This window comes from Bradyrhizobium sp. 23AC (assembly GCF_054863025.1).
In genome coordinates this window covers 170,759-225,980 of sequence record NZ_JAVAYN010000006.1, presented here as the reverse complement: position 1 = coordinate 225,980, position 55,222 = coordinate 170,759, and the positions used below count along the sequence as shown (strand labels likewise).

Genomic DNA, 55,222 nt, shown 5'->3' with positions numbered 1-55,222 from the left:
CAATTTCTTCATCCCGCGGCGCCGGCCGACGCGAAAGCCGGTCGCGGCTCTTTCACCGACCGTGGATTCCGTGTTCCGTCCGCGTGTGGTGGCGCGGGTTTGACGCAGAGGGCGGCTCAATCAAAAGCGTGAGGCGCGGCCCGATCCGGCTTGCCGGCCGGGCTGTCAGCCCACTTTGCCATTTCCATGGCCTGGGCGTCGACGCCCTCGCACCAGAAGCAGCTTGGCCGCGCGCGGCCGTTCTCGGACAGGATCGGGACCAGGCTGTGGCCGCAACCGGCGCACCAGGCGATGTCAGTCATGCATTCCCCCACGGCGTGGCAATTCAGAAATGACGTTCTCGTCCGCGAAGCTTGCGCGGGCGCTATGACGGCGCTGGAGCACTGCGCCCGATGGGCGCGCTGGTTCCTGAGATCGTCGATGTAGCGATCCATCGTGACACGGCTGCGATGTCGTCGCCGTTTTCGCGATAGGCGCGAAGCTGGAATTCGGCCGAGCTGCCGCGGTCCACAATAACGCGGCAATGCTCGATCTCGGCGGTGCAGCCCAGCGCGTCCGCGTCCCCGGCGGTGTCGTCGATGATTCGAGAGAGCATCTCCGAGATCGTGACCGGTCCGTCTCTGGAGGCGAAGATGCAATCGGTGCCGTAGCGCTGGGCTCGCCATTTGTTCTCCACCGCGATTGCGCGTTCGACCGCGGTGACCCCTTTGGACAGATCGGGCCGCAGATAGAGGTGGCGCGTCAGGCAGCGATAGAGCGAGGCGATGGCGACGGCGTCGTCGACGAAGGTGCAGGTGTCGGGCGCACGAAGCTCGAGGGTCGGATGCCGCATCGACGGGCGCATCGCCCACCAGATGTGGCTCTCGTCGGGAATCACGCCGGAGCGCTGCAACGCGCCGACATAGTCGTCGTAATCCTGCCGGCTCACGAACAGTTCGGGCAGGCCGGTGCGCGGCAGCTCGGAATAGGCGGCGAGACGGTAGCCCTTCAGTCCGGTCTTGTGCGAATTCCAGAACGGGGAGGACGCGGACAGCGCGATGAACAGCGGCAGATGCGGCAGCATCGCCCGCATCACTGCCATGCGCTTCTCGGGATCGGGCAGCTGGACGTGCACATGCATGCCGCACATCATGTTGCGATGGCCGATGCTGCGGAGATCCTCGATCATCTCCTCATAGCGCGGTTTCGGGCTCGGCTGCGACATGCGCCAGACCGCGGTCGGGTGCGTGCCGCAGGCCATGATCACGAAACCATATTGCGCGGCGACGGTGGCGACTTCGCGCCGCAGGAAGCGAAGCTCTTCGCGGGCGTCGTTGACGTCGACGTGGACGTTGGTGGCGACCTCGAGCTGGGATTGCAGCATCTCGCGCATGGCCTGGCCGCCGGTCGACCAGTTCGCCGATTCGAACAGCTCGTTCGGAGTCTGGATTGCGACCTCGAAGCTGCGGCGGTCGGCCAGGAAGTACTCCTCCTCGATGCCGAAGGAATATTCAGCTGCCTTGGCCCCGCCGCCGGCAGAGCGAATGACCCGGTGCTGCTTGTCACCCGAGGAATCGAGGCGCAGCAGTTTCAAAACGTCCGAAGTAGATGTCATTGGGCACCCGGCAAAGACATTACCTGCGGGCGATAATCCGTCTGACGGGGGCGGGTTCCGCGTCGCACTCACCGGAAATTGCAACCTCGAACGGAACAATCTTCACGTTTTCGGACGCGCGGGCGATCAGCGCGTGATTTGGCAGCACTTCGGTCCAGTCCGATTCCTTGTCGAAGGGTTCGGACACGACGATGACCTGGCCGCCGTCCTCCCGGTAATAGAGCGTATTTGCGGCGTCGTTGACCGCAACTCGAAACGCATAGAGATCCCGGCCGTTGGCGATCGCACTGGTGAAGCGCAGCCGTTCGCGCAGCTGGCCTTCATTGACGAGGCCGACGAGGGCCTGCAGCACGCGCCGCGTCGCTCCAAGCGGATCGCTGTCGAGGCCGGCGCCCATCATCGCCAGGAACACGGCTTCCGAGTCGGTCGTGCCCAGCCGCGACGGATAATAAGCATCGGGGATCAGCGCCTCGACCTTGCGCCGCAGCCGATTCCAGCTCCCGACGAAACCGTTGTGCATGAACATCCAATGGCCGCAGGCAAAGGGATGGCAGTTCTGCCGCGTCACCGCCGTGCCGGTGGCGGCGCGCACATGGGCGAAAAACAAATGCGAGCGCAGATGCCGGCAGAGGTAGCGCAGGTTTTCGTCCGACCAGGCTGGGCGGGTCTCGCGATAAAGGCCGGGCTCCGGATGCTCGCCGTACCAGCCGAGACCAAAGCCGTCACCGTTCGAGCCCGCCGTGGATTGCAGCGAGCGGATGCTTTGCGCGACCAGCGAATGTTCGGGCTCGGTGACGTAAGGCTCAAACGAGGTGGTCTCGCCTCGGTATGCGATCCAGCGGCACATGGGAGTTCCTGTGAGGCGGCGGATGGGTTGTGAGCTGCACTAACCGACGTGCCGGCCTCGTGGTTCCCGGCGCCAGGCAGCGATCACCAGAGCCGAGTTCAGTGTTACGATACGGTAAGTCGACATTGGAGGCCGAGATGAACGATCAAGCCGTATTGGCAGCGCTTCAGCGACATTGGGACGCCTCGGACGCCAATGATTTCGAGGTCGAGCACGATATCTATCGCGAGGACGCAGTGCTCGACTATCCGCAGTCGGGCGAGCGCATCCGCGGTCGCAGGAACATTCAGGAGAGCAGGTTCGTGCAGCCGAACCAGAAGCGCTTCACGGTTCGGCGGATCGTTGGCGGCGGCGATCTTTGGGTCAGTGAATTCGTGCTGAGCTATGACGGGGTGCCGTCTTATGTCGTGAGCATCATGGAATTCCACGACGGACTGGTGACGCACGAGACGCAATATTTCGGCGACAGGTTCGATCCCGCGCCATCCCGTGCGCATCTGGTCGAGCCGGTGGGGTGAGACGCGTTGATGCAGGTGCGCGACGAAATGGTGGCCTCTTGCCTCGGACACAGCGCAGCGCCGACTTAGCGGTGCGCAGCAGGGCCGGGGCCTATGCAACGTTGTTCCCGGGGCCTGGCTGCGCGCAGCAACGCCTGAAGCGTCGCGGCGCGTCCGGGACACCATGCACGACCATGGAACCGATGCGGCGGCTGGTCGCAGTCATCTCGCCTTGATTCCGACGGACCCACCTTTATCTCTGACACGAACAAGAATCCGGGCCCCTCTGGCGAGGACGCCGACGTTTGTCGGCAAACCTCGTGATGTCGGATGACCTGTCCCGCGCGAATGCGATGGATCGGCCGATCGTCGGGCCTCTGTACGTTCTCTCCGACCATTCGTCCCCCATCGCAGCTCCGTGCGGTCATTTCGCAAGTTAAGGGAGCAACGATGTCTGCAGCCAAATCCTCAAATCCGATCGAAATCACGGAACCGTCCAGCCTGAACGAGCAGGCCGCGGTTGCGCTGGTGATCGTGGGCGCGCTGGTCGCGGTTGCCGACCGGCGCGTTTCGCCGGTCGAGCGCGACGAGGTGATCCGTTTCATCAGGGATCGCAAGCTGGCGCCGCACATTTCGGAAGAACGGCTCTATGCGATGTTCGATGAACTCGCCGAACGGCTCGAGGAACCGGATTTTGCCAATGTCGTGATCGACACGCTGCGGCCGGTTTCGAACCTGCCGCTGTCGTCCCATTTGATGGAGCTGTCGGAGCGCGTGGCTGCGGCGGATGAGGACGTACACCCCCATGAAGTGCAGGCGATCAAATTGTTGCGCTTGCTGACGCTGGTGCTGCCGCGCGCGAAGCCGGTCACGTCGGGTCAAGGGCGCACCGAACGGCAGATCGCCACAGAGGAGTAAGCATGAACGCAGCATCGCACGAGCGTACGAATGAAGCCGCAAGTCCCGCCAGCGAAATGGCCGGCGGCGACCCGCGCCTCGACAAGCTCGTCGATCGGCTGCCGCCCCGTATGGGTGACACGGTCACCTATCTGCTCAAGCCGTCGAGCCGCTGGGTCAGAATTCCATCGGGCGCGCTCCTCATTGTGGGCGGCGTGCTTTCCTTCCTTCCGATCCTCGGCGTCTGGATGCTGCCGCTCGGTCTCGCGCTGCTTGCCGAGGACGTGCCTGCGTTGCGCTCCTCACGGTCGAAGGTCCTGGATTGGGTCGAGCGGAAGAAGCCGCATTGGCTCGATCCGGCTGCCCCAAAAAATGATCAAACATGATTGAATTCATCACACCCGAAGCGCTCACTGCCCTCCTTCAAGTCGTCCTGATCGACCTCGTGCTCGCCGGCGACAATGCCGTCGTCATCGGCCTTGCCGCAGCGGGACTGCCGGCCGAGCAGCGCCGCCGCGCCATCATCGTCGGCATCGCCGCCGCCACTGTCCTGCGCATCGTCTTTGCGGGCGTGGCGACCCAGCTTTTGCAGGTCATCGGCCTGTTGCTTGCCGGCGGCGTATTGCTGCTCTGGGTTTGCTGGAAGATGTGGCGCGAGCTCCGCGAGCAGGCGCATGCGAGGCATCTGGCGTTCAGCCATGGCGGCGGCGCGGATGGTGCGACCGTGCAGCGAAAGACCTTCGGTCAGGCCGCGGTGCAGATCGTCGCCGCCGACGTCTCGATGTCGCTGGACAACGTGCTCGCGGTTGCGGGCGCCGCGCGCGAGCATCCCTACATTCTCGTCTTCGGGCTGTTGCTGTCGGTCGCGATGATGGGCGTTGCCGCCGATCTGCTTGGCCGCGTGCTCCAGAAGCATCGCTGGGTCGCCTATATCGGCCTTGCCATCATCATTTACGTCGCCTTCGAGATGATCTATCGGGGCTCGCTCGAGCTCGCGCCTGTCATCGCGAGTCTCTGAGGCGACAACTCTTTCCGCAATCCGGAGTAATTCATGACGTCCGAACCCAAAGCACCTTCGGCGCAGGCCGAGCCGCCGCGCCTAGGCCTGTTTGCGCAGCTCATTTTTGGCTCGCGTTGGCTGCAAGTGCCGCTCTATGTCGGCCTGATCGTCGCGCAGGCCGTCTATGTGCTGCTGTTCCTGAAGGAGCTCTGGCATCTGGTCGCGCACTCGTTCGACGCCAGCGAGCAGCAGATCATGCTGGTCGTGCTCGGGCTGATCGACGTCGTCATGATCTCGAACCTCCTGATCATGGTGATCGTCGGTGGCTACGAGACCTTCGTTTCCCGCCTGAACCTGACCGGTCATCCCGACGAGCCGGAATGGCTCAGCCATGTCAATGCCAGCGTGCTCAAGATCAAGCTCGCGATGGCGATCATCGGCATCTCCTCGATCTCGTTGCTCAGGACCTTCATCGAGGCCGGCAATCTCGGCACCACGCGCAGCAATTTCACCGAGACCGGCGTGATGTGGCAGGTGTTGATCCACATGACCTTCATCGTCTCGGCGATCGGCATCGCCTGGGTCGACCGCCTCAGCGACAACGGCCATCGCAAGGAGGCCGGCCACGGCTGAGCTCGCGCGGCCAGACCTCGGCCGGTTGACGGCCGAGGCTGATCGCGGCTATCTGCGGTCACGGTGGATCGTGGTGATCTGCCGGGCGTGACGCTGACTGAATTTTGCGCGTGCGGCGCGACGATGCAGCGTCCAAGGCGCGATCGAAGAGGGGTTTTTGACATGAAACTGAGCGCGCGCAACCAGCTCCCTGGCAAGGTCGTCGCAATCAACAAGGGCGCCACGACCGCTCACGTTAAGATCGAGCTCGCCTCGGGCGTGACGATGACATCGTCGATCACCAACGAGGCGGTGGACGATCTCGGCCTCAAGGTCGGCGATAGCGTGCACGCCGTGGTGAAGGCGTCCGACGTCATGATCGGCAAGTAGGCCTACTTGAACTCGCAGATCGTCGCGTGCGGCATTGTCTGATCCGCACGCGACGATGTTACGCCTCGCCACCAGGCATCGAGTGGGGCACGGGCGCAATAGAGCTTCACGCTCATGCCGCCGGCGAATTTGATCCACTGATCGAACCGGTCGCTCGCGACCGCGATCAGCACCGGAATATCGGCATCGAGCGCTCTGTTGACGAGATAGGCCAGTCCCTTGCCCTCGCGCTCCCGCTTCCCGAAGCGGTTGATGATGACGAGGTCGGCACCAAGAGAGAGCGCGTCCGCGATTCGCTCGCCGGCATTCTGGAGCCGCGCCAGATCGAGTCGGCAGCCTTGCGCGGCGGGATCGAAATCCTGCGCCAGCAGCAATTTTTCGCCGCTGTGAAGCAGGACGGCCGACAGGCTCGAATCGGCGCACTGTCCCGCCTGCACCATGCCGACCACGCGAACGCCGCGCGCCTTGAGATCGCTGGCGAAGTCCCGCAAAACCGTGTCCGGATCCTGATGCGGCTCGTAGACGAGGGCGGCGAGGTCGCATTGCGCATCGAACATGGTCCGCCTCCGTCTTCAATAATGAATGGGGCCGCGACGGTCGCCGCGGCCCCGGCTTTCGGATCAGGCCGCCGGCGGTCCGTTGATGATCTGAAGCTGGGTGAATTCGGCGAGGCCTTCCTCGGCGAATTCGGTGCCGATGCCCGACTGCTTGGCGCCGCCGAACGGGATGTGCGGGGCCATGTCGAGATGCTTGTTGATCCACACCGTGCCGGACTTGCCACCTCGTGCGCACGCTTGATGTCGGATGACCAGACCGAGGCGCCGAGGCCGTAGGTGGTGGCATTGGCGCGGCGGATCACATCGTCCTTGTCGGAATACTTGATCAACGGCAGCACGGGCCCGAACTGTTCCTCGTCGACCAGCTTCGAGCCTTCCTGGATGTCGCGCACGATGGTCGGCTCGATGAAATAGCCGGGACGGTCCATCGCGGCGCCGCCGGCAACCACCTTGCCGTTCTTGTGCGCATCCTCGAGGAACGCCTTCACCTTCTCGTACTGCATCTTGTTCTGGAGCGGCCCGAGCTTAGTGCCCTGCTTGGAGCCGTCGTCGACCACCGTGTTCTTGGCGATCGCAACCAGCTCGTTGCAAAGCTCGTCATAGACGGACTCATGGACATAGAGCCGCTTGATGGCGAGGCAGACCTGGCCGGAGTTCTGGAAGGCGCCTTCGAAGATGCCGGGCGCGACCTTCTTCGGATCGACGTCGTCGAGCACGATCCCGGCATCGTTGCCACCGAGTTCCAGCGTGATGCGCTTGAGGGTCTGCGCCGCGCTCGCCATCACCTTCTGTCCGGTCGCCGTGGAGCCGGTGAAGGAGATTTTGCGAATATCAGGATGCTTGGTCATCTCGCTGCCGAGATCGTTCGCGTCGGTGATGAAGTTGAGCACGCCCTTCGGCACCACGTCCTTGATCAGCTCGGCAAAGCGCAGGGTCGCGAGCGGCGTGGTCGGCGCCGGTTTGACCACCAGCGTGTTGCCGGCGAGCAGGGCGGAGGGAAGCTTGAAGGCGAGAATCAGGAGCGGGTAGTTCCAGGGGATGATGGCGCCGACGACGCCGAGCGGGCGGCGATAGGCTTCGACCTTGCGGTCGCCGGAATTCTCGATCACCTTCATCGGCAATTCGAGCGAGCCGAGATAGCGGAAGAAGGCGGCCATGCCGAGCACTTCGCCGGTCGCATCCGCCAGCGGCTTGCCCTGTTCTGACGTGAGCAGGCGTGCCAGTTCGCCCGCATTGGCCTCGATGACGTCGGCCATCCCGATCACGACCTTGCGGCGATCCTCCATCGGCGTCGCGGCCCAGGTCGGGAAGGCGGCCTTCGCGGCGGCCACGGCCGTGTCGAGCTGGGACTTGGAGGCGCGCGGGCACTGCGCCAGCACCTCTTCGGTCGCGGGATTAAGAACCGGCATCGTCATGTCGCCGGGCACCATCTTGCCGTCGATGAGAAGATTGAAGTCACTCATAGGCTTTGCGCTCCCTTGCAGAACGGGCCGTTCGGGCCTCGTTATATCGAATGATATATCACGCCTTCCTCGGGTCGGTCATGGCAGCGGATTCGATCAATTCCAGAAAAGCGAGCTGGACGCGGGTGGACTTATCGATATATCGTGATGAATATAGCGATGTGCGGGGCCGGGACCGGCGATGGAAATCAAGGTGAGGCAGCTCACGACCTGCGAGGTCGCGGCCGACGGCGGTGCGATCTCGCTGGGGTTCGAGGATGTGACGGGCAGCTCCGCCGCCGTCAGCGTCTCGCTCAACCAGGTCGGCGCGCTGATCATGACGCTTCCGGGCCTGCTCGAGGCGGCGCTGAAGGCGCGCTATGGCGACCAGAGCCTGCGCTACGCCTATCCGCTGGCATCCTGGGCGATCGAGCAGTCGACAGACACATCCCAGCGCATCATCACGCTGCAGACCGAGGACGGCTTCAAGGTGCGGTTCTCGATCCCGAAAGCCGAGCAGGGTCTTCTGGGCGAAGCCCTGACCCAATCGATGCCCGAAATGACGGTGCGGCCGAACTAGGTCACGACTTTCGGGAGCGGCCGATGTCGCTTCTGAGCGCTTCCAGCTCCTTGTGCACGGCGCGCGCTGCGTCGCGCTCGATCTTGCGGTAGCGCGCGACGAGTTTTTCGCCGAACGGCGTCAGCATCGCGCCGCCGCCGCCCTTGCCACCGGCCTGCGGCTCCACGACGGGATGTCCGCAGATGCGCTTGATCTCGTCGACGAGATCCCAGGCGCGCTTGTAGGACATGTCCATCGCGCGCCCGGCCGCCGAGATCGAGCCGTGCTCGCGGATCTGCTCCAGAAGCTCGATCTTGCCGGGCCCGATCCGATCCTCGCCGTCGAGGTCGATGCGAAGGCTCAGCTGGGGCAGTGATTTGGCGCTCGCGCGCGACATGACGAGTCTCTCGGATTCAGCTTCGCAACATTGCCACTCTTGCCCGTCGCGGACAAGGCGGCCGCGCCATGCGGCCATCACCGCACGGCGTGCATCTCCAGAAACGCTTTCACGCCGGTCACGGTGCCGGTGTCCGACGGCACGTAACCGGGCAGGGTGGCGATGGCGGCGCGGAAATCGGCGCTGCGGATGATTTCGAGGATGCGCCGCATCGGCCCCGTCTCGAGGAAGGCGCGCTTGCAGACGAAGAAATAGTCCTCGGTGAGGATGCGGATGAAGTCGAGGCCGAAATGCCGGGCGGCGGCTTCGACACCGAAGCTCGCATCCGCCATGCCGCTCGCCACATAGGCTGCGACCGCGGCATGGGTGAACTCGATCTGCTGCGCGCCGTTGATCCTGCTCTCGTCGATGCCGTGAGCTGCGAGCAACTGATCGAACAAGAGGCGCGTGCCGGAATCATGGTCGCGGTTGACGAAGCGGACGTTTGGCCTGCTGAGATCATCGAGCGAGGCGATGCGCTGCGGATTGCCGCGCGCGACCATCAGGCCCATCTCGCGGGTGACGAAGCTGATGATGCGATCCTCGCGCGGATCGAGCCATTCGCGAGCGGCCTTGATGCCTTGCGCGCGCAGCGCGCCGTGCGGCAGATGCAGACCGGAGAGGTCGCAGGCGCCTTGCGCGAGCGAGACCAGCGAATGCTGGTTGCTGACATAGCGGAGGTCGACGCCGATGCCGGGCTCGCGGTCGAGGAATTCGCGCAGCTTGGCCACCGCAAAGCCGTGGCTGGCGTGGACGCGGATCACGGACGGGCGCTGTTCGAGGAACGGCTTGATCTCGCTGGCGAGTTCTTGTGCGAGGTTTTCGAGCTGCGGCCCGAGCCGCGCCTGCATGCGCTCGCCGGCCCACACCAGGCGCTCGCCGAACTGCGTGAGCTTCGAGCCCTTGCCGCGCTGGGTTTCGACCAGCGGGGTGCCGAAGAACTCCGACCATTGCTCGATCAGATTCCAGACGTGCCGGTAGGAGAGGTGCGCATCGCTGGCGGCGCTGGTGATCTTTCCGGTCTTCCGGATCTCGTTGAGCACGCCGAGCATGACGGCGACGGTGCGCGGGCTGCCCTCCCGGCGAAACCGCCAGACGGCCTCGATCTCGATCTGAAGCATCTGTTGTCCTTATGAACTTGGCTTCATATAAGGGGAGTCCATTTGCAAACCATATCATATTTACTACAGCCAATATCTACCTAGTCTGGCATACCAGATCAGGAGGAAATATGATGTCTGTTGCATATGACTTTGCGCATTCGCGGGCCAGCGAGTTCATGGCGCGGCCGCAGCATCTGCTCATCGACGGCCGCCGCGTCCCCGCCAGCTCCGGCCGCACCTTCAAGTCCCTCAATCCTGCCACCGGGCAGGTGATCGCCACCGTCGCCGAAGGCGGCGAGGCCGACGTTAAGCTTGCCGTGGCCGCCGCACGCCGCGCGTTCGAAGGCCCGTGGCGCACCATGCGCGCCTCCGAGCGCGGCCAGATCCTGCTGCGCTGGGCGGATCTGCTCAAGCGCAACGCCGAGGAGATCATTGAGCTGGAGTCGATCGATGCCGGCAAGCCGATCGCCGCGACCACGCGCCAGGACTTTCCGGCCGCCGTCGACACGCTGGTCTACTACGCCGGCTGGGCCGACAAGATCAGTGGCGACGTCGTGCCGGTGCGCGAGGATGCGCTGACCTATACCGTGCGCGAGCCGGTCGGCGTGGTCGCGGCGATCGTGCCGTGGAATTTCCCGCTGATGATCGGGATGTGGAAGCTCGCGCCGGCGCTCGCCTGCGGCTGCACCATCGTCATGAAGCCGGCCGAGCTGACGTCGCTGTCGGCGCTGCGTATCGCCGAGCTCGCGCTCGAAGCCGGCCTGCCGGCGGGCGTGTTCAACGTGGTGACGGGACCCGGCCGCGTCGTCGGCGATGCGCTGGTCAATCACCCTGATGTCGACAAGGTCACGTTCACCGGCTCGCCCGGTGTGGGGCGCGGAATCATGAAGGGCGCGGCCGGCAACTTCAAGCGCGTCTCGCTCGAGCTCGGCGGCAAGTCGGCCAACGTGATTTTCGACGACGCCGATCTCGAAGCCGCCAGCAAGGCTGCGGCCTCCGGCATCTTCTTCAATGCGGGCCAGGTCTGCTCGGCCGGCTCTCGCGTGTTGGTGCAGGAAAAGGCCTATGACGAAGTCGTCGAGCGGCTCGCGGCGCGCGCGAAGTCGATCCGGATCGGCGATCCGCTCGATCGCAAGACGGCACTCGGTCCCGTCATCTCCGAGAAGCAGATGAAATCGATCCTCGACTATGTCGACATCGGCCAGAAGGAGGGGGCGAGGCTCGTCACCGGCGGGACACGGGTCGGGGAGCGCGGTTATTTCGTCAGCCCGACAGTGTTCGCCGATGTCGCCCACGAGATGCGCATCTCGCAGGAGGAGATCTTTGGGCCTGTCGTGAGCGTCATCAAGTTCAGGGACGAAGCCGATGCGCTTCGTATCGCCAATGGCACGGCCTATAGCCTCGCCGCCGGCGTCTGGAGCCGCGACCTCGGCAAGTTGCAGCGCTTCGCCAAGCGGGCGCGCGCCGGCACGGTCTGGATGAACACCTATGGCTATACCGACGTGCGTCTGCCCTGGGGCGGCGAGCGCGACTCCGGCCTCGGCCGCGAACACGGTACCGCCGCACTCGACAATTTCACCGAGCCCAAGGCCGTGTGGATGAACTTAGCCATCTGATTTGGCCGTCCGATAACCTCCCGATCGGCCAATCCTGAGCCCGCCTGATCGTCCGATCCGGCGGGCTCCTTTTTTGAGATCGATAAAATTGTCTGCAATCCGCTCAGTCGCGGCAAACCCTGCGGACAAGAAGCGTGGTGCCTTAAACCTCGGCTTTGGAACCGGCGTGCATCCTGCCGGCAAAAGGGCAGGGCTATCGGCATGTCAATTCTAAGGGAGATCGTTGCAGCGGTCGCGGGAGTCTACGCGCTCCTGGTCGTTTGCGATGCATTGTTCGGGGTCGGAGAGGCACGCTTCGACGACGCCTATTACCGCGCCAGCTTCTATGCGCCGCGGCCGAAGGAATTTCGTTTTGCAGACGGGACCACGCCGGCCGCGCGCGTCAGCGATGCGTTCGCGCAGTTCTCGGCGGGCGAGACCAAGCCGAACAAGCGCTACTCGTCGCTGACGACGATCATCCGGTAATTTAGGTCGCCCTGGCCGGCGGCCTCGCGGCTTCCAGCTCGGCCATAAGAGCACGTCAGGTCGTCCCGGGACAAGTCGCTCATCCCGGGTACAATCCCTTGTGTTGCCCGACGGGCAAAACACGCGAGCGGTGGGACAATGCCGATCACCGAAAATATTCCACTTTACCGAAATTCGGAAATCGCGTATGTGTCGCTGCATCCCGGCCCAACGAAGAGGGGCGTATCGCGATCGTCACGAACGCAGGCCGGGCGGCGGTGGACGTGGGTCACATCGGCGCGAAGGGTTTTGCAGGGCGGGCAACCGTGAGCAAGAGGCCTCGCGCACACGACCGGTGTGATCCGCGTACGGTAAAATCGTGTCGTCCTGGCGCCCGGGGTCTGTGCGCCAAGTCTTGCGGTGATGTAGGTAGCCCAACCGGGCACATGCATCAGCTATCCGCGAGGCGACGGGGGCAATAGTGCAACGCTCCCCGGGGAGAGCATGTCATAAGCCGTAAAGCCACTGCGCAGGGAAGGCCGGGATGCTCCGGTTGCCCTGTTACCCGCTATGCATGAAGCACACGCAATCTGCTCTTCGCATGGCGGTCGATGGGAGCCAACCGGCTCCCGGCCTTCCCTGCGCCCTCTTTCAAAAAGAGGGTGAGGCGATCGTGCAAAGCTCGGGCGAGAAGAGCCGCGAGGACGCGAAGCTGTGTCTCAGTCCCCCTGAATCCATTCGGCGACGCCACGCCATAAGGTGTCGCGGTGCTCGGGGCGGAAGAAGCCGAAATGGCCTATTCCTTTGGCGCCGACGTCGGACGGTTTGACGTTGAGCACCTCCGGCTTGATCGCGGTGAACCCGCTCGCGAGCAGCTCGACCGCCGGCCTCGTCGCCCAGGGATCGTCCGAGAAGCACAGCGCCCGCAGCTCGCCCCTGAACTTCGCAAAATTCTCCAGCGCCGGCAGCTTGGAATCGAAGAGATAACGGGGGCTCGAGACCCACTCGGCCCATTGCAGGAAGACGCCCTTGGGCAAATCCTCGCCGACGCCGGCCCAGCCCGGGGCGTAGCCGAGCGTGTGGGCGAGCGGCACGCCGATGAGGTTCATGAAGGCGAAGACGCGGTATTTCTCCGGCGAGGTCATCAGCCGCCACGTCGCGGCCTGCGAGGCCACGAACGCGGCGCGCGAGATTTCGCTGTTGTTGGCGATCAGCCCCAGCGCCTGGCCGCCGAAGGAATGGCCTACATAGGCAAGCGGCAGGGTGTTGTACCGCTCCCGCATCCAGCTGACCGCGGCGGTGACGTCGAGCGCGGCCCAGTCCGACATCGAAGCCTTGAAGCCGACCAGCGATTTCGGCTGGTTGTAGCCGACCATGGCCGGGAGCCGGGAGTCGCCGATGCCGCGATAGTCGTAAGTGAGGACCGCGCAGCCGCGATGGGCGAGGTAGGAGGCAAAGCCCCGATAAATCTTGCGCGGCACGGCGGTGGCCGAATTGATCAGGACGGCATGGCGTTTGGTGCCGCGCGGCAGGAACAGGGTGCCGGTCAGGGCATACCCGTCGGTCGCCGGGAAGTTGATCTCGTCGATGAAAACGTCGTCCAGTGCCGCGCCCATGGGCGCAAGGTATCCTGCCAGTTGCCTCGCCCTCCCAGCAAATGCGAATTTGGCTTTCCCCGCAAGGGTTTGCAGGACCAAATGGATTTACAACTGGCGGGGCGGGGCCAGCCTGTGTATAAGGCGGCCCTCGCAACCCCTAGATCAGGTTGTGCTTTTTGCTTCACGGAGAGATTGCGATGTCCGAGCGGTGGACGCCCGAGTCCTGGCGCAGCAAGCCGGTGCTACAGGTGCCCGATTATCCCGATGCCAAGGCCCTGGCCGACGTCGAGGCGCAGCTTGCGACCTTTCCGCCGCTGGTGTTCGCGGGCGAAGCGCGCAATCTGAAGAAGGCGCTGGGGCGCGTTGCGGCCGGCGAGGCCTTCCTGCTCCAGGGCGGCGACTGCGCCGAGAGCTTTGCCGAGCACGGCGCCAACAACATCCGCGATTTCTTCCGCGTGCTGCTGCAGATGGCGGTGGTGCTGACCTACGCCGGCGCGGTGCCGGTGGTGAAGGTCGGCCGCGTCGCCGGCCAGTTTGCAAAGCCGCGGTCGTCGCCGACCGAGAAGCTCAATGGCGTCGAGCTGCCGAGCTATCGCGGCGACATCGTCAACGACATCGCCTTCACCAAGGAAGCGCGCGTGCCGGATCCGCAGCGCCAGCTGATGGCCTATCGCCAGTCCGCGGCGACGCTGAACCTGCTCCGCGCCTTCGCGACCGGCGGCTACGCCAATCTCGGCAGCGTGCATCAGTGGATGCTCGGCTTCCTCAAGGATTCACCGCAGTCCCGCCGCTACAAGGAGCTGGCCGACCGCATCTCGGACGCGCTCAACTTCATGCGCGCCTGCGGCCTCGATCTCGAAGCCCATCCCGAGCTGCGCGCCACCGATTTCTACACCAGCCACGAGGCGCTGCTGCTCGGCTACGAGCAGGCGATGACCCGCGTCGATTCCACCACCGGCGACTGGTACGCGACCTCGGGCCACATGATCTGGATCGGGGATCGCACCCGCCAGCTCGATCACGGCCATATCGAATATTTCCGCGGCATCAAGAACCCGATCGGGCTGAAATGCGGCCCGTCGCTCAAGCCCGACGAGCTGCTGAAGCTGATCGACGTGCTCAACCCCGACAACGAGCCGGGCCGGTTGACGCTGATCGGCCGCTTCGGCTCGGACAAGGTCGGCGAGCATCTGCCGAACATGATCCGCGCCGTGAAGCGCGAGGGCAAAGTGGTGGTCTGGTCGTGCGACCCCATGCACGGCAACACCATCACCTCGACCTCAGGCTACAAGACGCGGCCGTTCGACCGGGTTCTGTCTGAGGTGAAGTCTTTCTTCACGATCCATGCCGCCGAAGGCACCCATGCCGGCGGCGTGCATCTGGAGATGACCGGGCAGGACGTCACCGAGTGTATCGGCGGCGCCCGCGCGATCACGGACGAGGACCTCAACGACCGCTATCATACGGTCTGCGATCCCCGCCTCAATGCCGAGCAATCCATCGACATGGCTTTCCTGATCGCCGAGCTCCTCAAGCAGGAGCGCGCCGGCAAGGCCACGCCGATGCCGGCCGCAGCGGGGCTCTAGGATCTTGCTGCGGATCTGGAAGGCCACGATCAATTCCCGTAACGGTCTGGCCTTTGCGTTCCGATCGGAGCAGGCCGTCCGCGAGGAGATTTTTGCGCTCCTCGCCTCGCTGCCGCTGGCCTGGTTGATCGGCGCGACCGCGATGCGCGCGGTCGAGCTGGTCTGTTCGGTTGCGTTCGTGCTGACCGTCGAGCTGCTCAACACCGCGATCGAAAAGCTTGCCGACCGGCTGACGATGGATCACGACAAGCAGATCGGGCGGGTCAAGGACATGGGCTCGGCCGCCGTCGGCGTCGCGCTGCTGATGGCCGGCGCGTTCTGGATCATCGCCATCATCGAGCGACTGGGATTTATCTGATCGGAGCGCGGCGGCCATGACCGAACGTCTCAAAGCATTCGCGGTCACGCTCGCCCAGCTCAATCCGACCCTGGGCGACATCGAGGGCAACGCCGCGAAGGCGCGCGATGCGCGCGCGAGAGCCATCGCCGACGGCGCCGATCTCGTGCTTTTTCCGGAATTGTTCATCGCCGGCTATCCGCCGGAAGACCTCGTGCAGAAGCCGGCCTTCCAGGCGGCCTGCCGCGCCGCGATCGAGGCACTGGCCCGCGAGACCGCCGATGGCGGGCCGGCCATGCTGGTCGGCACGCCCTGGGTCGAGGACGGCAGGCTCTACAATGCCTGCGCGCTGCTCGACGGTGGGCGCATCGCTGGCTTGCGTTTCAAATGCAATCTGCCGAATTACGGCGTGTTCGACGAGAAGCGGCTGTTTGCGCGCGGCCCGGCGGCGGGGCCCGTGACCGTGCGTGGCGTGCGCATCGGCGTGCCCATCTGCGAGGACATCTGGCTGGAAGAGTCCGAGGATTACGAGAACGTGGTCGAGACGCTGGCCGAGACCGGCGCCGAGATCATCCTGGTGCCGAACGGCTCGCCTCACGCCCGCGACAAGAACGACGTGCGCCTGTCGGTCGCGGTGGCGCGGGTGACAGAGAGCGGGCTGCCGCTGGTCTATCTCAACCAGATCGGCGGCCAGGACGAACTGGTGTTCGACGGCGCGTCGTTCGCGCTCAACGGCGATCTTTCGCTCGCCGCGCAATTGCCGTCCTTCGAAGAGAGCATCGTCACGCTGCGCTTTGCGAGAAATGGCGACGACTGGCGCTGCACGGGCCCGATCGCCGAGCAACCCGAGGGCGACAAGGCCGACTACGCCGCCTGCGTGCTGGGCCTGCGCGACTACGTCACCAAGAACGGCTTTCCCGGCGTGCTGCTCGGCATTTCCGGCGGTATCGACTCGGCTCTCTGCGCGGCGATCGCGGTCGATGCGCTCGGCGCCGATCAGGTGCATGGCGTGATGCTGCCGTATCGCTACACCGCAGCACACTCGATCGCCGATGCGGGCGAGCTCGCCGGCCATCTCGGCATCCGCTATGAGGTGCTGCCGATCGCGGAGGCCGTGACCGGGTTCGAGACCATCCTCTCGGGCCTCTTCAAGAATCTGCCGCCCGATATCACCGAGGAAAACCTCCAGGCCCGCAGCCGCGGTACGCTTCTGATGGCGATCTCCAACAAGACCGGGTTGATGGTGGTGACGACAGGCAACAAGTCGGAAATGTCGGTCGGCTACGCCACGCTCTATGGCGACATGAACGGCGGCTTCAACCCGATCAAGGACATCTACAAGACGCAGGTGTTTCGGCTAGCGAGCCTGCGCAACGGCTGGAAGCCCGATGGCGCGCTCGGGCCGGCGGGCGAGGTGATCCCGCCCGACATCATCACACGGCCGCCGAGCGCAGAGCTGCGCGAGAACCAGACCGACCAGGATTCGCTGCCGCCCTATGAGGTGCTCGATGCCATCCTGGAGCGTCTTGTAGAGCGCGAGCAGCCGCTGGATCAGATCATCGCCGCCGGTTTCGATCGCGAAACCGTCACCCGGATCGACCATCTGCTCAACGTCGCCGAATACAAGCGCCGCCAGGCCGCGCCCGGCGTGAAGGTGACGCCCAGGAATTTCGGCCGCGACCGCCGCTATCCCATCACCAACCGCTTTCGCGACAAGGGGGAGGGGCTGCCCGCCGTCGACGAGACGCTGGTCTCGCGCGGCAGCAAGGCGTCGATCGACGCGTTCGAGGGGTGAAGCTTTCGGCGTGAGGACGATAGCGCCCCATGGTTCGCTGTCATCATCCGCGAAGGCGGATGATCCAGTACTCCGCGGCGGATGTTGTAGAAACCGACTCCTGCCGCGGAGTACTGGATGCCCCGCCTTCGCGGGGCATGACAGTGGAGCGAGGTACGAATTCACATGACTGCTATGACGGGGTTGCGAAAAACAGCACCCGCAGGAAGTGCGTGTATTCGGATTCGAGCACCATGATCGACACAAAGACCAATACCGCGATCGGCGGCAGCAGGATGGCATAGGCCAAGGCCAGTCGCTCCCAGGCCATGTGCATGAAGACGGCGACGATCAGGCCGGCCTTCAACACCATGAACAGCAGGATCAGCGACCACCTCAGATAGCCATGCAGGCCAAAATAGTCGACGAGGTAGGAGCACGTGCTGAGGACGAACAACCAGCCCCAGACCACGAGGTAGAGCTTGATCGGGTGCTGTTGGCCGCTGGCGTGAACGGCTCCCGTTGCGACTGCGCCATGCGCCGGAGCGTGGAGCTGTCCTTCCATGTGTACCGCCGCGTTTGTCATGCGCCGACCTCACCAAAGATAGAAGAATGCAAAGATGAACACCCACACGAGATCGACGAAGTGCCAGTACAGGCCCATGATCTCGACGATCTCGTAATACCCCTTGCGGCTGGTGAAGAAGCCGCGCCTCTCGACGTCGAAGTCGCCGCGCAAGACCTTCCGCGCAATGGCGATCAGGAAGATCACGCCAATGGTCACGTGGGTGCCGTGGAATCCGGTGATCATGAAGAAGCTCGCACCAAACTGCGGTGCGCCCCACGGATTGCCCCAGGGTCGGACGCCCTCCATGATCAGCTTGGTCCATTCGAAGGCCTGCATGCCGACGAAGGTTGCGCCGAACGCCGCTGTGGCCAGCATCAAGGCTGCGGTTCTGACGCGATCGCGGCGGTAGCCGAAATTGACGGCCATCGCCATCGTCCCGCTGCTGCTGATCAGGATAAAGGTCATGATGGCGATCAGGATCAGCGGAATGTGCCTGCCGGCGATGTTGAGGGCGAAGACTTCGCTGGGATTGGGCCACGGCACGGTCGTCGACATGCGCGCCGTCATGTAGGAAAGCAGGAAGCAGCTGAAGATGAAGGTGTCGCTGAGGAGGAAGATCCACATCATGGCCTTGCCCCAGGACACGTTCTTGAAGGCGCGCTGATCGGACGCCCAGTCGGCGGCGATGCCGCGCCAGCCTTCAAGCCGCGCAGTCGAATGGCCCGGATTTGTCAGCACGGTCTCTGCCATCTGGTCTCGCCTCCCTAGCTCAGCAATCGGCGACAGATGTTGACGAAATCGTCGGTCCAGCCCGTGAGAAGACCGAGCAGAACAAGCCAGACCAGCAGCAGGAAGTGCCAGTAGATGGCGCACAGCTCCACGCTCAAGCGCATGTCGGCGATCCCGGCGCCACGCCACATCTTGGTCGAGGTTCGGCCCAAAGCCACCAGACCGCCCGTCAGATGCAGCCCGTGCACTGCCGTCAACAGGTAGAAGAAGGAGTTCGCCGGATTGGACGCCACGAAATATCCGGCCGCGCCGAGCTGTTGCCAGGCCAGAAGCTGTCCGCCGAGGAAGATCACGGCAGCTGCGCCGCCCGCGAGCAGGCCGATCATGACGCCTTCAGCGTCGTCTCGGCGCGCGGCCACGTAGGACCATTGCAGCGCGACGCTGCTCAGGATCAGGACGCCCGTGTTGAACCACAGCAGCCGCGGCACGGGCAGCGTCCGCCAGTCCGCAACGTCCATGCGCATCGAGTAGGCGCTGATGAAGAGGACGAACAATGCGCTCGCGACGGCGAGAAACACGCCAAGTCCGATCTTCGCTGCCGGCCAGGTCATGGCGTCGCCGCCGGGGAAGTCACCGGCCGGACCTTCCTCCAGCCAGGGCCTGGCCGTCAGCCGCTGCTGTGACAGCCACCATCCGGCGACGACCGCGATCACAGCCACGAACAGGAGGACGGCACTCACGAAGCAGCTCCTTGAACGAGGTGCGTCGCGCGCGGCGGCTGGTTCTGCGGAATGAAGTCCTCCTCGGCGCCGGGTACGCTGTAGTCATAGGCCCAGCGGTAGACGACCGGCAGCTCCTTGCCCCAATTGCCGTGCCCGGGAGGCGTCTCCGGCGTCTGCCATTCCAGCGTCGTCGCCCGCCACGGATTGCCGCCTGAAGCCTCACCTTTGAACAGGCTCCAGGCAAGATTGAACAGGAACACCATCTGGCTGAAGCCGACGGTCAAGGCCACCACGGAGATGAATGCGTTCAGTGAATGGGCCGAGGACGGGATGAACGACGTATCTCCGAGTTCGAAATACCGGCGCGGAACCCCGAGCAGTCCAAGATAGTGCATGGGGAAGAAGATCAGGTAGGCGCCGAGGAAAGTGACCCAGAAGTGAAACTTGCCGAGTGCGTCATTGTACATACGCCCCGTGACCTTGGGGTACCAGTGATAGATCGCACCCAGCACGACCATGATCGGCGCCACGCCCATCACCATGTGGAAATGCGCGACCACGAACATGGTATCGGAGAGGGGCACGTCCACGACGACGTTGCCGAGGAAGAGGCCGGTGAGCCCGCCGTTCACGAAGGTGATGATGAAGCCGAGGGCGAACAGCATCGGCACCCTGAGATGAATGTCGCCGCGCCACAGGGTCAGCACCCAGTTGTAGACCTTGATCGCGGTGGGAATCGCGATGATGAGCGTCGTGGTGGCGAAGAAGTACCCGAATTGCGGGAACATGCCGCTCACATACATGTGGTGCGCCCATACGACAAAGCTGAGCGCGCCGATGGCCACGATCGCCCAGACCATCATGCGGTAGCCGAAGATGTTCTTGCGCGCATGCGTGCTGATCAGATCGGAGACGATGCCGAAGGCGGGCAGGGCGACGATGTAGACCTCGGGGTGGCCGAAGAACCAGAACAGGTGCTGGAAGAGCAGCGGGCTGCCGCCACCATATTTCGACTGCTGGCCCATCTCGACCAGGGACGGCATGAAGAAGCTGGTGCCCAGCAGACGGTCGAGCAGCAGCATGACCGAGGCAACGAAGAGCGCAGGGAATGCCAAGAGCGCCATGACCGTCGCCGTGAAAATCCCCCACACCGTCAGGGGCAGGCGCATCAAGGTCATGCCGCGGGTGCGTGCCTGGAGCACCGTGACCACATAATTCAGCCCGCCCATCGTGAAGCCGATGATGAACAGGATCAGTGACGACATCATGAGAATGATGCCCCAATCCTGCCCGGGCGTTCCGGAGAGGATTGCTTGCGGCGGGTACAGCGTCCAGCCGGCGCCGGTGGGGCCGCCGGGCACGAAGAATGTCGAGGCCAGCACCAGCACTGCGAGCAGATAGACCCAGTAGCTCAGCATGTTCACATAAGGGAAGACCATGTCCCGGGCGCCAACCATCAGCGGGATCAGGTAGTTGCCGAAGCCGCCGAGGAACAACGCGGTGAGCAGGTAGATCACCATGATCATGCCGTGCATGGTGATGAACTGGAGGTACTGGTTGGCATCGATGAAAGAGAACGTGCCGGGGAATCCCAGCTGCAGTCGCATCAGCCACGACAGCACCAGGGCCACCAGCCCGATGGCCGAGGCCGTCAGCGAGTACTGAATGGCGATCACCTTGGCGTCCTGCGAGAAGACATACCGTGTCCACCAGCTCCTCGGATGATAGAGCTCGACATCAGGTACTTCGGCAGGCGGCGTGCCAGCGATCCCTTCATATGGAATATCGACCATAGAAAACCTCCTCGGTCGTTTCCATCGGGGGCGACGAGTTGGTCTCACGCACCCGATTCATCTTCGCGGCGGCGCCTTGCTACTTGCCGCCGGATCGATATCTCGCCTTCACGACGGTGTTTGCCGGCGACAATTCTGCAAACGTCTTCTGTTGCTCCAGCCAAGCGTGATATTCACGCTCTTCGTCGATGATGACCTTGGCCCGCATCTGATAGTGAGCCGCACCACAAAGCTCCGCACAGAGAACGTCGAACGTTCCGGTTCGGATCGGCGTGATCCAGAAATAAGTCACCATGCCTGGAACCATGTCCATCTTGGCCCGGAATTCGGGCACGTAGAAATCGTGCAGGACATCAACCGAGCGGAGCAGAACCTTGACCGGCTTTCCCAGTTGAAGGTGCAGGTCGCCGTTCTCGATCACGACGTCGTCCTGCGCATGCAGATCGTCGCGATTGAGTCCCATCGGATTGTCGGAAGCGATGTTGCGGACATCGGATGTGCCCAATCGCCCGTCCTTGCCCGGAAGGCGGAAGCTCCATTGCCATTGCTGGCCCATCACCTCGACCTCGGTGGCATCCGCAGGCACGGTCACGAACTGGTGCCAGACCACGAGGCCAGGGGCGAGCATGGCCGCGACGCCGATTCCGGTTCCGACGCTCAGCCACCATTCGAGCTTTTTGTTCTCCGGATTGTAATCAGCCCGTCTTCCCTCTTTGTGGTGAAAGCGGAAGACGCAATAGGCCATGAAGGCGATGACGGCGACGAAAACAAAGCCCGTGATCCAGAACGTGATGTTGATGGTGTGATCGATATAGGCCCAGTTCGTGGCGATCGGCGTCCACCACCACGGGCTGTAGATGTGAAACAGCACCGAGCCGATCGCGACCAGAAGCAGTATCAGTGCGACAGCCATCCTGATCCATCCTTGCCATCGAAGGCTACGGATACGAATCCAGGGCGGAGCTCATGTCTGTCGCGATGGCTGGCCTTTCTCGGTTGGCACTTATGCCATCGCCGGCCTCTTGCCTCGCCCATTCCACTGGCCGCGAAATCAAGAGAATGCTCGCGACCATCAACTCTAAGGGCGTCTGCGTCTAAAATGATACCAGCCTAACCCGGCGTCAATAGCGCAATGTAGGTGCCCCGACGTGGTGTGATCGCCGTGCTGGCAAGCCGACAAAGCATCAGGCGCGCATGTTGGGTCTGGGTGATGCAACGCACAAATCCGTGCTAGTGCCCAATTCACTCAACCGTGAGTGCAGCCTTGCGCCGCAAGCGCTAAACTTTGCAAGGCAGGTCGCGACGGGTTCCGTCCGGCCAGGCTCGTTCGCTGAACCTGGGTTGCCGTACTCGACCCATCGCGTTTCCTGCTCGTCAGGCGGACACGCGTGGCTGGAAAGCGCGTGTTATCGAAACCGCGATTTTCAGCACGGGAGGTCCGTTCATGGCCACTCTGTACTCCCACGACATCATCAGGCGGCACGTATTCGGCGAAGCGGCCTCCTATCCCATTCGCAAGATCAGCCTGTCCGATCTGACCGAGGCCCTGCGTCTGGGTTGGGAGGATTTCCAGGCGATGCCGAGTCACGCGATCGTCGTGTGCGTGATTTATCCCGTTCTCGGTCTCGTCCTGTTCAGGATGGTTCTCGGCTATTCGGTGCTGCCGCTACTATTTCCACTGGCCGCCGGCTTTGCCTTGATTGGCCCGTTTGCCGCGATCGGTCTCTACGAACTCAGCCGGCGTCGTGAGCGCGGCGAGGAGGTCGATGCATGGGATGCGGTCAAGGTGCTGCGCGCACCGTCGTTCGGGGCCATGGTCGAACTCGGCGTGCTCCTGCTGGTCCTGTTCGGGGCCTGGATCGGTGTCGCGAACGCAATCTATGTCTCAATCTTCGGTCATGCGGCGGCCGCAAGCATTCCCGACTTCGCAACGCGCGTGATGACGACACCGGAAGGCTGGTCGCTCATCATCGTCGGTTGCGGTGTCGGCTTCCTGTTTGCGGTTGTGGCTTTGTGTGTCAGCGTCGTGTCGTTTCCGTTGATGCTCGACCGGCATGCGACTGCGATCGACGCGATCCGTACCTCGCTCCGAGCAGTAGCGGCGAACCCGGTTGCAATGGCCGGATGGGGCCTCATCGTCGCGGTGCTGCTCGTGATCGGCTCGGTACCGCTCTTCGTCGGTCTCGCTGTCGTTCTGCCGGTGCTTGGCCATGCCACCTGGCACCTCTATCGGCGGGTGGTCGAGCCGAATCCGAATCCACCGGACGCGCCGCCGCCGCCCCCGAAGGGAAGGCGCTACGCAGCGGACTTTCCGGCCAATCTCTTCCCGTGGAGCCGCGAGGGTGAGTGAGACGGGCGATTGCGCCCCATTGATTGTTGTCATCATCCGCGAAAGCGGATGATCCAGTACGCCGCGGCGCTGCCGGTGCGCGCCAACTGTCGACATGGAGTACTGGATGCCCCGCTTGCCGCCTACGCTGAAGCTTCGGCGAGCCAAGACCTCAAACCCCGGCGAAGCCTTGGCGTAGCCGGGTCGCGGGGCATGACAGTTGAGCAGAAGGTGATTTACTTCTGCTGCTGCGGCAGGAAGGTCGGCCCGACCGAGCGGATCGGCTTGTTCTCTGAACTCGATGCTGGCGTGCCGGTATCTGCCGGCGACGTCGCGGCCGGTGCATTCGCCGTCGTCGGCGCGGGAGCTGCGCCCTTCTTGGCGTTCGCAGGCGTGCCCTTGTTGAGCCGCTGCTGCTGCATCTTCTTGGCGCTCTCCTCGGTGACGATGATGTCGCCCTGCTGCTCGGCTGCCGCCTTGTCGTCGGCCGATTTCAATGCGTCCGCCCAGGTCTGTCCCGCGGCCTTGCAGGAGCAGGACGGGTTGAACTCGCTGCGGAATTTGAAAGCGGTCGGCAGCGCCGTGTAGGGCTGGCCACTGACCGAGACCGCGGAGTTCATGTCCTCGCCGGGATTGCGATGGGTGTAGAGCACGGCTTCCGCGGCCGGGCAGAGCGCCTTGCAGGTCTTCTCGTCGTCGGGGAAGCGCGCCGGCACCGTCGCAAACGAGACCGGGAAATAGGCGCCGTCGCAGGTGCGCACGCACACGGTGCGATAGGTGCCGGATTGCGGGCCGAGATCGGAGGGCGGCACGCCCTGCGGATTGCCCGCGTTGTTGCCGCCGAACAGATTGCTGAGGAAGTTGCCGCCGCCTTGTGACTGCACGGCGTTGGCATATTGCGGGCCGCAATTGTTCTGCGCCAGCGCAACCAGCACCGAGCGGCGCTGACTGTCGCGCTCCGGGCTGAAGCCGCCGCCGCCGCGCAGCCGCTCGAGATTGCCGGTGATCTGGTCCAGATTGGCGCGCATCTGCTGGATCTGGGTGTTGACCGGTCCGCATTGGGCCGACTGGCCATTGAACAGCGAGAAGAAGCCGGAGGAATCGCAGCCCATGCGCTTGGCCTGCATGGTGACGCGGTCGAGCTCGGCCTGCTGCTTGGCCTGGGAATCCTGGTAACGGCGGATCTGGTCTTCGCGCGCGGGGTCACCACCGCCGCCGCGGTCCAGAGCCGCGAGCTGGCCTTCCAACCGCACGCACATCGGATTGGGCCCAAGTCCGTTCTGGCCGGGCTGAGGCGGCGGTCCGGGCGGACCGGCCTGCGCGAAAGCGCCGGTGGCGAGCACGGCCGTGCTCAAGAGCACGGTGCAGGCAAGAAGCAAGCGAGCACGAGAGAGGGACAAAAATTCAGGCATATCCGCCATTCTAGCGAGGTCATGGCCCAATGTGACTTGGACTGAAGCGACTTGGACGCCGAAGCAATTGGGCGCCGAAGCGCGCCCTCCCAATAGCCGCTTCCTGCGGCATCGTCACGTCGTTTTGGGGGCCAATGGACCGGGCCTAAGCTGCGCCAGCTCCGAGCGAATTCAGCGCTGGCAAGTGATTGCGACATATTCGTCGCAATGGCCATGGGAGCAGTTTGCGCCGGATTTGGGGACAGAGCCGGTAATTTCGTCGGGATCGACCCGGCGATAGCTTGATGCCTGGGCAAAATCTCGTGACTGGCAGTAGGTGCGGGCGACGGAGGCGCCGCATTTCTCGCCCTTGGCCAGGCACTGATCGACGCCGTAGCCGTCAGCCTGGTTGGCGATGATGAAGACGCGGGTCTCGGCGCAGGCGCCGGATGCCGCGAGGATCGAGGCGCTGAAAATGAGCGCGAGCAAGGATCGCATGAAAATACCGGGAGGCAAGAAAGGGAACAATCTGGTTCCAGAATGGGCTCAAATAGTTAAGGATCACGAACTATCCCGGCGGGCTGCGCGCTTTGCGGACATAACACGGCATTTCCGCGGCTCCCTTGACGCGGGGCCGCCTCATAGCCCATATGTGGCCGCATGAACGGTCTCCTCGCCATTTGCGCCATTTGCCGCGAGATTATGAGCTAGCGATTCGCTGGCTGGAGCCGTCTTTTCTCAAAAACATTGAGAGCCTCGGACGCCCGGCCAACAGCCGACGGGTATCCATATGGAATTGCGCCTTTACGATACGCTGACGAAGGAAAAACGCATCTTCGCGCCGCTCGATGCGGAGAACGTCCGCATGTATGTCTGCGGGCCGACCGTCTATGACTTCGCCCATATCGGCAATGCGCGGCCGGTGATCGTGTTCGACGTGCTGTTTCGGCTGCTGCGCCATCTCTATGGCGAGGCGTACGTCAAATATGTCCGCAACATCACTGACGTCGACGACAAGATCAACGACCGCGCCGCGCGCGATTTCCCGGGTCTGCCGCTGAACGAGGCCATTCGCAAGGTTACCGAGCAGACCGGCAAGCAGTTTCACGCCGACGTCGACGCGCTCGGCGCGCTTCGGCCGAGCGTTGAGCCGCGCGCGACCGAGCATATCGCTGAGATGCGCGAGATCATCGAGCGGCTGATCAAGGGCGGCTTTGCCTATGCCGCCGAGGACCACGTGCTGTTCTCGCCGCAGGCGATGAACGCGGCAAATTCCTCGCTGCCCCGCTACGGTGCGCTGTCGAAGAGATCGCTCGACGAGATGATCGCCGGCGCCCGCGTCGATGTCGCGCCTTATAAGCGCGATGCCACCGATTTCGTGCTGTGGAAGCCGTCCAAGCCGGGCGAGCCGTCCTGGCCGTCACCGGCCGGCATCAAGGCCGAGGGGCGTCCGGGCTGGCACATCGAGTGCTCGGCCATGGCCTGGAAGCATCTCGGCGAGCATTTCGACATTCATGGCGGCGGCATCGATCTCGTGTTTCCGCATCACGAGAACGAGGTCGCGCAGACCTGCTGCGCCTTTCACCGAGAGCGGATGGCGAATTATTGGATGCACAACGGCTTCCTGCAGGTCGAGAGCGAGAAGATGTCGAAGAGCCTCGGCAACTTCATCACCATCCACGAGCTGCTCGCGGATTGGCCGGGCGAGGTGCTGCGCCTGAACATGCTCAAGACGCACTACCGTTCGCCGATTGACTGGACCATGAAGTCGCTGGAGGAGAGCGCCAAGACGCTCGACGACTGGTATCGCGTTGCCGCCGACGTCGCGCCCGGCGAGCCGGCTGCATCCGTGGTCGAGCCGCTGCTCGACGATCTCAACACGCCGCTGGCGATCGCTGCGTTGCATGGCCTGCGTGGAGGTGACGTGGGCGCTCTGGCGGGCTCGTTGCGCCTGCTCGGCTTCTTCTCCGAGAGCGCGGCGCAGTGGGAAGGCCGCAAGCAGCAGGCGAGCGGCGTCGATGCCAAGGAGGTCGAGCGCCTGATTGCGGAGCGGACGGCGGCCCGTAGCCGCAAGGACTTTAGGGAATCCGACCGCATTCGCGATCTGCTCGCTGCAATGGGCATCGCGATCAAGGACTCCAAGGATGGCACCACCTGGGAGTTTTCGCGATGAAGCGGCCCGACACACCTTTTCCGCGGCACTGGCTCTATTACATCGCGTTGAAGATCGCGCTGCTCGCGGGTGCCGTGGCGCTGGTTCTCAAGCTCTATGGGATGTGGTGAGGACGATGGGACAGACTTTGCCAAAGCCCGGCTTGCGGCCGTTCCTGCCTGATGACGTGCCGATGCTCGCGGCGATCTTCGCCGCCAGCATCGAGGAGCTGACCGGCGACGATTATAGCGAAGCGCAGCAGCAGGCCTGGATGGAGGCGGCGGACAGCGAAGAGTTCGGCAAGCACCTCGCGTCCGATTTGACGCTGATCGCGACGCTCGATGGCTCGCCGGTTGGCTTTGCCTCGCTGCGCGGCAATGACCACATCCGCATGCTCTACGTGCATCCGGCAGTCAGCGGGCAGGGCATCGCAACCCTGCTGGTCGACGCTTTGGAAAAGCTTGCCGGCGGCCGCGGCGCGCAAAACCTCTCGGTCGATGCCAGCGACACCGCGCAGGGCTTTTTCGCCAAGCGCGGCTACGTCGCCATGCAGCGTAACAGCATCACCATCAACGACGAGTGGCTTGCCAACACCACCATGAAGAAGACGCTCGGAGCGGGGCAATGAGCAAGGAGCGCCTTTATCTGTTCGACACCACGCTGCGCGACGGCGCGCAGACCAACGGCGTCGATTTCACGCTGACCGACAAGCAGGTCATCGCCGCGATGCTCGATGACCTCGGCATCGACTATGTCGAAGGCGGCTATCCCGGTGCCAATCCGCTCGACACCGAGTTCTTCGGCAGCAAGCCCAAGCTCGCCCATGCGCGCTTCACGGCGTTCGGCATGACACGACGGGCCGGGCGCTCGGTCTCGAACGATCCGGGTGTGGCCGGGCTTTTGGCAGCGAAGGCGGACGCGATTTGCTTCGTCGCGAAGGCATCCGCCTACCAGGTGCGCGTCGCGCTGGAGACGACGAAGGAGGAAAACCTCGCCTCCATCCGCGACAGCGTCGCGGCCGCGAAGGCAGCCGGTCGCGAGGTCATGCTCGACTGCGAGCATTTCTTCGACGGTTACAAGGAAGATGCGAGCTTCGCGCTCGCCTGCGCCAAGGCCGCCTTCGAGGCCGGCGCGCGCTGGGTGGTGCTGTGCGACACCAATGGCGGCACCATGCCGCACGAGGTCGAGGCCATCGTCACTGAAGTGGCGAAACACATTCCTGGCGACCACGTCGGCATCCACGCCCATAACGACACCGAGCAGGCGGTGGCCAATTCGCTCGCTGCGGTGCGGGCCGGCGCGCGGCAGATCCAGGGTACGCTGAATGGTCTTGGCGAGCGCTGCGGCAACGCCAATCTCTGCTCGCTGATCCCGACGCTGAAGCTGAAGCCGGAGTTTTCGGACGCCCTCGAGATCGGCGTCACGGCCGAGAAGCTGGCGACGCTTGTCAAGGTCTCGCGCACGCTCGACGACATGCTCAACCGGGTGCCGAACCGGCATGCGGCCTATGTCGGCGAGAGTGCCTTCGTCACCAAGACCGGCATCCATGCTTCCGCGGTGCTGAAGGACCCGCAGACCTACGAGCACGTGCTGCCGGAGACGGTCGGCAACCACCGCAAGGTCCTGGTCTCGGACCAGGCCGGACGGTCCAACGTCATCGCCGAGCTCGACCGCGCCGGCATTCCCTATGAGAAGAGCGATCCGAAGCTGACGCGCCTCGTCGAGGAGTTGAAGGAGCGCGAGGCGGCCGGCTACGCCTATGAATCCGCCAACGCCTCGTTCGAACTGTTGGCGCGCCGCACGCTCGGCAAGGTACCGCATTATTTCGAGGTCGAGCAGTTCGACGTCAATGTCGAGCAACGCTACAATTCGCATGGCGAACGTGTGACCGTCGCTTTGGCCGTGGTGAAGGTCGACGTCGCCGGCGAGCACCTGATCTCGGCTGCCGAAGGCAACGGTCCCGTCAACGCCCTCGACGTTGCCCTGCGCAAGGACCTCGGCAAGTACCAGAAATACATCGAGGGGCTGAAGCTGATCGACTACCGCGTGCGTATCCTTAACGGCGGCACCGGCGCGGTCACGCGCGTCCTGATCGAGAGCGAGGACGAGAACGGCGACAGCTGGACCACCGTCGGCGTCTCCCCCAACATCATCGACGCCTCGTTCCAGGCGCTGATGGATTCGGTGATCTACAAGCTCGTGAAGTCGGGCGCGCCGGCGTAGGTCCCACGACGACTGTCATACCCCGCGAAGGCGGGGTATCCAGTACGCCGCGGCTTCTCGGTCGCTCTCGGACGTCTCGGAATACTGGATCGCCCGGTCCCGGCTCCGCCAAGGCTACGCCGAGGCCCACAAAGGCGCTCGGCGCGCCGAAGCTCAGCGAAGGCGGCAAGCCGGGCGATGACAGTGGGTGAGGAAAGGGCAGGGCATGATCGACCACATCTCCGTCGGCGTCAGCGATCTCGATCGCGCCGCGAAATTCTACGAGGCAACGCTCGCTGCCCTCGGCCTTTCGCGCCTCGTCACGCGGCCGCGCACGATCGGTTTCGGCAAGGCCTATCCGGAATTCTGGATCAATCTACGCGAGGCCATGCCGCGCGTGCCGCCCGAAAGCGGCGTCCATATCTGCCTGCGGGCGAAGACGACAAGCGAGGTCGATGCGTTTCACGCCGCAGCGCTGTCGGCCGGCGGCGCCTCGGACGGTGCGCCCGGCATCCGGCCGCATGATCGCGTGCGCTACTACGCGGCCTTCGTCACCGACCCCGATGGTAACCGGATCGAGGCGGTGACGTTTCCGAGCGAGTAGGACGTCAGAGCTTGCGAGCGACTTCCGGGGCGAGCTTCTTCTCGGCCTCGTCAATCTGGGCTGCAGCCGCCTTCAGCTTTGGCAAGATGTCCTCGACCCGATCGGCCTTGAGGATGTCGACCGAAAGGCCGGCGCGGATGAACTCGGTCTGCCGCATGTGCGACAGCAGCGAGAACAGCGGCTCCCAGAAATTGTCGATGTTGGCGAGCAGCACCGGCTTGGCGTGACGGCCAAGCTGTTTCCAGGTCAATTGCTCGACCAGCTCTTCCAGCGTGCCGATGCCGCCGGGCAGCGCCACGAAGGCGTCGGAGCGTTCGAACATCAGGCGCTTGCGCTCGTGCATGTCGGGGGTGACGATCATCTCCTGCACGCGCGTCAGCGCGTTCTCGCGCATCCGCAGGAATTCCGGGATGATGCCGGTGACGGTGCCGCCGTGATCGAGCACGGAGGTCGCGACCGAGCCCATCAGGCCGAGCGAGCCGCCGCCGTAGACGAGCCGAACGTTGTTCTCGGCGAGCGCCTTGCCGAACGCCTTGGCGCCTTCGGTGAAGCGGGGATTGGTTCCGGGGCCGGAGCCGCAATAGACACAGACGGTTTTGATAGTGCTCATTGGTGCCATGATGCATTGCAGCGAAGAGGCGTCAAGCCCAATCGGTGATTCGATACTCCCGGAAATCTACTGGTAAACGACGGCAAACAATCGAAGATTCGCCATCTGGCGGGGTGCGCTGACATCAGGAAGGCTCTATATGACGGGCGAAAATCGTTAATCGCAGCGGCGCCCGCATCCGGCGGGCTTTCAGGCTTTTTGATGGACCAACCTCAATCGTTCGACGGCGCCGACGTTCCCGATCCTCCTCCCGGCGGCGCACCGGAGCGGGCGACGCTGATGGGCACGCTGGCGCATCTGTGGCCCTATATCTGGCCGGGCGACCGCTTCGACCTGAAGATGCGTGTGGTGTGGTCGCTTGTGCTGCTGCTTGCCGCCAAGCTGATCACGCTGACGGTGCCGTTCAGCTTCAAATGGGCGACGGACGCGCTGACCGGCGCCAACACGGCGCCGGTGCAGGCGGACAATTGGCACCTCTGGGTGATCGCCTCGCCGCTGTTGCTGACCGTGAGCTACGGCGTGATGCGCATCTTGATGGCGCTGCTGACGCAATGGCGCGACGGCATCTTCGCGCGCGTGGCCATGCATGCGGTGCGCAAGCTCGCCACCATCACCTTCGTCCACATGCACGAGCTGTCATTGCGCTTTCACCTCGAGCGCAAGACCGGCGGCCTGACGCGCGTGCTCGAGCGCGGGCGCGAGGGCATTGAGGTCATCGTGCGCATGGTGATCCTGCAGCTGATCCCGACCATCGTCGAGGTCACGCTGCTGATGGCGGTGCTGCTCTGGCAGTTCGACTGGCGCTACGTGGTCGCCACCCTCATCACGGTCACGCTCTACATGTACTACACCTACATCGCGACCGAGTGGCGCATCGGCATCCGCCGCAGGATGAACGATTCCGACACGGAGGCGAACACTAAGGCGATCGACTCGCTGCTCAACTACGAGACCGTGAAGTATTTCGGCGCCGAGGCCCGCGAAGCGCAGCGCTACGACAAGTCGGTCGCGCGCTACGAGGAGGCGAGCGTCCACACCTACACCTCGCTCGCGGTGCTCAACACCGGCCAGGCCGTGATCTTCACGCTGGGGCTGACCGCGACGATGCTGATGTGCGCGATCGGCGTGCGCAACGGCACCAACACGGTCGGCGATTTCGTGCTGGTCAACGCCATGATGATCCAGCTCTACCAGCCGCTGAACTTCATGGGCATGGTCTATCGCGAGATCAAGCAGGCGATCATCGACATCGAGAAGATGTTCGGCGTGATCGGCCGCGAGGCCGAGATCAAGGACGCGCCCGATGCAACGCCGCTGGTCATCTCCGCCGGCACCGTGCGCTTCGAGGACGTGCGCTTTGCCTATGAGCCGGCCCGCCCGATCCTGAAGGGCATCAGCTTCGAGGTGCCGGCCGGCAAGACCGTTGCCATCGTCGGCCCGTCGGGCGCAGGCAAGTCGACCATCTCGCGCCTTCTGTTTCGCCTCTATGACGTCTCGGGCGGCAGGATCCTGATCGACGGCCAGGACATCCGCGCGGTGACCCAGGATTCACTTCGTGCCTCGATCGGCATGGTGCCTCAGGACACCGTGCTGTTCAACGACACCATCCGCTACAACATCCGCTACGGTCGCTGGGACGCCGACGACGCTGAAGTCGAAGAGGCGGCGCAGCTGGCGCAGATCGACCATTTCATCCGCATGTCGCCGATGGGCTACGAGACCCAGGTCGGCGAGCGCGGGCTCAAACTGTCCGGCGGCGAGAAGCAGCGCGTCGCGATCGCGCGCACCGTCCTGAAGGCGCCGCCGATCCTGGTGCTGGACGAGGCGACCTCGGCGCTCGATACCCATACCGAGCACGAGATCCAGGGCGCGCTCGATCGCGTGGCGAAGAACCGCACCTCGCTGGTGATCGCGCACCGGCTTTCGACCATCGTCGGGGCCGACGAGATCATCGTGCTGGACCAGGGCCGTATTGCCGAGCGGGGGACCCACGCCCAGCTGCTCGCGCATGGCGGTCTCTATGCCAGCATGTGGAACAGGCAGCGTGAGGCCGAGGCGGCACGCGAGAAACTGGCCAAGATGGCCGATACCAGCGAGGCCCCCAACCGGGAGCCGCCGCCGGTCGATGACGCCCTGACGGCGCCTGCGGCAGCGGAGTGACCTTGTCTCCGGTCCCAACTCTGGCCTAAACAGGCCCGCGCGACGACCCGTGCCATTAACCCCGAGCGGCAGATACCGATGTCCATTCTCGATTCGATCCAGCGTCAGATCCCGCCGATCCACAAGGAGGGCTATCCCTTCATCGGCGGCTTTGCGCTGGCAAGCCTCGTCCTGTTCTGGCTGTGGTCGCCTTTGGGGTGGATCGGCACGATCCTGACCGTGTGGTGCGCGCTGTTCTTCCGCGACCCCGTCCGTGTGACGCCGGTGCGCGAGGGGCTTGTGGTGTCGCCGGCTGACGGCCGCGTCTCGATGATCACCATGGCGCTGCCGCCGGCCGAGCTCGGGCTCGGCGACCGGCCGCTGCCGCGCATCTCGGTGTTCATGAGCGTGTTCAACTGCCACGTGAACCGCGCTCCCGTAGCGGGCAGGGTGGACCGCATCGCCTACCGGCCCGGCCTTTTCATCAATGCCGAGCTCGACAAGGCCAGCGAGGACAATGAGCGCAACTCGCTGGTCATCTCGACGGCGACGGCGCGGATCGGCGTGGTGCAGATCGCAGGGCTCGTCGCCAAGCGCATCGTCTGCTTCGTCAGGGAGGGCCAGGCGATCGGCGTCGGCGAGCGCTTCGGCCTGATCCGGTTCGGCTCCCGGCTCGATGTCTATCTGCCTGTGGGGACCAAAGCGCTGGTCTCGGAAGGGCAGACTGCGATCGCCGGCGAGACGATTTTGGCCGACCTTTCCGGAGACGACCCCAGCCGCGCCTACCGCGCCAATTAACCAATAAGTCGGTCTGCGGGGGGCCTTCCGCCGCAATGGCGGAGGGAGACGCGGCTTGCTATATCTCGCCTTGAGGTGAGGACCCGCGATGACGCCCTATGACTTCAAATACCCCGATACGCGCCGCCGGCGGTTCCGCCCGATTCCGGTGCGGATGCTGGTGCCCAACGTCATCACGCTGTTGGCGATCTGTGCCGGCCTGACCTCGATCCGCCTGTCGATCGAGGGGCGGATGTCGCTCGCCGTCTACGCCATCGTGTTCGCGGCCGCCCTCGACGGCATCGACGGCCGCATCGCGCGCATGATCAAGGGGCAGTCCAAGTTCGGCGCCGAACTCGACAGCCTCGCCGATTTCGTCAATTTCGGCGTCGCGCCCGGCCTGATGCTGTATTTCTGGCAGCTGCACGAGCTCGGCAATGCCGGCTGGATCGCCGCCATGGTGTTCGCGATCTCCGGCGGCCTGCGCCTGGCGCGCTTCAATGCCACCATGGACGATCCGAACAAGCCGGCCTTCGCTGCCAATTTCTTCACTGGCGTGCCGGCGCCGGCCGGCGCGATCACCGTGCTGCTGCCGATCTATGTTGCGTTCCTCGATCTCGGCCGCTGGCCCGCCGCGATGACGGCGGCCTATACGCTGCTGATCGCCTTCCTGATGGTGTCGCGCCTGCCGGTGTTCTCCGGCAAGACCAAGCGTATGCGCGTGCCGCCGGAGCTGGTGCTGCCGGCGTTCGTCGCGGTGATCGTCTTCATCGCACTGCTGATCGCCTATCCCTGGCACGTGCTATCGATTGGCACGGTGCTGTATCTTCTCGCTTTGCCGCTCGGCTACAAATCCTATCGCGACCAGGCCCGCGCGATGGAAGCCTCCGCGCCGTCGGGAGGCGAGGTCACCTCACCGCCGTCGGCGCCGACGCTGGCGAATTTGTCGGAGCCGCCCAACGACGACGACGACCGGCCCGGACGGCTGCACTGAGCGGCCACGCGCGGATATCTGCCATGAGGCCCCCCGAGTTGGGTTGAGACCTGATCTCGGCTATATCGCCCTGTGCCGGCGGCATCGCGCCAACAGCGACCGCCAATCTGGGAGAGAACGCCGTGACTGATAAAGCGACCGGGCCGCTGCCCGCTTCCGTCCTCGAAGCACTGGGCCGCTACGACACGCCGACGATCTGCAATGCCATGGAGATCGTGGCGCCCGAGCGCCGGCTGATCGGCTACACCACCAAGCAACTGGTCTGCCCGTTCCCCGACCTGCCGCCGATCGTCGGCTATGCCCGTACGGTCGCGATCCGCTCGGTGCTGAAATCCTCGCTTCCGGCCGAAGAGCAGTCCAGGCGCCGCATCGAGTATTACGAATATGTCGGCACCGGCCATGGTCCGCGCATCTCGGTGATCCAGGACATCGATGGTCCCGACGTCGGCTACGGCGCGTTCTGGGGCGAGGTGCAGAGCAACGTGCACAAGGCGCTCGGCTGCCTCGGCGTCATCACCGACGGCTCGATCCGCGACATCCCGCAATGGGCCCCTGGCTTCCAGGCGCTGGCCGGCTCGATCGGCCCGTCGCATGCCTGGGTGCATGCGGAGAGCTTTGGCGGCGAGGTTCGCGTTGCCGGCATGACCGTGAAGTCTGACGATCTGATCCACGCCGACCAGCATGGCGCCATCGTGATCCCGCTCGACATCGCAGCAAAGCTGCCGGAGGCCGCCGAACTCTGCGGCCGCCGCGAGACGCCGATCCTGGAGATCGCCCGCAGCCCCGACTTCTCGCTCGAGAAACTGAAGGCCGCGCTGAAGCGTTCGGCGGAGATTCACTGAGGGGTGATGGGGCGGCCTAAGGCCGCGACACCGGCCGCGGGCCGCCCTGTTCCGTCAGAAACAGGGCGGCCTGATCCGGCTCGCCGAACACTGCAGCGGCGCACCCGATCAGGGTGAAGCCACCTGCAAGGTCCCACAGCGTGATGTCCTCCGCATTGTCCGGAAGGTGGATCAAGCGCGCTGCGATCACCGCGAAGGCGGCCTCGGCAAAGAGCACGAGGCTGAAGGCCGGCAGAACGAGCTCGGGCTCGAGCAGGTGGAGCGCCAACACCGCAGGCAGCGCGGTGAGAAGACTGAACAGCGTCAACATTGCAAAACGGCTCCCGCGATGGAGCATGCTGCAGGGCCGTAGAATAGCAGTCATCCCTCGTTCCGCCCCCGTGGCGCAGGGCCGCAGCCGGAGGACACACGATGAAGATGAATGGCAAGACGATCCTGGTAACCGGCTCAACCGACGGCGTCGGCCGCTACGTCGCGCGCCGGCTGGCCGAAGACGGTGCAAGGGTCCTGATCCATGGCCGCGATGCGGCGCGTGCGAAGCTGTTGCGCGACGAGATCGCGAAAGCCGGCGGTGCCGCGCCGACCTTCTACCAGGCCGATCTGTCGTCGATGTCGGGTACGCGTGCGCTCGCCGAAGCGGTCATCCGCGATCATCAACGTCTCGACGTCCTCGTCAGCAATGCCGGCATCGGTTCGCAAAACGATGGGCCGCAGCGACAAGTCAGCGCCGACGGTCACGAGCTGCGCTTTGCCGTGAACTACCTCTCCGGTTTCCTGCTCGTCCATCTGTTGCTGCCGCTGCTGAAGTCCGCGGCGCCGTCGCGGATCGTCAACGTCGCCTCCCTCGGTCAGCATCCGATCGATTTCGACGACGTCATGATCACCCAGGGCTACAGCGGTTCGCGTGCCTATGCACAGAGCAAGCTCTCCCAGATCATGTTCACCATCGATCTCGCGGACGAACTGAAGGGCTCGGGCATCACCGTGAACGCGCTGCATCCGGCGACCTACATGAACACCACGATGGTGCGCGCCGGCGGCGTCACGCCGATCTCGACGGTGGAGCAGGGCGGGGCGGCGATCCTGCGCCTCGTCGAGGGCGACGATGTCGCACGCAAGAGCGGGCTGTTCTTCAACGGCATGAACGAGGCGCGTGCCAATCCGCAGGCCTACGATGCAGTTGCCCGCAAGCGCCTGCGCGAGCTGAGCCTGAAGCTGACGGGCCTGGCACGCTAGCGCGCCGCAATCATGGTTAGCAAAGTGTTGAAATTCGTGTCGGCCATCGGCAAAGCCGGCCTCATCCCGATGCGCTGCGCCGGTCTGGCGTGCCGGCTCAACTTAACCTTTACGCGGCTTTAAGGGCGGCACTCTAGGGTTTCCGATGCGGTTCGGGGTTGGGCCGCGCCAGCGGCCAGGACGGCCGTTGTTGCGTACGCGTTGGAGTATCCCATGGATATCATGACGAGCGTCGGGCTCATTGCGGGCATCATCGTCATCACGATGATGATCTTCATGGGCGGCGACCTTCACATGTTCATCTCCGAACATGCCATGATCATCATCTTCGGCGGCTCGATCTCCGCCACCATGATCCGCTTTCCGCTCTCGGCACTCCTGCACGGCCTTCCGCTCGGCGCCAAGTTCGCCTTCACCATGAGCCGCCTGTCGGCGCACGACCTCGTCGACGAGCTCGCCCGCATCGCCGAGATCGCCCGCAAGCAGGGCCCGGTGGGTCTGGAAAAGGTCGAGACCGACGAGCCCTTCCTCGCCAAGGGCATCCGCTACGTCGCCGACGGCTACGACCTCGACTTCATCCGCGACAATCTCGAGCGCGACCGCGACAACTTCCTCATGCACCTCGACGAGGGTAGCAAGATCTATCGCGCCATCGGCGATTGCGCTCCGGCCTTCGGCATGATCGGCACCCTGATCGGCATGGTGCAGATGTTCGCCAACATGACCGACCCTTCCAAGCTCGGCCCGTTCATGGCGACCGCGCTGCTCGCCACGCTCTACGGCGCGCTGGTCGCGAACCTGTTCTGTCTGCCGATCGCCGACAAGCTGCACGGCAAGCTGCTGGACGAGGAGACCAACCGCACGCTGATCATCGACGGCATCCTGATGATCCGCGACTCCAAGAGCCCGACCCTGGTGCGCGAAATGCTGCTGGCCTACCTGCCGGAGAAGCATCGCCACGCCGAGGGCGAGCCGGTGCCGGCGTAAGCACGCCCGCCGGGATTTGAGACATGGCCAAGAAGAAACGCGGCGATGCCCATGGAGGCGGTCACGGCTGGTTCGTAACCTTCGCCGACCTCATGGGCCTGATGATGAGCTTCTTCGTGATGCTCGTGGCGTTCTCGACGCAGGACGCCAACAAGCTGAAGATCGTCGCTGGCTCCATGCGCGACGCCTTCGGCGTGCAAAGCGAAGCGCGTTATGCCGGCATCGTCGAGTCCGACGGTTTGCCGACCCGCCCGCGGCTGAAGAACGTCGACCATATCCAGCCCGAGGATGCCTCCAACACGCCGACGCCGGACCAGGAGGATCGCGACCGCACGTCGGGCGCGAAGATCAAGGTCGACCGCAATTTCGCGCTCGCCGCAGCCTCGCTGCGCCAGGCGTTGCAGGACATGCCGGAGCTGACCGAGATGTCCAAGCACATCATGTTCGAGGAGACCAAGCAGGGTCTCAATCTGGAGATTGTCGACCAGGACGGCCGCTCGATGTTCGCCGACGGCTCCAAGGTGCCCTATGACCGCACCCGCCGCCTGGTCGAGAAGCTCGCGATCCCGCTCAAGGCCACGCCGCTGCGCGTCTCCATCGCCGGCCACACCGCGGCCGGCTTCGTGCCGACCCGCAGCGACTACGGCGCCTTCGATCTGTCGGCCGACCGTGCCAATGCCGTGCGCCAGATCCTCGAACGCGAGGGCCTGCCGCCGTCGCACATCTTCGCCGTCTCCGGCAAGGCGGACACCCAGCCGCTGTTTCCGGACGATCCTTCGCTCGCGGCCAACCGGCGGGTGACCATCACCCTGATGCGCGAAGATCCGCCGCTGCCGCCGAATCTCAAGCCCTAACCCTCTTGCGCTACCATCTTACCTGAGGCATGTCGTCGCGCTGGCGATGAGCGTGGCTGCGACGTCACAGCATCCAGCTCGGCGCCTGCTATGGTGGTGCGCCGATTGACAGGCGCGCAGGAAGCGTCAAAAGGCGCCGGATCAATTCCAGGGAAGAAGCGTTTTCCACCCTCATGACGGCGAGCATCACACAGGCCGAGACCCAGGACGGGCCGGTCACCTCGGGCTTTTGGTCCCTTACGCTCGGGAGCATCGGCGTCGTCTTCGGCGATATCGGCACTTCGCCGCTCTATGCATTCCACGAGGCTGTCAGGGGCGCCGCCCATGGCGAGCCGGTCTCGCGGGTCATGGTTCTCGGCGTGCTATCGCTGATCCTGTGGGCGCTGCTGATCGTCGTCACCGCCAAATACGTCCTGCTGCTGCTGCGCGCCGACAACAACGGCGAGGGCGGCACGCTTTCGCTGATGGCGCTCGGGCAGCGCGCGCTCGGGCGGCGGAGCTGGTTCCTGCTCGCCCTCGGCGTGGTCGGCGCTTCCATGTTCATCGGCGATTCCATGATCACGCCGGCGATCTCAGTGCTATCGGCGGTCGAAGGCCTGAAGCTCGCAACCCCCGCGTTCGAGCATTACGTCGTGCCGCTGACCGTCTTCATCCTGGCGCTGCTGTTCGCGGTCCAGAGCAAGGGGACGGCGTTGGTGGCCTCGGCCTTCGGGCCGGTGATGGTGGTCTGGTTCACCGTCATCGCCGTGATGGGAGCCGTCCACATCGCCGACGACCCGTCCGTGCTGGCGGCGATCAATCCCTATTACGCCGTACAGTTCGTGCTGTCGCACGGCACGATTGGCCTTGTCACCCTCGGCGCCGTGTTCCTGGCGGTGACCGGGGGCGAGGCGCTCTATGCCGATCTCGGCCATTTCGGGCGCAAGCCGATCCAGTCGGCCTGGATGTTCTTCGTGCTGCCCGCGCTCTTGATCAACTATTTCGGGCAGGGCGCGCTGGTGCTGTCCGATCCCAGCGCGATCGAGCACTCGTTCTATCGCATGGTGCCCGAGAGCCTGGTGCTGCCGCTGGTCGGGCTTGCGACCGCTGCGACCGTGATCGCCAGCCAGGCGGTGATCACCGGCGCCTATTCGCTGGTCTATCAGGCGGTGCAGCTAGGCCTCTTGCCGCGCTTCGAGGTCCGCTACACCTCCGAGACTCACGCCGGGCAGATCTACCTGCCGCGGGTGAATCGGCTGCTGCTGATCGGCGTGATGCTGCTGGTGCTATTGTTCCACACCCCCAGCAATCTGGCCTCGGCCTACGGCATTGCGGTCTCCACCACTATGGTCGCCGACGGCATCATGGGCTTCATCGTGATCTGGAAATTGTGGAACTGGCGCGCTGCCACGGCTGCGGCCGTGATCATGCCCTTCGTCATCGTCGATCTGAGCTTCTTCAGCGCCAATCTCTTGAAGCTGCTTGAGGGCGCCTGGGTGCCGCTGCTGTTCGGCGTGGCCATGGCGGGAACGATCTGGACCTGGCGGAAGGGCTCCGGAATCCTGATCCAGAAGACGCGCCGGATCGAGGTGCCGCTGGACGATCTGATCCGCAGCCTGGAGAAGCGGCCCCCGCACATCGTCAAGGGCACCGCGGTGTTCCTGACCAGCGATCCCTCCTTTGTGCCGACCGCGCTGCTGCACAATCTCAAGCACAACAAGGTGCTGCACGAGCACAACGTGATCCTGACCATCGAGACCGCGCATACGCCCCGGGTCGACCTGGCGGAGCGTTTCCGGATGGAGAAGATCAGCGAGAAGTTCTCGAAAGTCCGCCTGCGCTTCGGCTACATGGAGCAGCCGAACGTGCCCAAGGCACTTGCGATCGCGCGCAAGCAGGGCTGGCAGTTCGACATCATGTCGACGTCGTTCTTCGTGTCCCGGAGGTCGCTGAAGGCTTCGGCGCAGTCGGGCATGCCGCTGTGGCAGGACCATTTGTTCATTGCGCTCAGCCGGTCCGCCAACGACGCCACGGATTACTTCCAGATCCCCACGGGACGGGTGGTTGAAGTCGGAACCCAAGTCACCATCTAGAACGCAACTGCCTTAGCCATGCGAATTTGCATGGCTAAGCCCCGAAATCGGGCTGGGCTATGCCGGCAGCGCAGGACTATAAGCCGCGCGCTCTTCCGCCATTGTGCAGTGAAGCATTTTAGAGGCCACTGGGCTCTCCCATGACAAGCGATGTAGTGATTTCCGCCCCGGAAACGGCGGCGGCCAATGGGCATGGCGAGGCCCATACCACCGCCCGTTTCGGTGCGCTGACCCTCGGCAGCATCGGCGTCGTCTACGGCGATATCGGCACCAGCCCGCTCTACGCGTTCCGCGAGGCGGTGATGGCGGCATCGGGTGCGGACGGGCTTCCGACGCCGGCGGCGGTGCTCGGCGTAGTCTCGCTGATCCTGTGGGCACTGATCGTCGTGGTGACGCTCAAATATGTCGTGATCCTGCTCCGGGCCGACAACAACGGCGAGGGCGGCACGCTGGCGCTGATGGCGCTGGCCCAGCGCGCGGTCGGCACCGGCGGGGCGACCGTCGTCCTGCTCGGCATCATTTCCGGCGCGCTGTTCTACGGCGATGCCGTGATCACGCCTGCGCTGTCGGTGTTGTCGGCGATCGAGGGCATGAAAGACGTCACGCTGCGGTTCGAGCCCTATATCGTGCCGCTGACCGTGGTGATCCTGGTCTGCCTGTTCGCGGTGCAGTCGCGCGGAACCGCCCGCGTCGCCGCCTTCTTCGGCCCGATCATGTGCGTCTGGTTTGCGGTCCTCGCGGCGGCGGCGATCCATCCGATCATCCAGCAGCCACAAGTCCTCTACGCGCTAAACCCGCTCTATGCGGTCTCTTTCATGTTCCACCACGGCATCATCGGCTTCGTCACGCTGGGCGCGGTGTTCCTCGCGGTCACCGGAGCCGAGGCGCTCTATGCCGATCTCGGCCATTTCGGCAAGCGGCCGATCCAGACCGCCTGGCTGTCCATCGTGCTGCCGTCGCTGGCGCTGAACTATCTCGGGCAGGGGGCCCTTGTCCTCAGCGATCCCGGCGCCATCGTCAGCCCGTTCTTCCAGCTCTTCCCGCAAGGCTTCTTCCGCGGCTGCATGGTCGTGCTCGCCACCATGGCGACCGTCATCGCCAGCCAGGCGGTCATTACCGGCGCCTATTCGCTGACGCGCCAGGCGATCCAGCTCGGCCTGCTGCCCCGCTTCGAAATTCGTCATACGTCGGAAGCCCATTCCGGCCAGATATTCATCCCGCGCATCAACCAGCTGCTGCTCGTCGCGGTGGTGCTGCTGGTGCTCCTGTTCCGCTCGTCCAGCGCGCTCGCCTCGGCCTATGGCATCTCCGTCACCGGGACCATGGTGGTCACGGCGATGATGGGCTTCGTCGTGATCTGGAAGGTCTGGCGCTGGTCGCCGCTCGCGGCCGGAGCGCTGATTGCGCCGTTCCTGTTCCTCGACCTCACGTTCCTGGCCGCCAACCTGCTCAAGGTGTTCGAGGGTGGCTGGGTGCCGCTGGCCCTCGGCGCGGTCATGATCATCCTGATGTACACGTGGCGGCGCGGCAGCCGGCTGCTGTTCGAGAAGTCGCGCAAGCTCGAGTTCCCGCTCGCCGATCTCGTGGCGATGCTGGAGAAGCGGCCGCCGCAGCGGGTGCCCGGCACCGCCGTGTTCCTGACCTCGGACCCGCTCAGCGCGCCGACCGCGCTGATGCATAGTCTGAAGCACTACAAAGTGCTCCACGAGAAGAATGTCATTCTCACCATCGAGACGGCACAGACCCCACGGATCGATCCAGCCGAGCGCGTCAAGCTGGAGCAGATAAGCCCGACCTTCTCCAAGGTGACGCTGAAGTTCGGCTTCATGGAATCGCCCAACGTGCCGAAGGCGCTGGCGATCGCCCGCAAGCTCGGCTGGCAGTTCGACATCATGTCGACCTCGTTCTTCCTGTCGCGGAGGGCGCTGAAGCCCGCCGTCCATTCCGGCATGCCGCGCTGGCAGGACCGGCTGTTCATCTCGCTCAGCCGCTCGGCCAACGACGCCACCGACTATTTCCAGATCCCCTCCGGCCGCGTGGTCGAGGTCGGAACGCAGGTGACGATCTAGTTCCGTAACCTCCGCTGTCATCGCCCGCGAAGGCGGGCGATCCAGTATTCCAGCGACAGTGCGAGGATACGGAGAGGCCGCGGCGTACTGGATTCCCCGCTTTCGCGGGGAATGACACCGAATGCGCGGTGAGGGCCGGGGCAGGTTTTTCAGGCACCCCGAAACCCCCACTTCAAGTCGCTGCGATTTAGCTTTAACTTGCGCCGCGCGGCTCAAGCCTTTGTAGCGCTTGATTTTCGTGAGCCGAGAGGCGAGGTTGCCGCCGGCCGGGATAGGTCCGGCTGGCACGCGCGACGTTGGAGGATGATGTGGCAAATCAGGTGCAGGATCTGACCCCGGACGAGGTCTCCAAGGGTGTCGCGGAGGGCCGCTATCTCCTCGTCGACGTGCGCGAGCCGAACGAGGTCGAAGCCGAGGCCTACCCCTACGGCGTCGTGGTGCCGCTCTCGACCTTCGATCCCAAGGCGATCCCCGATCCCCAAGGCAAGGACGTCGTGTTCGCCTGCCGTTCCGGAAAACGCTCGGTAACGGCCTCGCTCGCGGCTCAGGCGGCGGGCCTGCCTTACGACAAGCATCTGGTCGGCGGAATGCTTGGCTGGAAGGCGGCGGGGCTTCCCAGCAAGGTCGGTGGCTGACCTCGCGATGACGTCCAAGAGCTCCTCGCTGAACAAGGTCTTCGCCGACCTTCCCGTCACCATCTTCGAGGCGATGTCGCAGGCCGCGCGCGACAATGCCGCCATCAATCTCGGCCAGGGCTTTCCCGACGATCCGGGTCCGCAGGACATCCGCCGCGCCGCGGCCGAGGCCTCGCTGAACGGCTACAACCAATACCCCTCGATGATGGGCCTGCCGGAGCTTCGCCAGGCGATCGCGACCCATTACGGCCATTGGCACGGGCTCAAGCTCGATCCGATGAGCGAGGTGATGGTGACCTCCGGCGGTACCGAGGCGCTGACCTCGGCCATCCTCGCGGTGGTCCAGCCCGGCGACGAGGTGGTCTGCTTCCAGCCGGTCTATGATTCCTATCTGCCGATCATCCGCCAGGCCGGCGGAATTCCGCGCCTCGTGCGGCTGGAGCCGCCGCACTGGCGGCTGAATGAGGACATGCTGAAAAGCGTCTTCAATTCAAAGACCAAGGCGGTGCTGTTCAACAACCCCTTGAATCCTAGCGCGGTGGTTTTCCCGCGCGAGGATCTCGAACTCTTGGCGCGCTACTGCCAGGAGTTCGACGTCATCGCGATCTGCGACGAGGTCTGGGAGCACGTCACCTTCGACGAGCACAAGCACATCCCGCTGATCACCATTCCCGGCATGCGCGAGCGCACCATCAAGGTCGGCTCGGCCGGCAAGATCTTCTCGCTGACGGGCTGGAAGATCGGCTTCGTCTGCGCCGCGCCGCCGCTGCTGCGTGTCGCCGCCAAGGTGCATCAGTTCCTGACCTTCACCACCGCGCCGAACCTGCAGGCCGCCGTCGCCTACGGCCTTGGCAAGCCCGACGAGTATTTCCTGTCGATGCGCAAGGACCTGATGCGGAGCAGGGACCGCCTGACCAAGGGGCTGGAGAGCCTCGGCTTCCCCGTGTTGAAGTCGCAAGGGACCTACTTCCTCACCGTCGACCTGTCGCCGCTCGGTCTGAACGAAAGCGACACCGAGTTCTGCTGGCGGATCGTGAAGGACTACAAGGTCGCGGCGATCCCGGTGTCGGCCTTCTACGAGCAGGACCCCGTGACCTCAGTGGTGCGCTTCTGCTTTGCCAAGAAGGACGAGACCCTCGACACCGCCCTGGAACGGCTGTCGGACGCGGTGCGCGGTCGCAAGAGGTAGAGATGACGAACGTCGGCCGCTGCGGATTTGGCCTTGGCCTCGCGATCGCCGCCGCGCTGAATTTGCTTTCCGCCCCTGTCAGGGCCGAGGAGCGGGTCGTCAATTTCTACAACTGGTCCAACTATATGGCGCCAGATGTCCTCGAGGCCTTCACCAAGGAGACCGGCATCAAGGTGGTCTACGACACCTTCGATGCGAACGAGACGCTGGAGACGCGCCTGATGGCCGGCAAGTCCGGCTACGACGTCGTGGTGCCCACGGCCTATTTCCTGCAGCGCCAGATCAAGGCCAACATTTTCCAGAAGCTCGACAAGTCGAAGCTGCCGAATCTGGAAAATGCCTGGCCGATGGTGACCAAGAACCTTGCGACCTACGATCCCGGCAACAATTACGCCGCCAACTATATGTGGGGCACGACGGGCATCGGCTACAACGTCGCCAAGGTGAAGCAGATCCTGGGGCCCGACGCGAAGATCGACAGCTGGGACATCGTCTTCAAGCCGGAGAACCTCGCCAAATTTAGAGATTGCGGCGTCCACATGCTCGACTCCGCCGACGACATCTTTCCGGCGGCGCTGAATTATCTCGGGCTCGATCCGAACTCGACCAAGCAGGCTGACCTCGAGAAGGCCGCCGATGTCGTCGCAAAAGTCCGCCCCTCCGTGCGCAAATTCCACTCCTCCGAATATCTCAGCGCGCTCGCGACCGGCGAGATCTGCTTCGTGGTCGGCTGGTCCGGCGACATCATGCAGGCCCGCGCCCGCGCGGCGGAAGCCAAGAATGGCATCGAGATCGGCTACGCCATCCCGAAGGAGGGCGCGCAGATGTTCTTCGACAATCTCGCGATCCCTGCGGATGCCAAGAACGTTAGGGAAGCCTACGAGCTGATCAACTATCTCAATCGGCCCGATGTCGCCGCCAAGAACTCGGACTTCCTGTCCTACGCGAGCGGCAACCTCGCCAGCCAGAAGCTGGTCGATCCAAAAATCCTTGGTGACAAGCACATCTATCCGGACGAGGCGACGCTCGCAAAGCTGTTCGTCATCACGGCGCGCGAGCCGGCGACCCAGCGCGTCATCAACCGGCTCTGGACCAAGGTGAAGACCGGGCGGTGAGGGGCATTCGTCGCTCCGCTCTTCGCAATGACGGCGTAACTACCGCCACCTGCGATGCAGCCAGAGCCACTGCTCGGGATGCTCGCGCACCCAGCCTTCCACCACGCTCGTGATCGCCTGCGTCGTGCCTTGGATGTCGATCTTGCCCTCGGCATCGCGGATCGGCTTGATCTCCTCGGTGAGCTCGCCGCGAAAGCGGTTGCCGGGCAGGCGGATGATGCGCACACCGTGGATCGGGCATTCGACCTGGCGCAGCAGGCGGGCCAGCATCGGGTTGGCGCGGGTCTTGCGGCCGAAGAAGGTGACCTCGACGCCGCCGGTCAGGTACTGGTCGATCAGCATCGCGACATGCTTGCCGTCCTTCAGCGCCTGCGCGAGCCGCAGCGGGGCGTCGCGACCCGCCGGGATCAGCGTGCCCATGTTGACCTGGCGCATCTCCTGGATGATGCGGTCCGCGGAGGCGATGTTCGGCCGGCGATAGAGGATCGCGGTATCCAGCCCGTGCGCGACGGCAGCGAGCGCCGGCAGTTCCCAGTTAGCGAGATGCGCGGCGAAGATCAGCGCCGGCTTGCCGTCGTCGCGGATTTGGTCGAACAGCTCGATGCTGCGCGGCGACAATTCAATCCGGCTTTTTTCCGGATGGTCGCGATCGTAATCCCAGACATGGTCGATATGGGCGAATTCAGCGCCGACGCGGCCGAGATTGTCCCAGACGCCCATCAGGATCTGTTCGATCGCTTCGGGCGACTTCTCCGGAAACGCTGCGGTGAGGTTGGCGCGACCGATGCGGTGCTCGCGCAGGCGCGGGCCGATCAGCTTCACGACGCGCGCGAAAAAGTCCGAGGTCTTGGCTGGATCGAAATAGCGCGTGGTGCGCAGCATGCCCACGGTGGCGGCGCCGATCAGGCTGCCGCCGATCGATTTTGCAGCCTCCCGCGCGCGGGCCTTCGTCCTCGCAGTCAGCAGCGCCATGCGTCCGGTCAGGCCGGTTCGCGGGTCAGGATCAGCGAGGCGTTCTGGCCGCCGAAGCCGAACGAGTTCGACATCACCGCGGTGACGCGGGCGTCGCGCGCTTTGTTGCCGACGACGTTGAACAGGATCGTCGGATCCGGGGTCTCGTAATTGATCGTCGGCGGGATGCGCTGATGCTCGAGCGTGAGCAGCGAGAAGATCGCTTCCACGGCGCCGGCCGCTGAGATGGTGTGGCCGACCATCGACTTGTTGGAGGTGACCGGAATCTTCTGCGCGAGCTCGCCGAACACGGCCGATGTCGTGTTGAACTCCATCTTGTCGTTCTCGGGCGTCGCGGTGCCATGCGCGTTGATGTGGTCGATCTGGTCCGGCGTCATGCCGGCATCGGCCAGCGTCTTGTTCATGCAGCCGATGATCGGCTTGCCGTCGGGCGAAGAGCGGGTGCGATGGAAGGAATCGGTGAGCTCGCCGCAGCCGGCGATCACGCCGAGGATCTTTGCGCCGCGCGCGGTGGCGGCCTCGTAGCTTTCCAGCACGAGCGCGCCGGCGCCTTCGGCCATGACGAAGCCGTCGCGGTTCTTGGAGAAGGGGCGGGAGGCCGCCTGCGGCGGATCGTTCTGGGTCGACAGCGCCGAGAGCAGCGAGAAGCGCACGAGGGCCTCGGGGTTCACGGTGCCGTCGGTCGCGACGCACAGCGCAGCATCGGTCTCGCCGCGGCGGATCGCCTCGACGCCGAGCTGGATCGAGGTGGCTCCGGACGCGCAGGCCGTCGACAGCGAGATCGGCGAGCCCTTGGTGCCGAAGGTCTCGGCGAGATGCGCGGCCACCGAGCCGAACATGAAGCGGTGATGATAGGCGCTGTACTTGCCGCCGCCGGAGATGCGCAAGAGATCGTCATAGTTGAAGTCGAGCGCGCCGACGGCGCGGCCGAGCTCGCGGCGCTGCGGCCATTCGACTTCGACCGGCGCAACCGCGAGGAAGAGGGGACCCGGGAAATCGGCCTTGGCGCCGATGCCGGCCTGCTCGAGCGCTTCCTCCGTCACGAGCTCAGCCATCCGCTCGGACAGGGCGGTGGAGGAGAACGGATCGACGCTGACGAAATCGACGGTGCCGGCCATCGTGGTCTTCAGGCCGTCGACCGGAAAGCGCGTGATGGTGCGGATGCCGGATTCGCCGGCGACGAGCTTGGCCCAATTGTCGGCCTTGCCGGCACCGAGCGAGGTCATGATGCCCATGCCGGTGACGACGACGACGGGGCGCCCGAGTTTGTCGCGTGGTGCAGTCATGTCGATCCCCCGATAGACCTAGAGCATGATCCGGAAAAGTGTGACGCGGTTTTCCGGAAAGATCATGCTCCAAACATTAACTCGCTAAAGCGCGACGCGCTTTAGCTAACTGTCTCGACCAGCGCCATGCCTTCGCCGCGCCAGTGTCCGGCTCCCACCACCACAATCTGGGTGGGCGCTCCCTGCATTTCAATCTCGGTGCCCGTGGAATCGTTCGGCGGGAACAGCGCACCGCGCGAGATCGAGAGCGCGGCGAGCGCGATGCCGAGCGGGAATTGCGTCTCCATGGTGTGGCCGAACATCGTGCCGGTCGAACGCACCGGGAAGTCGGCATGGTCCTTCAGGAAGCCGCGCTCTTCGCTTGTCGCGGGCTCCGCACCTGTCGCGCCTGAGATGATCGCGCCCTTGCCTTCGCGCCTTGGCAGCTTGGCCCACAGCTGCTCCAGCGTCGCGGCCATGTCGCCGGGCTGCTTGCGCCGGGCGAGGTCGGCGACCACGCTCGACAGTCTTGCGAACGGCTTTGCGCCGCGCGCTTGCGCATGCGCTTTCGACTCCAGCACCAGGAAGGCGCCGGCAGATCCCAGCGCGAAGCCGGCGTGGTCCTTGCGCGCCCAGACAGGAGCGAACTTGTCCTTGAGGTTGAAATCGCCGAATTCGTAGAGGACGAGCAAGTCCTTGCGCTCGCCATTGTGCGAGCCGCCGACCAGCGCGATGTCGCTCTCGCCCGAGGCGATGCGTGCAAGCGCGATGCGGGCGGCATCGGCGCCGGCGACCTCTTCGCCCATGAAGGTACGCGAGGTGCCGCCAAGTCCGTGCACGATGGCGATGTTGCCGGCGAGCAGGTTGGAGAGCTGCGCCAGGAACAGCGTCGGCCTGAGATCGCTCATCAAGCGCTCGTTGAGGAAGCCGGGCGCGTTCGCCCCCTTGGCCTCGGCCGTCAAGACGCCGGTGTCGACGTTGAGATCGCGCTCGCCGCCGCCTGCGGCCACCACCATGTCGATCTTCGACAGGATGTCCTTGTTGCCCTTGATCCCGGCGGAATCGAGCGCAAGGCCGGCGGCGTAGGTGCCGATGCGCTGCCAGGCTTCCATCTGGCGCTGGTCGCCCTTCTTCGGGATCTGGCTGTCGAAGCTAACAGGCGTCAAGGGATGCACGACGTAGGGCGCAAAGCCCTTCTCGTCGACATTGATGCGCTTCTCGGCAAGCGCGGTCCAGTTGGCGTCCAGGCCCTCGCCGAGCGAGGTCGCGAGTCCAATGCCGGTGATCCAGACTTCGGTCTGGCCGGGCTTCGAAGCAGTGTCAGTCATGGCGATACGGCCTGTTGCGGAAAGCCGACGCGCTCGGCGACTTTCGCCATGTAGCCGCGCATATCCGCATTGGGGAAGGGGATCAGCGTGAAGGTCAGCGCCGAATTCGCGCGCAGCTTGCCGCCGACCCTGATCTTGGCTTCGGTCATGGCATAGCCGGAGCCTTCATGGACGAGGCTCGCCTCGATGCTCATGAGATCGCCGGGGAAGACCGAGCCGCGGACCTTGGCCTCCTTCACGGCGGCAAGGATCGGCATGCGCTCAAACTTGAACACGCCGAGCTGAAGCCAGCCCGAGGCCTGCGCCATCGATTCGATCAGGAGCACGCCGGGCATCAAGGGGTAACCCGGGAAGTGCCCCTCGAAGATGGTGCTCTCCTGCGGGACCTGCGCTTCGACGACGATCGTCTTCTCGTCGACCTTGAGGTCGACGATGCGATCGATCATGTGGAAGTATTCGAGTTGCATGACCGCGCGCTTAGGCGCTCGCGCCCTTGGCCGCAACCAGTTCGTCGATGCGGGCGCACAGATTCTTCAGCACGAAATACTGCTCGGTGGTCGCCTTGCCGTCGTTGACCTCCTGGGTCCACTTTTCCAGCGGGAGCTTGATGCCGAACTGCTTGTCGATCGCAAACGCGATATCAAGGAAATCGAGGCTGTCGATGCCGAGATCGTCAATGGCATGACTATCCGGCGTGATCGTGTCGCGCGGGATGTCGCAGGTTTCAGCGATGATCGTGGCGACCTGATCGAATGTGGAAGACATCACTAAGCCTTTGATATATTGCGGATATTTGTCAGATTGTCCAGAGTGGCACGGTGGGTGGGCATCGCGCCCCTGATGACGCCCTCAAACCCCCCTCTGGCCGGGTCGAAAGCCCGTATATCGGAGCGCCGCCCTGAGTTCAATGGAGGCGGGCAGGCGGTGAGACGGGGCTGGGGATGCCCCGCTGGAGTCCCTTGCCCGCCGGGGCCGGGGCGAGGCGGGCCTAGATATGCGGCGTCGTGATCTTGACGCAGTCGCGACGGCCCATCAGCACACAATCCTGGGTCCGGCGGAGGTCGGCGATGCTCACCGCGAGCCAAATTCCGATTGCGGTCAGCGCGATGGTGAAGGCCAGCGCCGCGATGTTGGCGAGCATGCGATGGCGGAAATCGTCCGGCTCGGCGCGGGGCTTCTCGTAGCGCGACAGGTCGAGCGGTTCGGGGGCGACTCGCAACGGCTGCACGGTGCCGCTGCCGCGGTGGACCGTCGGGGAAGGCGAGGTGCGCGGCCTGAACTGGAGCACCCGGTGCTCGTCGTCAGAGCTTATGGGCCGCTGGGTAGTCATGGGGCGAGGATCACTCCGAAGCAGCGATTTTAGATAGCACACGTGATGAACGTGTTGCAGAAAATCTTCGCAATGCCCGCGTGCATTTGTACGCTCGCACTATTTGTGCATGGACTGTGGGAAGCGACCGAGGAACCGGCCGTCGTGTCGGCGGCAGGGATGCAAGGGTTGCGTTGCAACACAGAGGTAGCAAGGGCCAAGGACTTCACACCTTCGTTCCCTCTTTACATCGGCTTGTGATCTCCGCGTCCTTCCGAACACGTTTTGCCGCCGCATGGCCCATGTCATAGTCGGGGAACCTGAACCGTCAGTTGCATCCATGCGAGGGGCCTTCGACCATGACCACGACCAACGCGCGTGAGCCGAGAGTGCACCCGGTCCCGATCCTGTCGCTCCGGCCGACGCAGATGACGGTCGGCATGCGCGAGGTCAAGGAGAAGCGCAAGCGCTGGCGCGAGCATGACAAGAAGAAGCAGGCCGATCTTCTCGGCAAGCACATGATCCCCGTCGTCTATGGCCCCGACGCGCGGTACTATGTGATCGACCATCATCATCTCGGCCGCGCGCTGCACGACGAAGGCGTCAAGGAGGTGCTGGTGACCATCGTCGGCGACCTCCGCATGGTCGAGCGCGAGGCCTTCTGGGGCGTGATGGACAACAAGCGTTGGGTCTATCCTTACGACGCCAAGGGCGAACGGCGACAGTTCCGCGACCTGCCCAAATCGGTTGCCGATCTCAAGGACGATCCGTTCCGCAGCCTTGCCGGCGAATTGCGCCGCCTGGGCGGATTCGCCAAGGACACCACGCCGTTCTCCGAATTCCTGTGGGCCGACTTCCTGCGCCGAAAGGTCTCGCGCAAGACGGTGGAGGCCGATTTCGACAAGGCGATCGAGAAGGCGATGTCCGCAGCCAAGAGCAAGGACGCGATCTATCTACCCGGCTGGTGCGGTCCGGAGGACGATGATTAGGGGCGTCGGAAATCGCGTGCGGTGATGCTTCACATCAGTCGCGCTGGAAGATCCTGGCGCCGGGATAGGCGCGGCGGGCGTAAGTGACCACCAGCGCGCGGTCCTGGGTGTCCAGGAAGGGCGTTCGGATCTGGCTCGACCCGACGATGAGATGCCACAGGCCATTGAGCTTCTGGATCACGATCTTCATTTGAATAGTCCTTGATGACTCCCATTCCAGCGAATGCTGCTGGTCGCCGCAGTGCTTAGGATCGTGTCCGCGGATGTAGAATTCCCAACACGGCCGCGCTCCGCTGCAAAATACGTCGACCATTGTTAGTTGGTTACGGAATGCGTCCAGATAAGCCGGATCCCATCACAGGCGCTTGAGTGAAATCAATTTCCGCGCCCATGAAACCGTCCTGAAACAGAGCCGTCCCATCTCTATGGGGTAGACGAGCTCACACAGGAGGCGAACATGCGCCGTCTGGCTTTCGTAATTGCGTTGCTCGCGGTCGCTTCGGCGGGAATTTCGGCATCGTTTGCCGCAGTTCACCACGCCAAGTCGTTGACGTTCGCGGAGCGCTTTGCTCCGGCGCTCGAGTTGATGGCGAAGCGTTAGCGGCTGATCACTCCGACGTGGACATCAGGTCGCACCCGCCGACCGGCCGGATGCGGCGATGGCCGGATCAGGCTTGACCTGCCGCAAGTCTGCGTCGCTGTGACCGGTTAGAGTCTGCCTGCATGGTTGCAGAGGCAGCGTTGTGCCCCGACGTCGCGGGCCCGGGCTCCAAGTCATGCAAGACTGGAGGCACGGCCGTGAGCATCATTTTTCGCATCGTTTTTATCGTCGCCGGCGCGGTCACCGCGCTGTTCGTCGCGCGCGATGCCCTGAACTTCACCATCATCCAGACCTTCGTCGCCGTCCTGCTCGTGACAGCCGTCGTGGGGGCTGGAAGTCTCTGGAGCATGCGGCGGAAGACGTGAGCAGGACAGAAAGCGGCGGTTCGGCCGGGCTCAGCGAAACCGAGGCCCGGCTGCGGCTGCAACAGGAAGGTTACAACGAACTGCCACGGCCCGAACGGCGCACGCCGCTGCGCATCGTGCTGGAGGTGTTGCGCGAGCCGATGCTCGCCCTCCTTCTGTGTGGCGGGCTGGTCTACCTGCTGCTCGGCGACCTTCGCGAGGCGCTGCTCCTCCTGGCATTCGGCGCCATCTCCGTCGTGATCACGATCGTGCAGGAAACCCGCACCGAGCGCGTGCTGGAGGCGTTGCGAGAGCTGACCAGTCCGCGAGCGCTCGTGGTCAGGGACGGGGAGCGCCGGCGCATCGCGGGCCGGGACGTCGTTCGCGGCGATCTCCTCGTCCTGGCCGAGGGCGATCGGATTCCGGCGGATGCGGTACTCGTCAGCGCGCGTGATCTGGCGATCGATGAGTCCCTGCTGACCGGAGAATCGGTCCCGGTTCGCAAGCAGGCCGTCAAGACGCCGGTCGCCAAAGCTTCCTTGACTGAAAAGGCCGCCTTGGCTGAGCATCGCCCGGGCGGCGATGACCTGCCTTTCGTGTATTCGGGCTCGCTGGTCGTGCGAGGCGAGGGCCTCGCCGAGGTCGAGGCCACCGGCCCTCGCAGCGAGATCGGGAAGATCGGACTGTCGCTGCATGGCTTGCGGCCGGAGCCGCCGCGGCTGCAGCAGCAGACCGCACGACTCGTACGGCTTTGTTTTCTCGGCGGCGCGGCGATCAGCCTGGCCGCCGTCCTGCTTTACGGAACGTTGCGCGGGGATTGGCTGCAGGCGATGCTCGGAGGCATCGCGATCGGCATGTCCATGCTGCCTGAGGAGTTTGCCGTCGTCCTCACGGTGTTCATGGCCATGGGCGCCTGGCGGATCTCGAAGGCGCGGGTGCTGACGCGGCGCGCGGCCGCGATCGAGGTGCTCGGCTCCGCCACGGTGCTGTGCACCGACAAGACCGGCACGCTGACACAGAACCGGATGTCGGTTGCGGAGCTGAGGCTACGCGACGGGACGAGCGTGCGCCCCGTGTCTTCGCAGCCATCGCCCGTGGGAGCGGAGTTTTTCGACCTGGCGCGTTGCAGTGCTCTGGCGAGCTCGCCCGAACCATTCGATCCGATGGAGAAGGCCCTGCACGCGTTCGCGCAGGCGAGCCTGCCAGAGGATGATGAAACCCCGGGCGCTCGGACCTTGATCCGCACCTACGGCCTGCGCCCCGAGCTGCTGGCGATGACCCAGGTTTGGCAATCGTCCCAGGGAGTGTTCGCCTCGGCCAAAGGTGCTCCCGAAGCGATTGTGCGCCTCTGCAAGTTGGAGGGTGCGGAGCAGGACGCGATGCGGGATGCGGTCGCGGCGATGGCGAAGAACGGTCTTCGCGTGCTCGGCGTGGCCGCCGCGACCTGCGACGGCGAGGTCCTGCCGAGCTCGCAGGAAGGTTTTTCGTTTCGCTTCCTCGGTCTGGTCGGGTTGGCCGATCCGCTTCGTCCGCGCGTCCCCGAGGCGGTGGCCGAATGTCGTTCGGCCGGCATCCGCGTCGTCATGATCACGGGCGACTATCCGGCGACCGCCATGGCGATCGCCGGGCAGGCCGGGCTCGACGTCAACGAGGTCGCGACCGGTGAGCAGATCAAGCTCGCGGACGAGAGCGGGCTGGAGGCCCTCGTCAGGAGCGTGAACGTGTTCGCGCGGGTGCTGCCGGAGCAGAAGCTGCGGATCGTTCAGGCGATGAAGCGCAACGGCGAGATCGTCGCGATGACCGGCGACGGCGTCAACGACGCGCCGTCCCTGAAGGCGGCCCATATTGGGATCGCGATGGGCGGCCGCGGCACCGATGTCGCCCGCGAGGCATCCTCGATCGTCCTGCTCGACGACGATTTCGGCTCCATCGTCGCATCCATCCGGCTGGGGCGCCGGATCTACGACAATCTCCGCAAGGCGATGGCCTTCATTTTCGCCGTCCACGTTCCGATCGCGGGGCTCGCCCCTGCTGCCGCTGATCTTCGGGCTGCCTCTGATTCTCGGACCCGTTCACATCGCGTTTCTGGAGCTGATCATCGACCCGGTCTGCTCGCTCGTGTTCGAAGCCGAGCGGGAGGAGCGCGATGTCATGACGCGCCCGCCGCGGCGCGCCGATGCGGAATTGTTCTCGTGGGCTTTGGTCGGCTGGAGCATCCTTCAAGGCGCGATGGCATTTGCCTTGATCGCCACGATTTTCGTCGTTGCGCTTCGTTCCGGTATTCCACCCGACGAGGCGCGCACGCTGGCTTTCATCGCGCTGGTCGTCTGCGTCGTCGCGCTGGTGCTGGTCAACCGGTCCTTCAGCGCGTCGTTCTTGTCTGCCTTCTTCCGCCCGAACCCGGCATTGCTCTGGATATTCCTGTCGATCGCGCTCGTTCTCGCCGCAGCCCTGTTCTGGTCACCCGCGTCCAGTCTCTTCCGGTTCGGTCCCCTGCACCTCGACGATCTGATGGTCACCCTCGGCGCGGGATTGCTGGTGCTCACGGTGCTCGAACTGCTGAAGCCCATATGGGCACGACGCTTGCGATTCTAGATCGTGACGGCAGGTCGATCGCTCATCGCGGCGCGCGGCGGGAATCGTTCAGCGTCGGGAATTCGTGCAGCCAACGGAAGACGCCTGCGAGATGCTGACGTCGTTTCATTAGAACAGGTCTAGTCTACATAGATTCTACGACGTGAATGTCCGAAAGACTTTGATTGTGCGTTCGGAGTCTTTGCATGGTCGTCCCCGTAAATTCGGGGACTGGGAATGCTGGAATTTGTGTTTGACGCACGCGCAACGAAGCGCGGATGCGTGTCGACGTTGTGCGGTCTTCTCGTGCTTCCTCCGGCCATCGCCTTTGGCGGCAACGCGCAAGCCCAGGGCGTGAGTGGAGCATCGGATCTTCCGCCCGTCGTGGTCGAGCAAGGCCGCGCGAACAAGCGTCAGGTCACGACATCGCGCAGCTCGCGATCTGCGAGTGTCCGACGTGCGCGATCACACGTGGCAGGACAGGCTACCGAGGCCGGTTCTCAGCCGGCCTCCGCTGCGGTGGAACGCGGTACGGATCCGGT

The 55,222-nt window shown here is 64.3% G+C and carries 57 protein-coding genes and 2 pseudogenes (2 of these 59 cut by a window edge); 35 read left to right on the top strand and 24 right to left on the bottom strand.

The genetic code is table 11. The features are described 5' to 3' along the window. A protein-coding gene (locus RAD10_RS16990; protein ID WP_461618422.1) for a hypothetical protein crosses the window boundary here: on the top strand, positions 1 to 103 show its 3' portion. The gene continues 206 nt to the left of window position 1, outside the view; the window shows 103 of its 309 coding nt (coding positions 207-309); the start codon falls outside the window, past its left edge; its stop codon occupies positions 101 to 103. Between the two features lie 13 nt (positions 104 to 116). Here RAD10_RS16990 and RAD10_RS16985 read toward each other — a convergent pair whose 3' ends face one another. The 3 genes from RAD10_RS16985 to RAD10_RS16975 form a co-directional block, all read right to left on the bottom strand. Further along, positions 117 to 302: a hypothetical protein gene (locus RAD10_RS16985; protein WP_461618421.1), complete on the bottom strand. Its 186-nt coding sequence runs from the start codon at positions 300 to 302 to the stop codon at positions 117 to 119. Between the two features lie 62 nt (positions 303 to 364). Then, the gene (locus RAD10_RS16980; protein WP_461618420.1) at positions 365 to 1,594 is read right to left on the bottom strand and encodes a carboxylate-amine ligase; all 1,230 of its coding nucleotides are present in this window, start codon (positions 1,592 to 1,594) and stop codon (positions 365 to 367) included. Positions 1,595 to 1,613: 19 nt separating this feature from the next. After that, complete coding sequence (locus RAD10_RS16975) at positions 1,614 to 2,441, bottom strand: class II glutamine amidotransferase (RefSeq protein WP_461618419.1); 828 nt, start codon at positions 2,439 to 2,441, stop codon at positions 1,614 to 1,616. A gap of 137 nt (positions 2,442 to 2,578) precedes the next feature. Here RAD10_RS16975 and RAD10_RS16970 point away from each other — a divergent pair, with 137 nt between their 5' ends. From RAD10_RS16970 to RAD10_RS16945, 6 genes are all read left to right on the top strand, one after another. Next, on the top strand, positions 2,579 to 2,959 hold the full coding sequence (locus RAD10_RS16970) for a nuclear transport factor 2 family protein (RefSeq protein WP_338307166.1): 381 nt from the start codon (positions 2,579 to 2,581) through the stop codon (positions 2,957 to 2,959). A gap of 429 nt (positions 2,960 to 3,388) precedes the next feature. Continuing rightward, a complete protein-coding gene (locus RAD10_RS16965) occupies positions 3,389 to 3,856 on the top strand; it encodes a tellurite resistance TerB family protein (protein WP_461618418.1) in 468 nt (155 codons plus the stop codon). 2 nt (positions 3,857 to 3,858) lie between these two features. After that, positions 3,859 to 4,221 carry a hypothetical protein gene (locus RAD10_RS16960; RefSeq protein ID WP_461618417.1) on the top strand — a complete coding sequence of 121 codons (363 nt, stop codon included), beginning with the start codon at positions 3,859 to 3,861 and terminating at the stop codon, positions 4,219 to 4,221. Next, the gene (locus RAD10_RS16955; protein WP_104461664.1) at positions 4,218 to 4,853 is read left to right on the top strand and encodes a TerC family protein; all 636 of its coding nucleotides are present in this window, start codon (positions 4,218 to 4,220) and stop codon (positions 4,851 to 4,853) included. Before RAD10_RS16960 ends, RAD10_RS16955 begins: the two co-directional genes overlap by 4 nt. A gap of 33 nt (positions 4,854 to 4,886) precedes the next feature. Then, positions 4,887 to 5,468 carry a TIGR00645 family protein gene (locus tag RAD10_RS16950; RefSeq protein ID WP_461618416.1) on the top strand — a complete coding sequence of 194 codons (582 nt, stop codon included), beginning with the start codon at positions 4,887 to 4,889 and terminating at the stop codon, positions 5,466 to 5,468. A 162-nt stretch (positions 5,469 to 5,630) separates the two neighbouring features. Then, complete coding sequence (locus RAD10_RS16945; RefSeq protein ID WP_461618415.1) at positions 5,631 to 5,837, top strand: TOBE domain-containing protein; 207 nt, start codon at positions 5,631 to 5,633, stop codon at positions 5,835 to 5,837. Between the two features lie 2 nt (positions 5,838 to 5,839). Here the strand turns inward: RAD10_RS16945 and RAD10_RS16940 are convergent, their stop codons facing one another. Continuing rightward, positions 5,840 to 6,394: a DUF2478 domain-containing protein gene (locus RAD10_RS16940; protein WP_461618414.1), complete on the bottom strand. Its 555-nt coding sequence runs from the start codon at positions 6,392 to 6,394 to the stop codon at positions 5,840 to 5,842. Positions 6,395 to 6,457: 63 nt separating this feature from the next. Then, positions 6,458 to 7,857, bottom strand: a pseudogene (locus RAD10_RS16935) (aldehyde dehydrogenase family protein). A gap of 181 nt (positions 7,858 to 8,038) precedes the next feature. On the opposite strand from RAD10_RS16935, the gene RAD10_RS16930 reads away from it, so the two are divergent. Next, positions 8,039 to 8,416 (top strand): hypothetical protein, encoded by a 378-nt coding sequence (locus RAD10_RS16930; RefSeq protein WP_461618413.1) that lies wholly within the window; start codon positions 8,039 to 8,041, stop codon positions 8,414 to 8,416. Between the two features lies 1 nt (position 8,417). Here the strand turns inward: RAD10_RS16930 and RAD10_RS16925 are convergent, their stop codons facing one another. Both RAD10_RS16925 and RAD10_RS16920 read right to left on the bottom strand, forming a co-directional pair. Continuing rightward, positions 8,418 to 8,792 (bottom strand): winged helix-turn-helix domain-containing protein, encoded by a 375-nt coding sequence (locus RAD10_RS16925; RefSeq protein ID WP_461618412.1) that lies wholly within the window; start codon positions 8,790 to 8,792, stop codon positions 8,418 to 8,420. Between the two features lie 77 nt (positions 8,793 to 8,869). Beyond that, positions 8,870 to 9,952, bottom strand: coding sequence for a substrate-binding domain-containing protein (locus RAD10_RS16920; protein WP_461618411.1), 1,083 nt, complete (start codon positions 9,950 to 9,952; stop codon positions 8,870 to 8,872). Between the two features lie 113 nt (positions 9,953 to 10,065). Here RAD10_RS16920 and RAD10_RS16915 point away from each other — a divergent pair, with 113 nt between their 5' ends. Together RAD10_RS16915 and RAD10_RS16910 are read left to right on the top strand one after the other, a co-directional pair. After that, positions 10,066 to 11,550 carry an aldehyde dehydrogenase family protein gene (locus tag RAD10_RS16915; RefSeq protein ID WP_461618576.1) on the top strand — a complete coding sequence of 495 codons (1,485 nt, stop codon included), beginning with the start codon at positions 10,066 to 10,068 and terminating at the stop codon, positions 11,548 to 11,550. Positions 11,551 to 11,751: 201 nt separating this feature from the next. Next, entirely contained in the window at positions 11,752 to 12,015 is a 264-nt protein-coding gene (locus tag RAD10_RS16910) for a hypothetical protein (RefSeq protein WP_461618410.1), read from the top strand. Between the two features lie 698 nt (positions 12,016 to 12,713). Here RAD10_RS16910 and RAD10_RS16905 read toward each other — a convergent pair. After that, the gene (locus RAD10_RS16905) at positions 12,714 to 13,610 is read right to left on the bottom strand and encodes an alpha/beta hydrolase family protein (protein WP_461618409.1); all 897 of its coding nucleotides are present in this window, start codon (positions 13,608 to 13,610) and stop codon (positions 12,714 to 12,716) included. 179 nt (positions 13,611 to 13,789) lie between these two features. Here RAD10_RS16905 and RAD10_RS16900 point away from each other — a divergent pair, with 179 nt between their 5' ends. From RAD10_RS16900 to RAD10_RS16890, 3 genes are read left to right on the top strand one after another with little or no spacing between them, the layout of a single operon-like run. Then, entirely contained in the window at positions 13,790 to 15,178 is a 1,389-nt protein-coding gene (locus RAD10_RS16900) for a class II 3-deoxy-7-phosphoheptulonate synthase (RefSeq protein WP_461618408.1), read from the top strand. Between the two features lie 4 nt (positions 15,179 to 15,182). Continuing rightward, positions 15,183 to 15,536, top strand: coding sequence for a diacylglycerol kinase (locus RAD10_RS16895; RefSeq protein WP_028145281.1), 354 nt, complete (start codon positions 15,183 to 15,185; stop codon positions 15,534 to 15,536). Between the two features lie 16 nt (positions 15,537 to 15,552). Beyond that, a complete protein-coding gene (locus RAD10_RS16890; RefSeq protein WP_461618407.1) occupies positions 15,553 to 17,310 on the top strand; it encodes an NAD+ synthase in 1,758 nt (585 codons plus the stop codon). A 172-nt stretch (positions 17,311 to 17,482) separates the two neighbouring features. Here the strand turns inward: RAD10_RS16890 and RAD10_RS16885 are convergent, their stop codons facing one another. The 5 genes from RAD10_RS16885 to RAD10_RS16865 form a co-directional block, all read right to left on the bottom strand. Continuing rightward, entirely contained in the window at positions 17,483 to 17,875 is a 393-nt protein-coding gene (locus RAD10_RS16885; RefSeq protein WP_461618406.1) for a cytochrome C oxidase subunit IV family protein, read from the bottom strand. A gap of 9 nt (positions 17,876 to 17,884) precedes the next feature. Further along, a complete protein-coding gene (locus RAD10_RS16880) occupies positions 17,885 to 18,607 on the bottom strand; it encodes a heme-copper oxidase subunit III family protein (protein ID WP_461618405.1) in 723 nt (240 codons plus the stop codon). A gap of 14 nt (positions 18,608 to 18,621) precedes the next feature. Then, complete coding sequence (locus RAD10_RS16875; RefSeq protein ID WP_461618404.1) at positions 18,622 to 19,326, bottom strand: cytochrome c oxidase subunit 3; 705 nt, start codon at positions 19,324 to 19,326, stop codon at positions 18,622 to 18,624. Continuing rightward, positions 19,323 to 21,101 carry a cbb3-type cytochrome c oxidase subunit I gene (locus RAD10_RS16870; RefSeq protein ID WP_461618403.1) on the bottom strand — a complete coding sequence of 593 codons (1,779 nt, stop codon included), beginning with the start codon at positions 21,099 to 21,101 and terminating at the stop codon, positions 19,323 to 19,325. Before RAD10_RS16870 ends, RAD10_RS16875 begins: the two co-directional genes overlap by 4 nt. 79 nt (positions 21,102 to 21,180) lie before the next feature. Beyond that, positions 21,181 to 22,014 carry a cytochrome c oxidase subunit II gene (locus RAD10_RS16865; RefSeq protein ID WP_461618402.1) on the bottom strand — a complete coding sequence of 278 codons (834 nt, stop codon included), beginning with the start codon at positions 22,012 to 22,014 and terminating at the stop codon, positions 21,181 to 21,183. 531 nt (positions 22,015 to 22,545) lie between these two features. Between RAD10_RS16865 and RAD10_RS16860 the strand changes: the two genes are divergently transcribed. Beyond that, positions 22,546 to 23,451 carry a DUF2189 domain-containing protein gene (locus tag RAD10_RS16860; protein ID WP_461618575.1) on the top strand — a complete coding sequence of 302 codons (906 nt, stop codon included), beginning with the start codon at positions 22,546 to 22,548 and terminating at the stop codon, positions 23,449 to 23,451. Positions 23,452 to 23,666: 215 nt separating this feature from the next. On the opposite strand, the gene RAD10_RS16855 is transcribed toward RAD10_RS16860, so the two are convergent. Together RAD10_RS16855 and RAD10_RS16850 are read right to left on the bottom strand one after the other, a co-directional pair. After that, complete coding sequence (locus tag RAD10_RS16855) at positions 23,667 to 24,851, bottom strand: DUF2865 domain-containing protein (RefSeq protein WP_461618401.1); 1,185 nt, start codon at positions 24,849 to 24,851, stop codon at positions 23,667 to 23,669. A gap of 162 nt (positions 24,852 to 25,013) precedes the next feature. Beyond that, positions 25,014 to 25,319: a hypothetical protein gene (locus RAD10_RS16850; RefSeq protein ID WP_461618400.1), complete on the bottom strand. Its 306-nt coding sequence runs from the start codon at positions 25,317 to 25,319 to the stop codon at positions 25,014 to 25,016. Positions 25,320 to 25,611: 292 nt separating this feature from the next. Between RAD10_RS16850 and cysS the strand changes: the two genes are divergently transcribed. From cysS to RAD10_RS16830, 4 genes are all read left to right on the top strand, one after another. Continuing rightward, complete coding sequence (gene cysS, locus RAD10_RS16845; RefSeq protein WP_461618399.1) at positions 25,612 to 26,994, top strand: cysteine--tRNA ligase; 1,383 nt, start codon at positions 25,612 to 25,614, stop codon at positions 26,992 to 26,994. A gap of 115 nt (positions 26,995 to 27,109) precedes the next feature. Beyond that, the gene (locus tag RAD10_RS16840; protein ID WP_461618398.1) at positions 27,110 to 27,601 is read left to right on the top strand and encodes a GNAT family N-acetyltransferase; all 492 of its coding nucleotides are present in this window, start codon (positions 27,110 to 27,112) and stop codon (positions 27,599 to 27,601) included. Beyond that, the gene (gene cimA / locus RAD10_RS16835) at positions 27,598 to 29,196 is read left to right on the top strand and encodes a citramalate synthase (protein WP_461618397.1); all 1,599 of its coding nucleotides are present in this window, start codon (positions 27,598 to 27,600) and stop codon (positions 29,194 to 29,196) included. The genes RAD10_RS16840 and cimA overlap by 4 nt, the downstream gene beginning before the upstream one ends. A gap of 205 nt (positions 29,197 to 29,401) precedes the next feature. Further along, positions 29,402 to 29,779 (top strand): VOC family protein, encoded by a 378-nt coding sequence (locus RAD10_RS16830; protein ID WP_461618396.1) that lies wholly within the window; start codon positions 29,402 to 29,404, stop codon positions 29,777 to 29,779. Between the two features lie 4 nt (positions 29,780 to 29,783). Here RAD10_RS16830 and RAD10_RS16825 read toward each other — a convergent pair whose 3' ends face one another. Continuing rightward, positions 29,784 to 30,389, bottom strand: coding sequence for an LOG family protein (locus tag RAD10_RS16825; protein WP_461618395.1), 606 nt, complete (start codon positions 30,387 to 30,389; stop codon positions 29,784 to 29,786). Positions 30,390 to 30,590: 201 nt separating this feature from the next. Here RAD10_RS16825 and RAD10_RS16820 point away from each other — a divergent pair, with 201 nt between their 5' ends. The 4 genes from RAD10_RS16820 to RAD10_RS16805 all read left to right on the top strand — a co-directional run bounded on the left by RAD10_RS16820 (position 30,591) and on the right by RAD10_RS16805 (position 35,141). Further along, a complete protein-coding gene (locus RAD10_RS16820; protein ID WP_461618394.1) occupies positions 30,591 to 32,549 on the top strand; it encodes an ABCB family ABC transporter ATP-binding protein/permease in 1,959 nt (652 codons plus the stop codon). A 54-nt stretch (positions 32,550 to 32,603) separates the two neighbouring features. Beyond that, on the top strand, positions 32,604 to 33,326 hold the full coding sequence (locus RAD10_RS16815; RefSeq protein ID WP_461618574.1) for a phosphatidylserine decarboxylase: 723 nt from the start codon (positions 32,604 to 32,606) through the stop codon (positions 33,324 to 33,326). A gap of 88 nt (positions 33,327 to 33,414) precedes the next feature. After that, a complete protein-coding gene (locus RAD10_RS16810) occupies positions 33,415 to 34,299 on the top strand; it encodes a CDP-alcohol phosphatidyltransferase family protein (RefSeq protein ID WP_091954062.1) in 885 nt (294 codons plus the stop codon). Positions 34,300 to 34,421: 122 nt separating this feature from the next. Next, positions 34,422 to 35,141, top strand: a complete 720-nt coding sequence (locus tag RAD10_RS16805) for an RraA family protein (protein WP_028145264.1) — start codon at positions 34,422 to 34,424, stop codon at positions 35,139 to 35,141. Between the two features lie 16 nt (positions 35,142 to 35,157). Here RAD10_RS16805 and RAD10_RS16800 read toward each other — a convergent pair whose 3' ends face one another. Beyond that, on the bottom strand, positions 35,158 to 35,451 hold the full coding sequence (locus RAD10_RS16800) for a hypothetical protein (RefSeq protein WP_461618393.1): 294 nt from the start codon (positions 35,449 to 35,451) through the stop codon (positions 35,158 to 35,160). A 101-nt stretch (positions 35,452 to 35,552) separates the two neighbouring features. On the opposite strand from RAD10_RS16800, the gene RAD10_RS16795 reads away from it, so the two are divergent. The 8 genes from RAD10_RS16795 to RAD10_RS16760 all read left to right on the top strand — a co-directional run bounded on the left by RAD10_RS16795 (position 35,553) and on the right by RAD10_RS16760 (position 45,298). Next, positions 35,553 to 36,377 (top strand): SDR family NAD(P)-dependent oxidoreductase, encoded by an 825-nt coding sequence (locus tag RAD10_RS16795; protein ID WP_461618392.1) that lies wholly within the window; start codon positions 35,553 to 35,555, stop codon positions 36,375 to 36,377. 213 nt (positions 36,378 to 36,590) lie between these two features. After that, positions 36,591 to 37,364, top strand: coding sequence for a motility protein A (locus RAD10_RS16790; protein WP_018320941.1), 774 nt, complete (start codon positions 36,591 to 36,593; stop codon positions 37,362 to 37,364). 23 nt (positions 37,365 to 37,387) lie between these two features. Next, a complete protein-coding gene (locus RAD10_RS16785; RefSeq protein ID WP_018320942.1) occupies positions 37,388 to 38,218 on the top strand; it encodes an OmpA/MotB family protein in 831 nt (276 codons plus the stop codon). Between the two features lie 173 nt (positions 38,219 to 38,391). Then, entirely contained in the window at positions 38,392 to 40,290 is a 1,899-nt protein-coding gene (locus RAD10_RS16780; RefSeq protein ID WP_461618391.1) for a potassium transporter Kup, read from the top strand. Between the two features lie 140 nt (positions 40,291 to 40,430). Beyond that, positions 40,431 to 42,359, top strand: coding sequence for a potassium transporter Kup (locus RAD10_RS16775; RefSeq protein WP_461618390.1), 1,929 nt, complete (start codon positions 40,431 to 40,433; stop codon positions 42,357 to 42,359). Positions 42,360 to 42,667: 308 nt separating this feature from the next. Continuing rightward, a complete protein-coding gene (locus RAD10_RS16770) occupies positions 42,668 to 42,994 on the top strand; it encodes a rhodanese-like domain-containing protein (RefSeq protein ID WP_461618389.1) in 327 nt (108 codons plus the stop codon). Between the two features lie 7 nt (positions 42,995 to 43,001). Then, positions 43,002 to 44,183, top strand: a complete 1,182-nt coding sequence (locus RAD10_RS16765) for an aminotransferase (RefSeq protein WP_461618388.1) — start codon at positions 43,002 to 43,004, stop codon at positions 44,181 to 44,183. A gap of 2 nt (positions 44,184 to 44,185) precedes the next feature. Continuing rightward, complete coding sequence (locus tag RAD10_RS16760; protein WP_461618387.1) at positions 44,186 to 45,298, top strand: polyamine ABC transporter substrate-binding protein; 1,113 nt, start codon at positions 44,186 to 44,188, stop codon at positions 45,296 to 45,298. A 39-nt stretch (positions 45,299 to 45,337) separates the two neighbouring features. On the opposite strand, the gene RAD10_RS16755 is transcribed toward RAD10_RS16760, so the two are convergent. From RAD10_RS16755 to RAD10_RS16730, 6 genes are all read right to left on the bottom strand, one after another. After that, positions 45,338 to 46,270: a lipid A biosynthesis lauroyl acyltransferase gene (locus RAD10_RS16755; RefSeq protein WP_461618386.1), complete on the bottom strand. Its 933-nt coding sequence runs from the start codon at positions 46,268 to 46,270 to the stop codon at positions 45,338 to 45,340. A gap of 8 nt (positions 46,271 to 46,278) precedes the next feature. After that, positions 46,279 to 47,556 carry a beta-ketoacyl-ACP synthase gene (locus tag RAD10_RS16750; protein WP_091954090.1) on the bottom strand — a complete coding sequence of 426 codons (1,278 nt, stop codon included), beginning with the start codon at positions 47,554 to 47,556 and terminating at the stop codon, positions 46,279 to 46,281. Positions 47,557 to 47,657: 101 nt separating this feature from the next. Beyond that, a complete protein-coding gene (locus RAD10_RS16745) occupies positions 47,658 to 48,863 on the bottom strand; it encodes a beta-ketoacyl-ACP synthase (protein ID WP_461618385.1) in 1,206 nt (401 codons plus the stop codon). Next, positions 48,860 to 49,330: a 3-hydroxyacyl-ACP dehydratase FabZ family protein gene (locus RAD10_RS16740; protein ID WP_092252447.1), complete on the bottom strand. Its 471-nt coding sequence runs from the start codon at positions 49,328 to 49,330 to the stop codon at positions 48,860 to 48,862. The genes RAD10_RS16745 and RAD10_RS16740 overlap by 4 nt, the downstream gene beginning before the upstream one ends. A gap of 10 nt (positions 49,331 to 49,340) precedes the next feature. Next, positions 49,341 to 49,628 (bottom strand): acyl carrier protein, encoded by a 288-nt coding sequence (locus tag RAD10_RS16735; protein ID WP_007592476.1) that lies wholly within the window; start codon positions 49,626 to 49,628, stop codon positions 49,341 to 49,343. 223 nt (positions 49,629 to 49,851) lie between these two features. Continuing rightward, a complete protein-coding gene (locus tag RAD10_RS16730) occupies positions 49,852 to 50,193 on the bottom strand; it encodes a hypothetical protein (protein WP_018320952.1) in 342 nt (113 codons plus the stop codon). Positions 50,194 to 50,531: 338 nt separating this feature from the next. Here RAD10_RS16730 and RAD10_RS16725 point away from each other — a divergent pair, with 338 nt between their 5' ends. Further along, positions 50,532 to 51,161, top strand: a complete 630-nt coding sequence (locus tag RAD10_RS16725; RefSeq protein WP_028145250.1) for a ParB-like protein — start codon at positions 50,532 to 50,534, stop codon at positions 51,159 to 51,161. Between the two features lie 34 nt (positions 51,162 to 51,195). On the opposite strand, the gene RAD10_RS16720 is transcribed toward RAD10_RS16725, so the two are convergent. Continuing rightward, positions 51,196 to 51,351, bottom strand: a complete 156-nt coding sequence (locus tag RAD10_RS16720) for a hypothetical protein (protein ID WP_165637160.1) — start codon at positions 51,349 to 51,351, stop codon at positions 51,196 to 51,198. Between the two features lie 267 nt (positions 51,352 to 51,618). Here RAD10_RS16720 and RAD10_RS16715 point away from each other — a divergent pair, with 267 nt between their 5' ends. From RAD10_RS16715 to RAD10_RS16700, 4 genes and pseudogenes are all read left to right on the top strand, one after another. Beyond that, positions 51,619 to 51,762 carry a hypothetical protein gene (locus RAD10_RS16715; protein WP_162832236.1) on the top strand — a complete coding sequence of 48 codons (144 nt, stop codon included), beginning with the start codon at positions 51,619 to 51,621 and terminating at the stop codon, positions 51,760 to 51,762. A gap of 197 nt (positions 51,763 to 51,959) precedes the next feature. Next, the gene (locus RAD10_RS16710; RefSeq protein WP_177236920.1) at positions 51,960 to 52,127 is read left to right on the top strand and encodes a hypothetical protein; all 168 of its coding nucleotides are present in this window, start codon (positions 51,960 to 51,962) and stop codon (positions 52,125 to 52,127) included. Further along, positions 52,124 to 54,701 (top strand): annotated as a pseudogene (locus RAD10_RS16705) (cation-translocating P-type ATPase). Before RAD10_RS16710 ends, RAD10_RS16705 begins: the two are co-directional and overlap by 4 nt. A 450-nt stretch (positions 54,702 to 55,151) precedes the next feature. Next, a protein-coding gene (locus RAD10_RS16700) for a TonB-dependent siderophore receptor (RefSeq protein WP_461618384.1) crosses the window boundary here: on the top strand, positions 55,152 to 55,222 show its beginning. The gene runs 1,999 nt beyond the window's last position; only the first 71 of its 2,070 coding nucleotides appear in the window; its start codon is at positions 55,152 to 55,154; the stop codon falls past the right edge of the window.

Coding starts and splice junctions, on each gene's coding strand:
- RAD10_RS16885 (WP_461618406.1), bottom strand. CDS start 17,875: ATGACAAACGCGGCGGTACACATGGAAGGACAGCTCCACGCTCCGGCG.
- RAD10_RS16730 (WP_018320952.1), bottom strand. CDS start 50,193: ATGACTACCCAGCGGCCCATAAGCTCTGACGACGAGCACCGGGTGCTC.
- RAD10_RS16715 (WP_162832236.1), top strand. CDS start 51,619: ATGCGCCGTCTGGCTTTCGTAATTGCGTTGCTCGCGGTCGCTTCGGCG.
- RAD10_RS16920 (WP_461618411.1), bottom strand. CDS start 9,952: ATGCTTCAGATCGAGATCGAGGCCGTCTGGCGGTTTCGCCGGGAGGGC.
- RAD10_RS16725 (WP_028145250.1), top strand. CDS start 50,532: ATGACCACGACCAACGCGCGTGAGCCGAGAGTGCACCCGGTCCCGATC.
- RAD10_RS16720 (WP_165637160.1), bottom strand. CDS start 51,351: ATGAAGATCGTGATCCAGAAGCTCAATGGCCTGTGGCATCTCATCGTC.
- RAD10_RS16975 (WP_461618419.1), bottom strand. CDS start 2,441: ATGTGCCGCTGGATCGCATACCGAGGCGAGACCACCTCGTTTGAGCCT.
- cysS (WP_461618399.1), top strand. CDS start 25,612: ATGGAATTGCGCCTTTACGATACGCTGACGAAGGAAAAACGCATCTTC.
- RAD10_RS16980 (WP_461618420.1), bottom strand. CDS start 1,594: ATGACATCTACTTCGGACGTTTTGAAACTGCTGCGCCTCGATTCCTCG.
- RAD10_RS16930 (WP_461618413.1), top strand. CDS start 8,039: ATGGAAATCAAGGTGAGGCAGCTCACGACCTGCGAGGTCGCGGCCGAC.
- RAD10_RS16860 (WP_461618575.1), top strand. CDS start 22,546: ATGGCCACTCTGTACTCCCACGACATCATCAGGCGGCACGTATTCGGC.
- RAD10_RS16750 (WP_091954090.1), bottom strand. CDS start 47,556: ATGACTGCACCACGCGACAAACTCGGGCGCCCCGTCGTCGTCGTCACC.
- RAD10_RS16740 (WP_092252447.1), bottom strand. CDS start 49,330: ATGCAACTCGAATACTTCCACATGATCGATCGCATCGTCGACCTCAAG.
- RAD10_RS16910 (WP_461618410.1), top strand. CDS start 11,752: ATGTCAATTCTAAGGGAGATCGTTGCAGCGGTCGCGGGAGTCTACGCG.
- RAD10_RS16880 (WP_461618405.1), bottom strand. CDS start 18,607: ATGGCAGAGACCGTGCTGACAAATCCGGGCCATTCGACTGCGCGGCTT.
- RAD10_RS16915 (WP_461618576.1), top strand. CDS start 10,066: ATGTCTGTTGCATATGACTTTGCGCATTCGCGGGCCAGCGAGTTCATG.
- RAD10_RS16945 (WP_461618415.1), top strand. CDS start 5,631: ATGAAACTGAGCGCGCGCAACCAGCTCCCTGGCAAGGTCGTCGCAATC.
- RAD10_RS16870 (WP_461618403.1), bottom strand. CDS start 21,101: ATGGTCGATATTCCATATGAAGGGATCGCTGGCACGCCGCCTGCCGAA.
- RAD10_RS16965 (WP_461618418.1), top strand. CDS start 3,389: ATGTCTGCAGCCAAATCCTCAAATCCGATCGAAATCACGGAACCGTCC.
- RAD10_RS16760 (WP_461618387.1), top strand. CDS start 44,186: ATGACGAACGTCGGCCGCTGCGGATTTGGCCTTGGCCTCGCGATCGCC.
- RAD10_RS16900 (WP_461618408.1), top strand. CDS start 13,790: ATGTCCGAGCGGTGGACGCCCGAGTCCTGGCGCAGCAAGCCGGTGCTA.
- RAD10_RS16985 (WP_461618421.1), bottom strand. CDS start 302: ATGACTGACATCGCCTGGTGCGCCGGTTGCGGCCACAGCCTGGTCCCG.
- RAD10_RS16795 (WP_461618392.1), top strand. CDS start 35,553: ATGAAGATGAATGGCAAGACGATCCTGGTAACCGGCTCAACCGACGGC.
- RAD10_RS16785 (WP_018320942.1), top strand. CDS start 37,388: ATGGCCAAGAAGAAACGCGGCGATGCCCATGGAGGCGGTCACGGCTGG.
- RAD10_RS16960 (WP_461618417.1), top strand. CDS start 3,859: ATGAACGCAGCATCGCACGAGCGTACGAATGAAGCCGCAAGTCCCGCC.
- RAD10_RS16810 (WP_091954062.1), top strand. CDS start 33,415: ATGACGCCCTATGACTTCAAATACCCCGATACGCGCCGCCGGCGGTTC.
- RAD10_RS16925 (WP_461618412.1), bottom strand. CDS start 8,792: ATGTCGCGCGCGAGCGCCAAATCACTGCCCCAGCTGAGCCTTCGCATC.
- RAD10_RS16765 (WP_461618388.1), top strand. CDS start 43,002: ATGACGTCCAAGAGCTCCTCGCTGAACAAGGTCTTCGCCGACCTTCCC.
- RAD10_RS16950 (WP_461618416.1), top strand. CDS start 4,887: ATGACGTCCGAACCCAAAGCACCTTCGGCGCAGGCCGAGCCGCCGCGC.
- RAD10_RS16840 (WP_461618398.1), top strand. CDS start 27,110: ATGGGACAGACTTTGCCAAAGCCCGGCTTGCGGCCGTTCCTGCCTGAT.
- RAD10_RS16905 (WP_461618409.1), bottom strand. CDS start 13,610: ATGGGCGCGGCACTGGACGACGTTTTCATCGACGAGATCAACTTCCCG.
- RAD10_RS16735 (WP_007592476.1), bottom strand. CDS start 49,628: ATGTCTTCCACATTCGATCAGGTCGCCACGATCATCGCTGAAACCTGC.
- RAD10_RS16940 (WP_461618414.1), bottom strand. CDS start 6,394: ATGTTCGATGCGCAATGCGACCTCGCCGCCCTCGTCTACGAGCCGCAT.
- RAD10_RS16970 (WP_338307166.1), top strand. CDS start 2,579: ATGAACGATCAAGCCGTATTGGCAGCGCTTCAGCGACATTGGGACGCC.
- RAD10_RS16890 (WP_461618407.1), top strand. CDS start 15,553: ATGACCGAACGTCTCAAAGCATTCGCGGTCACGCTCGCCCAGCTCAAT.
- RAD10_RS16865 (WP_461618402.1), bottom strand. CDS start 22,014: ATGGCTGTCGCACTGATACTGCTTCTGGTCGCGATCGGCTCGGTGCTG.
- RAD10_RS16790 (WP_018320941.1), top strand. CDS start 36,591: ATGGATATCATGACGAGCGTCGGGCTCATTGCGGGCATCATCGTCATC.
- RAD10_RS16745 (WP_461618385.1), bottom strand. CDS start 48,863: ATGACTGACACTGCTTCGAAGCCCGGCCAGACCGAAGTCTGGATCACC.
- RAD10_RS16850 (WP_461618400.1), bottom strand. CDS start 25,319: ATGCGATCCTTGCTCGCGCTCATTTTCAGCGCCTCGATCCTCGCGGCA.
- RAD10_RS16820 (WP_461618394.1), top strand. CDS start 30,591: ATGGACCAACCTCAATCGTTCGACGGCGCCGACGTTCCCGATCCTCCT.
- RAD10_RS16825 (WP_461618395.1), bottom strand. CDS start 30,389: ATGAGCACTATCAAAACCGTCTGTGTCTATTGCGGCTCCGGCCCCGGA.
- RAD10_RS16800 (WP_461618393.1), bottom strand. CDS start 35,451: ATGTTGACGCTGTTCAGTCTTCTCACCGCGCTGCCTGCGGTGTTGGCG.
- RAD10_RS16955 (WP_104461664.1), top strand. CDS start 4,218: ATGATTGAATTCATCACACCCGAAGCGCTCACTGCCCTCCTTCAAGTC.
- RAD10_RS16775 (WP_461618390.1), top strand. CDS start 40,431: ATGACAAGCGATGTAGTGATTTCCGCCCCGGAAACGGCGGCGGCCAAT.
- cimA (WP_461618397.1), top strand. CDS start 27,598: ATGAGCAAGGAGCGCCTTTATCTGTTCGACACCACGCTGCGCGACGGC.
- RAD10_RS16855 (WP_461618401.1), bottom strand. CDS start 24,851: ATGGCGGATATGCCTGAATTTTTGTCCCTCTCTCGTGCTCGCTTGCTT.
- RAD10_RS16780 (WP_461618391.1), top strand. CDS start 38,392: ATGACGGCGAGCATCACACAGGCCGAGACCCAGGACGGGCCGGTCACC.
- RAD10_RS16830 (WP_461618396.1), top strand. CDS start 29,402: ATGATCGACCACATCTCCGTCGGCGTCAGCGATCTCGATCGCGCCGCG.
- RAD10_RS16755 (WP_461618386.1), bottom strand. CDS start 46,270: ATGGCGCTGCTGACTGCGAGGACGAAGGCCCGCGCGCGGGAGGCTGCA.